The organism is Rhodanobacter sp. UC4438_H5 (genome assembly GCF_052978405.1).
Window position 1 is genome coordinate 1,514,812 of record NZ_CM129672.1, and the last position, 55,905, is coordinate 1,570,716.

A 55,905-nucleotide genomic window follows, 5' to 3' on the forward strand; every position below is an offset into this window, starting at 1 on the left:
TTCCGACCACGCCCCGGTCCCGTCCGGCTTTGGCGCGCTGGCACTGCACCCCGACGTTCAGCGCGTGCTGGCCGACGTCGGCTACGAGTCGCCCTCGCCGATCCAGGCCGCCACCATTCCGCCGTTGCTGGAAGGCCGCGACGTGCTGGGCCAGGCGCAGACCGGCACCGGCAAGACCGCCGCGTTCGCCTTGCCGATCCTCTCGCGCATCGAGCGCCGCGCCGGCAAGCCGCAGGCGCTGGTGCTGGCGCCCACGCGCGAGCTGGCGATCCAGGTAGCCGAGGCGTTCCAGACCTATGCCGCGCACGTCCCCGGCTTCCAGGTGCTGCCGATCTACGGCGGCCAGAGCTACGGCCCGCAGCTGCATTCGCTCAAGCGCGGCGTGCACGTCGTGGTCGGCACGCCCGGCCGCGTGATCGACCATCTGGACAAGGGCACGCTGGACCTGTCGGAGCTGAAATTCCTGGTGCTCGACGAGGCCGACGAGATGCTGCGCATGGGCTTCATCGACGACGTCGAGAAGGTGCTGCAGGCCACCCCGCCCGTGCGCCAGGTCGCGCTGTTCTCGGCGACCATGCCGGTGCCGATCCGCAAGATCGCGCAGCGGCATCTGAAGGACCCGGTCGAAGTCACCATCAAGTCCTCGACCACGACCGCGGCGAACATCCACCAGCGCTACTGGTTCGTCAGCGGCATGCACAAGCTCGATGCCTTGACCCGCATCCTCGAGGCCGAGCCGTTCGACGCGATGATCATCTTCGCGCGCACCAAGCAGGCCACCGAGGAGCTGGCCGAGAAGCTGCAGGCGCGCGGCCTGGCCGCCGCCGCGATCAACGGCGACATCGCCCAGGCACAGCGCGAGCGGGTGATCCAGCAGCTGAAGGACGGCAAGCTCGACATCCTGGTCGCCACCGACGTGGCCGCGCGCGGGCTGGACGTGGAGCGGATCAGCCACGTGCTGAACTACGACATCCCGTACGACACCGAAAGCTACGTGCACCGCATCGGCCGCACCGGCCGCGCCGGGCGCAGCGGCGAGGCGATCCTGTTCGTCAGCCCGCGCGAGCGCGGCATGCTGCACGCGATCGAGCGCGCCACCCGCCAGCCGATCGAGCAGATGCAGTTGCCGTCGGTCGAGGTGGTCAATGATGTACGCATCGGCAAGTTCAAGCAGCGCATCAGCGACATGCTGGCGCAGGGTGATTTGGGCCAGTTCCAGCAGCTGATCGAGCAGTACGAGCAGGAACACAACGTGCCGGCGGTCGAGATCGCCGCCGCGCTGGCGCGCATCGCCCAGGGCGACCAACCGCTGCTGCTGGCGCCGCCGCCCAAGCGCGAGAAGTACGAGCCGGCCAAGCGCGAACACCAGCCGCGCGAGCGCGACGGTGCCAGCCGCACGGCCCGCGAGCACAAGCCGCGCAGTCACGAGGGCGCGCCACCGCGCGAGTTCGCGGCGCGCCCGCTGCGCGCGCATGCCACCGAACAAGGCAAGCGCACCTATCGCATCGAAGTCGGCCACGAGCACGGCGTCAAGCCGGGCAACATCATCGGCGCGATCGCCAACGAGGCCGGCCTGGACAGCCAGTACATCGGCCGCCTCAGCATCCGCGACCACTACAGCCTGATCGACCTGCCCGACGGCATGCCGAAGGAAATCTTCGAGCACCTGAAGAAGGTGTGGGTGGTGCAGCAGCAGTTGCGCATCCACGAGTGGGACGGCAACGACACCGGCTCAGCGGCACCGCCCGCACACCACGCCCCCAGCCACAAGCCGGGCGGCCACAAACCCGGCGGATTCAGGCCAGGCGGCGCCAAGCCACGCACAGGCAGCAAGCCACCACCGCGCAAATAAGGCGCGCGCCCGGCAGTCGAGGCCGCTCAGGCACTCTGCGGCAACGGCGGCTCGCCGGCATCGAAGGGGTCGAGCCAATCCTCCGGCTGCAGCACCGGCAAACCGTGCGCCAGGCGCGCCTTGTCGCACTGCGGGCTGGCCGCACCAAACTCCCACGAGGGCTGCACCTCGCGGCACACCGATGGCCGCAGCGGATAGATACCGCATTGCGCGGCCTCGCCCACCACGCCCTGCAAGGCGGTGCAACGCGGCTGTGCGGCCTGCGTGCCGCGCATCACGACGCGGTGCGGATCGAGTTTCTCGGTCAGCTCCGGCGGCACCTTGCCGCCCAGGAACGCCTCCGTCTCCGACCAATGGAAGGCCACGCGGAAATACGCGCAGCAGGCACCGCAACGCAAACAGGGATGCAGCATCGAATCGAACCCGGGCGCAGCTCATGGCGCACCCCGCGGCGCGCAGCGGACGATTCTAGAGCGTCCGCAACCCGCCGCACGGCAGACCACGCGATGCGTTCAACACGCGCTCAGGGTTCACCCGCAAACGTGTTGCACTGACTCACGTCGCCGCTGCCGAAGCCGGTCTTGAACCATTTCACCCGCTGCGCCGAGGTGCCGTGGGTGAAGGTGTCCGGCCGCACCCGGCCCTGCGACTGCTGCTGCAAGGCGTCGTCGCCGATGTGGCTGGCGGCGTTCAGGGCCTCCTCGATGTCGCCCGGCTGCAGCCAGTTCAACTCGCGCTGGCTGTGGTTTGCCCACACGCCGGCGTAGCAGTCCGCCTGCAGCTCCTGGCGCACCGACAGGCCGTCGGCGCCATCCATCGGCGCGCCGCGGCGGCGTGCCTCGTCGACCTTGTCGAACACGCCGGTGAGCTTCTGCACGTGATGGCCCACCTCGTGGGCGATCACGTAGGCGCGGGCGAAGTCGCCGGACGAATGCAGCTCGTCCTGCAATTGCTGGAAGAAGGCCAGGTCGAGGTAGACCTTCTGGTCGGCCGGGCAATAGAACGGCCCCACCGCGCTGGTCGCGCCGCCGCAGCCGGTGCTGACGCCGCCGCTGAACAGGTGCAGCTTCGGCTCGACATAGGTCATGCCACTGGCCTGGAAGATCTCCCCCCAGGTCTGCTCGGTCGAATGCAGGATCGCGCTGACGAAGGCCTGTTGCTCCGGATCGACCTGGGCCGGCGTGTCGGACGACGGCGCGTAGGACGCGCTGCCGCCCTGATCGAGCAGGGCCATGGGATTCTTGAAGAAGACCCAGCCCAGGATCGCGAGCACGATCAGGCCGCCGATGCCCATCCGGCCGCCACCGCCGCCGAAGCGCCGACTGCCGCCATTGCCGCCGATCTCGACGTTGCTGCTGCTGCCACCTTTTCGCCAATCCATGATGTCCTCGCCGGGCGCCGTGCGGTGGCGCCATCGTGCGACGATAGCGCCACGCCCGCGATCGCGCCAAGCGGCACGCCACCGATACCCCATCTGCCGAGGACCACCATGACCCAGTTGCCCGCCCTGGTTACCCTGCTCACTATCCTGCTGCTGTTCGGCACCAGCTGGCTGGTGGGCCGCGCCCGCGGCAAATACGCGATCAAGGCACCGGCCACCAGTGGGCACCCGATGTTCGAGCGAGCCTACCGCGTGCAGATGAACACGCTGGAACAGACCGTGATGTTCCTGCCCACGCTGTGGCTGGCGGCGACCTACGGCTTCACCGGCTGGGCCGGCATTGCCGGACTGGTCTGGGTGGCGGGACGGGTGTGGTACGCGGTGGCGTACATGGCCGAGCCGGCGAAACGCGGCCCCGGCTTCGGACTGGCCTCAGTCGGCTGGATCGCCTTGCTGGTGATGGCCGCCATCGGCGTGGTGCGCGCGATGGCGGTAGGCTGACGCGCTTGCCGTCAATCCGGCAACCCCGGCGCCACGGCGCTCAAGGCCCATACGCGATGTGGCACCGCCAGCGGCTCGTGCGGATGACGGCTGGCCAGCATCGCGGCCAGTTCCCCATCGAAATGCTTCACCTTGGCCGCATCCAGTACGGCGCCGATACCGGCGCTGGCACGGATCCGGCCGCGCCAGGCCTCGTGGCTGTAGGGGATGTCCAGGTCGAACGACCAGGTGCGCAAATCGGTGAAACCGGCCTCGGCCACATCCTTCAACCAGGCCGGATACAGGCCGCTGCCGCTGTGCAGGGTCCAGCCGGGATTGCAGGCCAGGATCAGCCGCTCGGTGTCCTGCACGATGTTGCCGTTCAACGGCAGCCAGTCGAAGTGGGCAATCAGCAAGTGTCCGCCCGGGCGCAACCAGCGACGCACCAGGGCCGCGGTGCGTGCGCGCTCGAACCAGTGCCAGCACTGCCCGGCGGTGACCAGGTCGAACGAGGCCGGCGGGAAATCCGCGTTCTCGACCCGCGCCCGCACCTGCTTCACCTGCACGCCGGCAGCCCGGTCGAGCTCGGCCGCCTGCGCCAGCAGCGGCGCCGAATGATCCAGCGCGGTGACCGTGCAGCCGCGCAACGCCAGGCCCCGGGCGACCGTGCCGGTGCCGCTGCCCAGGTCGAGCGCCTGCTGGCCGGCGCGCGCCGTGCCATCCTGGAAGATGCGTTCAAAGAACGCTTCGGGAAAACCCGCCCGATGGCGTACGTAATCGTCGGCCGTCCTGCCAAAGTCGATAGCCATCGCGCGCCCCCTGATGCATCGGTTCCTGCCACGATGTTACGCCATGCGGCCGGTAGCGACCGTGTCGGATGGCCGATTGCGCGGGAGCGCGGCCACGGACTAGCGTGCTGCCAGGAACGCCGTGCCGCTGCGGCGCGGCTCGTCACTCGCCGCAGCTGAGGAAGCCTCGACCATCGACATCCGCCCCGCCACCACCGCTGCGCCGACGGCCCCCGGACCGTGGATGGCACTGGGCTGGATCGTGCTTTATTTCGCCCTGCAGGCAGCCGGCAGCAGCGTGCTGGTGGTCCTGCTGGCCATCGCCACCGGCCACCTGCACGACTGGCACGGCGTGGCCGATTTCACCGTGCGCATCCGCGAAACCCTGCAGCCGCCCGGCATGCAGGCGCTGCTGGTGATGCTGACGCTGGGCCTGGCGGCAGCCACGATCCTGTGGCTGGTGTGGCGTCGCTCGCCGCGGCTGTGGTCGCTGGCGCAGCCGCCGGGTTTCGGCTTCGTGCGCCCGTCGCGGCTGGGCTTTCTCGCGCTGGCGGTGGTCATCGGCCTGCTCGCACCAGTGCTCGGCGGCTGGCTGACGCACTGGCTGGCGCAAGGCCACCCGGTCACCCAGAACATCCAGCAACTGGGCGAGAACACGCCGCTGGGCTGGCGCATTCCGCTGATGCTGATGGTGGCGAGCCTGGGGCCGCTGGTGGAAGAGCTGCTGTTCCGCGGCGTGCTTCTGTCTTCGCTGCAGCCGCGTTGGGGTCGGTTCGGCGCCGCGGTGCTGAGTTCAGCGGTATTTGCGACTGCCCACCTGCCCGGGCTCAACTGGCAGGTGTTCGCGCTGCCCGCCCTGTGGCTGCTGGCGATGGCGCTGGCCTGGCTGCGCCTGCGTTCGGGCTCGATCTGGCCCGGCGTGATGGCACACGCGGCAAACAACGCACTGGCCACGGCGGCGTGGTTCCTGGCGGCTCACGCAGGCTGACCCGCGATCAATCCGCAAACTTGCGCAGCGCCTGTGCGGTCTCGAACAAGGGCAGGCCCATCACGCCGGAATAGCTGCCGGCGAGGTGTTCGACCAGGGCCGCGCCACGGCCCTGGATCGCGTAGCCACCCGCCTTGCCGAATGGCTCGCCGGTGTCGACGTAGGCGGCGATGGCCGCCGCATCCAGCGCCGCAAAGCGCACCTGCGACACGCTGACCGCCGCCAGCTCGCGCCGGTTCGCCACCAGCCACAGCGCCGAGATGACCTCATGCGTGCGTCCGGCCAGCCGGCCCAGCATCGCCGCCGCATCCCGCGCATCGCGCGGCTTGCCGAACACCTCGCCGTCGAGCACCACCTCGGTGTCGGCACCCAGCACCACCGCGTCGGCGGCATCAGCGCCGAGCGATGCCAGCCCCGCACGCGCCTTGTCGTGCGCCACCCGCTGCACGTAGGCCAGCGGCGACTCCGCCGCGTCGCGACACTCCACCACCTCGACATCAATGACGGCGAACTCGACGCCGAGCTGCTGCAGCAACTGCCGCCGACGCGGCGACTGGGAAGCGAGATGAAGCATGGACAGTTCCGGCGTGACGATCCCGGCAGCATAGCCGTCTCACAGCCCCAGGCTGTACTCGCAGAAGCCCGATTCGCGCCGCCAGCCCAGTGATTCGTACAAGGCCTGCGCCGGCGCATTGTCCAGCGCCGTGGACAGCGACAGGCTCGCCGCACCCCGTTCGCGCGCCTGCTCGGCCGCCACCCGCAACAACGCACCCGCCACCCCGCGTCGGCGCGCCGACCGGGCCACGAACAAGTCGTTGAGCAGCCATGTGCGCACCGCGCGCACCGACGAGAACAGCGGGTACAGCTGGGTGAAACCCAACCCCGTGCCGTCATCGTCGCGCGCCAGCAGGATCAGCGATTCGCCGCGCTCGATGCGCTCGGCGAGAAACGCCCGCGCCCGCGGGAGGTCGGGCGACTGGCGGTAAAACTGGCGATAGCCGTCGAACAACGGCACCAGGGTGTCGAGGTCTGCCATCGTGGCGAGCTGGATGCGGGTTGGCATGGCGGGGATTCGGGATTCGGGATTCGGGATTCGGAAAACCATAGCTCGCCCGGGCCCGCAACGCGATGTTGCATGCATCCACCAATCCGTGACGGGTACTTCGCCCAGCCGCAAACTCCGTTCGCCCTGAGCGCAGCCCAGCGGAGTCGAAGGGCTCACCACGCCATGCCCAGGGAGAACGACGAAAGGGTCGGGCGAAACGACCGGGCAGGAGGCCCCACCTTCACCCCCGGTGATACGGATGCCCCGCCGCGATCTTGCACGCGCGATACAGTTGCTCGGCCAGCACCAGCCGCACCAGCATGTGCGGCAGGGTCAGCGGGCCCAGCGACCAGCGCTGGTCGGCGCGCGCCAGGACTTCGGGTGCATGACCGTCGGGACCGCCGATCAGGAAGGCGAGATCGCGCCCACCCATGCGCCATCCCGCCAGCTGTTCGGCCAGGTCCTCGCTCGACCAGGCCTTGCCGCGGCCATCAAGTGCGATCGCGTGGGCGTCGTGCGGCAAGGCGGCGAGTAGCGCGGCGCCCTCGTCCTGGATCGCCCGCGCATCGTCGCGGCCCTTGCCGCGCAGGCCGGGCTTCAGTTCGACCAGCTCCAGCGGCAGTTCGTGCGAGAGCCGCTTGCGGTATTCGGCGAAGCCTTCCGCCACCCACCCGGGCATGCGTTCACCGACCGCGATCAGGCGCGCGCGCATGGTCCGCTCTCATGAAATGACACGCGCGCAGCGCCGCGTTCGCTTCCTCTCCCCTGCGGGGAGAGGATTGAGGTGCGGGGCCACTCCTGCGACGCACCCCACACGAAATTCAGCCGGCTTGCGCGGCGTCGGCTTCGTGCCCGTGGTCACCCACCGTCCACAGCCGCTCCAGGCCGTAGAACTCGCGGATGCGGGGCAGCATCACGTGGACGATCACGTCGCCCAGGTCGACCAGTACCCATTCGCCCTCGGTCTCGCCTTCCACGCCCAGCGGCATCACGCCGGCCTTCTTGGCGAATTTGCCGACTTCGTCGGCAATGGATTTGACGTGGCGGGCGGAGGTGCCGGAGGCGATCACCAGCAGGTCGGCGATGGAGGTCTTGCCGCGGACGTCGATCTCGCGGATGTCCTTGGCTTTCAGTTCTTCGAGCGCGTCGATGACGCACTTGCGCAGGGTGGCCGTGGTGACGGCCGGGGTGCTACGAGCTGTGCTCAAAAGGGTGGGCCTCGATGCAGGATCGCCGCGCAAAATGGCGCGGGCGCAGTATAACCGCCCAGCCGTGACGGCAAGTCAAGCCGGCCGCCCAGGCCGCGGCCATCAATGTGCGAGCGACCTTTTCGCCATCCGGTACTCGTGCATCAGCCGCGCCACCAGTTCGGCGGCCGGTTGCGGGCGCACCATGGCGGCGGCCTGGCCGCACCACTCGGACAGCAGGTCGCCACGCCCGGCCGCCGCCGCGGCGCGACGCAGCGGCGCGGTGAGCGCGTTCAGCACCGGATACGGCAGGCCCTGCGCCGCCTGCGGCATCGCCTCGACGAAACGGTTGCGCAGGCCACGGGCGGCGCGGCCGGAGAAGCTGCGGATGGTGGCGACCTGATGCTCCTCGACCCGTGGCAAGTCCTGCTTCCAGGCCTCCGCCGCCGGACATTCCGGACAGGCGAGGAAGGCGGTGCCGAGCTGGCTGGCCGCCGCGCCGAGCACTTCCGCCGCCAGCATGCCGCGGCCGTCCATGATGCCGCCGGCGGCGATCACCGGGATGTTCACCGCGCGCGCGGCCAGCGGCAGCAGGGCGAACAGGCCGATCATCGCGTCCTCGGGCTCATGCAGGAAGGTGCCGCGGTGACCGCCTGCCTCGGCGCCCTGCAGCGACACGGCGTCGGCACCGACATCGGCCCAGGCACGCGCCTCGGCGACCGTGGTGGCCGTACCGATCACGACGATGTCGCGTCGGCGCAATTCGCGCCGCTGGGCCGGATCGATCACCCCGAACGCGAAACTCGCCACCGCGGGACGCGCCTCGCACAGCGCGGCGAACTGTTCGGAGAAACGTGGCGCCCAGCGCGCCGGCACGCGGGTGCGCACGTCGAGTCCTTCGCGCGCCATCAGCGCGTCGAGCTGTTCGCGCGCCCTGGCCACCGCTGCCATGTCGGCCTCGAACTCGTCCGGCAGCACGAACAGGCCGATCGCATACGGCCGATCGCCCAGCGCCCGGATCTGCGCCGCCTGGTCCAGGATCGCCTGCGGCTCCAGGTAGCCGGCACCGAGCGAACCCAGCGCCCCGGCGTTCGATACCGCGGCCACCAGCGCGGGCGACGTCGACCCGGCCATAGGTGCCTGGATCAACGGATGCTCGATGCCGAGCCGGCTGGCGAACGAGGCGCTCATGCATGATGGCCTGCGGCGGAGATGATCCCAGTATCCACCGCCGCCGCAGGCAACTGAAGCCGGTCAGCCGCCGAAGCCGATCGCCTCCTTCCTCATCGCATTCCCCTTCATGGCGTTCTGCTTCATCGCGTCGTGCTTCATCGATCCGCGCTTCATGGCATCGTGCGACGTCGCGCTGCCGGAGCTGGCAGCCATCGCGTCCCGGGCAAACGCCTTGCTGGCGGCAAGGGCAAAGGCAAGGCGCGCGTTCATCGGTCATTCCCCGGGGAAAAGGCAAGAAGGGATGAAGCGGTCATGCCGCTCCTCGCTCCCTTTGCCGCGAACCGAGGCCGGATTGCCCGGCCCGATCAGCTCCCCTGCCCGGCCACGATATTCACCGTGATCGCGATGATGAACACGTTGAAGAAAAACGCGATCACGCTGTGCAGCAGCACCACGCGGCGCAGGTAGGGGCTGGTGATCTGCACGTCGGAGACCTGGAAGGTCATGCCAATGACGATCGAGAAATAGGCGAAATCCCAGTAGTCGGGTTTCGGCGTGTCGGGAAACTCCAGGCCGGCATGCTTGTCGCCGAAGTTGCCGTAGTAGCCGTGGGCGTAATGCACCGCGAACATCACGCTGAGGAACAGCCAGCTCAGCACCACGCTGAGCACGCCGACGGCCAGCTCCGGCACCCCGCCGCTCCTGGCCGCGTGCAGTTCGTCACCCAGCGCCGCCAGCACCACCGCCGACAGCAGCACGCCGCCCCACAGCACGCCCCAGCGCCCGGTATCCAGCGCCTGCGCCTGGCGCCGCATGTGGCTGGGCGTGGCGTGGTTGAACAGCCTGGCCAGGATGCCGAGGTAGACCACCGCGGCCAGGTCGAAACCGAGCAGCACCGCGCTGGCCAGGCGCAGACCGAATCCCCACGACAGCACCGCGACCGACGCCACGAAAAGGACCAGCGACAGGATCAGCCACGGGCGCCCCGCCACGAAACGCCACGGCCGCCAGCCACGCGACCGGACCGGAGCCGGCTCCGGCTGTGCCGAGGGTTTTTCCATGCATGCCTCCGCGTCAGGAGTTAGCCGAGCAGGTCGTGATATTCGGGATGCCGCTGCACCCACGCGGCAGCATATGAGCATGCCGGCACCACCTGCCAGCCTTCCGCACGCGCAGCCTCCATCGCCGCCTGCACCAGCGCCGAGGCGATGCCGCGACCGCCCACCTCGGGCGGCACGCCAGTGTGGGTGATCGTCATCACGGTGCCGGCCAGGCTGTAGTCGAGCACGCAGTGCGCGCCATCCACCTCGGTGTGGAAGCGGTGCGCCTTGCGATCGTGCTGGATGGACAGTGGCATGGGTGCTCCTGACGGTCGGGCAAACCGCGAGCATACGGCGCGCGAGGGGCAACCGCATGTGAACCGAAATGCCCGCTTCATTCGCGCCGGCTGCATGAAGCTTCGTGCAGCATGGGTGCTTGTCCGCACAGGAGAACCCCGATGAAGAAATCCGCATTCGCCCACTGGTCCGGCGGCATCAAGGACGGCCAGGGCACGATCTCGACCGAGACCGGCGTGCTGCGCGAGGCGCCCTACGGCTTCAAGTCGCGGTTCGAAGATGGCCCCGGCACGAACCCGGAGGAACTCATCGGCGCAGCACATGCCGGCTGCTACTCGATGGCGCTGTCGCTGGGCCTGGGCAACGCCGGGCTCACCGCCACCAGCATCGACACCAAGGCGGTGGTGACGCTGGAGAAGGACGGCGACGGTTTCACGATCACGGCGGTGCACCTCAGCTGCGAGGCGAAGGTGCCCGGCGCCGACGCGGACACGTTCGCCCGGATCGCCGAGGCGACCAAGCTGGGCTGCCCGGTGTCCAAGGTGCTGAAGGCCGAGATCACGCTGGACGCGCGCCTGCTCGGCTGACTCAGGCGGCGGCTTCCGCCGGAAGCGCGGCAACAGTGCGGCGGCGCTGCCGCACTGCCCGCGCCAGCCGCTGCAGCACCTGCACGGAATCCTCCCAGCCGAGGCAGCCGTCGGTGATGCTCTGGCCGTAGCGCAGCGGCTGGCCGGGCTGCAGCTCCTGCCGACCGCCGAGCAGGTGGCTTTCCACCATCACGCCGAAGATGCGCGTTTCGCCGGCGGCGATGCGCACGGCGAGGTCTTCGATCACCCGCGGCTGGTTCTCCGGGTTCTTGCCGCTGTTGGCGTGGCTGGCATCTATCATCACCTGCGGGCGCAGGCCGGCCTTGTCGATCGCGGTGCAGGCGGCATCGACGCTGGCTGCGTCGAAGTTGGGCGCCTTGCCGCCGCGCAGGATCACGTGGCAGTCGCCGTTGCCGCTGGTGCTGGCCACGGCGGCCCGGCCGTCCTTGGTCACCGCCATGAAATGGTGCGGCTGCGACGCGGCCTGCACCGCGTCCACCGCGATCTTCACGTTGCCGTCGGTGCCGTTCTTGAAGCCGACCGGGCAGGACAGCCCCGAAGCCAGCTCGCGGTGCACCTGGCTCTCGGTGGTGCGCGCGCCGATCGCGCCCCACGCCACCAGGTCAGCGATGTATTGCGGCGTGATCATGTCGAGGAACTCGGTGCCGGCCGGCACACCCAGCGTGTTGATGTCGCGCAGCAGGCCGCGGGCAAGGCGCAGCCCCTTGTCGATGCGAAAGCTGCCGTCGAGGTCGGGGTCGTTGATCAGCCCCTTCCAGCCGACGGTGGTGCGCGGCTTCTCGAAATACACCCGCATCACGATCTCCAGCGCGTCGCCCAGTTCGCGGCGCAGCGGCGCCAACCGTGCGGCGTACTCCAGCGCCGCGCGGGGGTCGTGGATCGAGCACGGGCCGATCACCACGGCGAGGCGGTCGTCGCTGCCGCAAAGCATGCCGTGCATGGCGCGGCGCGCGGCATCCACGGTGGCCATCGCGGCGTCGCCGGCGGCGCAGTCGCGCATGATCTCGGCCGGCGTGCCGAGGGGGGTGATGGCGCGGATGCGCAGGTCGTCGGTGGCGTGCATGGCGGCTCTCCTGGGGATATTCAGGTGGCGGCCAAAAAAAAACCGCCATGGATTGGCGGTTCGGTGTGGTTTTTCGATCAGTTCAAAACGATCGCGTCCGCGCCGCCGCCGTTGGCTTCGGGTAGCCGTAAAACCAGAAATACAGGCGGGCGGTGATGGAGGACATGGCGCCATTGATAACACAATGGACGTCCAAATCAAACCTTCGCGTCCAGGCGATAGACTGCAGGCATGCCCTCGCCCATCGACGTGCTGCGCCAACCGATCCGCCACTGGGTGCTGCGCGCCTTCCCGCGCGCCGGCTCCGACGGCCCCGACTACGACCATCCGCACGGCGATCCGGGCCTGTTCGGGCCGCACAGCGCCACCTGGCGCGTGCACTCGGATTTCCCCGGCATGCTGGCCGGCGGCCTCGCCGCGCTGACCCTGCAGACGCTGCACCCGCTGGCGCTGGCCGGGGTCTGGGACCACTCCAATTTCCGCGGCGACCTGGTCGGCCGGCTGCGTCGCACCACGGCCTTCGTCGGCGGTACCACCTATGCGCCGCGTGCGCAGGCCGAGGCGATGATCGCGCACGTGCGGATGATCCACGGCCACGTCACCGGGCACGGCGAGGACGGACGGCCATACAGCGCCGACGATCCCGACCTGCTCACCTGGGTCCACGTCAGCGAGGCGTACTGCTTTTTGCAGGGCTACCGCCGCTACAGTCACATCGCGATGCCGCCCGGTGCTGCCGACCGCTACTACGACGAGGTGCGGCGGATCGCCGAGGCGCTTGGCGCGCGCGACGTGCCGGCGTCCGAACGCGAGACCATGGATTATTTCCGCCGCATCCAGCCCGAACTGGCCTTTACCGAACGCTCCCGCATCGTGCTCGGCCTGCTCGCGCGGGTGCGGCTGCCGGTGCCGGCGGCCGCGCTGTCGCGCGACCTGTTCCTGCGTGCCGGTCATGCCCTGCTGCCGGATTGGGCGCTCGCGGCGCTCGGCCACACGCCTCGGCAACAGCGCCAGGCGCGACTGGCCGCGCGTGCGCTGTGGTCGATCGCGCCGGTGTTCCGCGCCGCCCTGCAGGACGGCATCGCCAGCCGCGCGTGTCGGCGGGTGGACGTGGCGCCGGAGCAGTTGTCGCACTGGACGCAGCTCCACGCCGTCAATCAGCATTGACAGCGCCACCCTATCGGCTAACGTCACCCGGTGACGTCAGCCAGGGGCGCCTGTGGCAACACTCATCCCAACCCGCAACAGCTGCCTGCCGCGCATGACCGGCGGCGAGAAGCGTGTCTCCGAACGGCTGGAACAGAAGCTGGAGGACGACTACCTGCTCTGGTACGACGTGCCGGTCGGGCTCAAGCAGCGCCATCCGGACTTCGTGGTGTTCCACCCGCGCCGCGGCCTGCTGGTGCTGGAAGTGAAGGACTGGAAGGCCGACACCATCCGCCACGCCGACAGCACCCAGTTCACCCTGGTCACCGAGCGCGGCCTGGTAAAGGAGAACAACCCTCTGCTGCAGGCGCGCGCATATGCGCTGGAGATCGGCGTGGTGCTGGAGCGCGACCCCGCGCTGCGCCACCCGCAAGGCTCGCGCCACGCCGGCAAGCTGATCATGCCGTGGGGCTGGGGCGTGGTGCTGGCCAACATCACCCGCAAGCAGTTCGACGAGGGCGGCCTGGGCGAGGTACTGCCCGAGCACCTGGTGATCTGTCGCGACGAGTTGTACGAGACGGTCGACGCCGAGGCGTTCCAGCAGCAGCTGTGGGCGATGTTCCCGCAGGTGTATCCGGTGGCGCTGACCCTGCCGCAGATCGACCGCGTGCGCTGGCACCTGTTCCCCGAATTGCGCGTGGAAGCCGGCAGCGGCCAGTTCGGCCTGTTCGGGCCCACCGATGCCGCGGTGCGGCCGCTGGAAATCCCCGACCTGGTCAAGGTGATGGACGCCCAGCAGGAGCAACTGGCACGCTCGATCGGCGGCGAGCACCGGATCATCCACGGCGTGGCCGGTTCCGGCAAGACGATGATCCTCGGCTTCCGCGCGATGCAGCTGGCACGCGAGATGAGCAAGCCGATCCTGGTGCTCTGCTACAACAAGACGCTGGCCGCGCGGCTGGAACAGTTGATCGGCGAACGCGGCCTGGGCGAGAAGGTGCAGGTCTACAACTTCCACAAGTGGTGCCGCAAGATGCTGGTGGCCTACCACGAACCGCTGCCGCCGGGCAGCGGCAAGGCCTTCATCGAGGCGCTGCCGCCGGCGGTGATCGCCGGCGTGGACCGCGGCCGCATTCCGCGCGCCCAGTACGGCGCGGTGCTGGTCGACGAAGGCCACGACTTCGAGCCGGACTGGTACAAGCTGATCGTGCAGATGATCGACCCGGCCACCAACTCGCTGCTGGTGCTGTACGACGACGCGCAGAACATCTACGGCCATGCCGACCGCCGCAAGATCAGCTGGAAGAGCCTTGGCGTGCAGGCGCAGGGCCGCACCACCATCCTCAAGCTCAACTATCGCAACACGCTGGAAATCCTCTCGGTCGCCCGCGCGTTCGCCCAGGACCTGCTTGCCTCGCGCAGCGACGACGATGACGGCGTACCGCTGATCGCGCCGGAAAGCGCCGGCCGCCGCGGCGCCGTGCCCGAGCTGGTGCGCACCGAGACCGCACGCGCGCAGATGGATGTGCTGATCGCCCGGCTGCGCGACGAACACGCGCATGGCCGTCCGTACTCCGACATGGCGGTGATCTACCGCAACCAGTGGGAAGGCGAAAGGCTGCACGAGGCACTCAGGCAGCTCGGCATCCCCAGCCGCCTCGCCGACAACGCCGGCAAGCAGGCCCTGTTCGTGGTCGAGGACAGCGTGAAGCTGGTGACCATGCACTCCAGCAAAGGCCTGGAGTTTCCCTTCGTCATCATCCCCGGCATCGGCGGCCTGCCCAAGGAAGGCCAGGCCGAAGCCGACGAGGCGCGCCTGCTCTACGTCGCGATGACCCGCGCCACCGAACACCTGCTGCTGATCCACCACGACGACTCGGTGTTCTCCAAGCGCATCCGCGACTCGATCAACGAAGTGCAGGGTCAGCTGAAAGACACGCCGTAAGCCAGCGCCCCTCTTTCGCGTGAACCCGCCCGCGAGCGATGCTTTCGGGGTCCGGATTCGGTATCTGCAAGAGCGAGAGCATCGCCCACGAGCGAGCTCACAAGGGGCGTCGCAGCCATCGGTGGCCGGCTCGAGAAGTTGAAAAACTCACAAGCTCTCAGCGTGGCTTGACCGGCAGATATTGCCGCCGCTCGCCATGGCGCGCGCCGCGGGTGTCCACGTTCGCGCACAGCGTGCCGCTGTCGCACAAGGTCACGTCGGCGCCGTTGTAGGCTTTCAGCAACTCGGCGGAAAGCTGGTTGTCGCGAATCACGCGGGTGTAATGCGTCGACAACCACACGCTGCCGGCCAGCAACAAGGCGAACGCCAGCACGACGGCGCCGAGGGTTTTCCATATCAACTGGCGATGCAGCCGTTGCAGGTGACCGATCTGTCCGGCCAGCGCCTGTGCAGTCTTTTCCACATCGCCGCTCGCCGAATCCAGACGCTGGCGATAATCGCCGATCGACGAGCCGAGGCCCTCGCGCATCAGCGAACTCATCTCGGCCGGCAAAGTCTGCAACGCACCATCGGCAGAGGTCTTGACTACCGCCGGCAGTTGCAGCGCCAGTCCCTGCAGCGCATCGGCCAGAGCTTGCAGGCGCGAGTCGATGGCGGCGCCGCGGCGCTCGTAATGCACCATCAGCGTCGCGGTCTTGTCGATCAAGGCGGTCAATTCGTCCTCTTGCATGGTGTCGCTCCGTGATGCCAATCGATCGTGTTCAGCGCTGCAGCACGGGTTCCGGAACGGGTTGCAGCCGCGGTGGCGCGGGCATCGCCTGCTGCTGCGCCGCGTGCTGCTCCAGCCAGCCCGCCTGCGTCGCGGCGCGCTCGAGCAGCCGGCGGCCAGCGTCACCATCGGCCAGCGTGCGGTTTTCGCGGCTGAACGTCGCCCAGTCGTTTGCCTGTCCGGCCGCCAGCAGGCGGTCGAGCCGTGCCGACAAATCGTCGGCTGGCGTCTTCCATGCCGACTCGGGCGTTACCGTCCGGGCACCCGCCTGCACCGGCTGCCGTTCAAACTGCCGGCTCAGCACTTCGTCGCGGGGCTCGGCGTTGTACGGATCGCTCACCTTGCCAGCCTCGTGCTTTGGCACCAGCAGCTCGTTGTAGCCCTCGGGACGGAGTCGGTCGACCTTGCGGCCGAGTCGATAGATCAGCATGCCGTCCTCCGAGCGATGCACCACGTTCAGGCGCGGGCCGCCGGGTACCGCCTGCAGCGTGAGGAACGGCTGATCGCTGAGGGCATTGAGGTAATCGCTCATCAGGTTGTCGCTGCGGATGGCCAGGCCATCCCGGTGATAGCTGCCCCCGACGTCCGAATGCACCCCAGCCACGATCACGCCCAGGAAGCGACCATCCGGCGTCATGCCCGGATCGATGATGCGATCGGACTTGAACAACCCGCGCCGCTCGTCCGCGGAAATGATCTGAAACCCGGAAATCACCGACGGCGGCAGGCGCCGGTCGTGCTCGCGCACCGGCTCGCCGGTACCCACTGCATCGAACAACCCCACCACCTGTGCCACCTGGCCCGGCTCGACCAGCGGGGACCTGGTGTATTCGACGCGGGTGATCTGGTGGTGGCTGTCGTAGGCGTAGACCGCGCCAGCGGGATCCTGGATGCCGCGATCCTCCACCAGACGGGCAAACCCTGCCGCCTCCTCCGAGCCGCGACTGAAACCGAGATCGGCAACGCGGATTTCAGCCTGAGGATCTTCTCGCCGCCACTCCTTGGCCTGCTTGATGAACAGCTTGTACATCTTTTCGATGCGTTCATCGTAGGTATTGCCGTTGATGCCATCCAGGGTGCGCGCGAGATAGTGATCCTGTGTGCCGGGGCCGGGGACGTAACCCACCTCGATCTGCTTGTTGCCCTGTTTGACCAGGGCGTCAATCTGACCTTTGATTTTGGCCACGTTGGTCGCATGCTGCGGGTCCTTGAATACATCGTTGCCCGTGCCATCGAATGCTGCCAGGAACAAGTGCTCGTGTGGATTGTTGGCATGTATCAGCAGCGGCGCTTGAAATCGTGACAAGGCCTCCGCCGCATCGACGTAACTCTGCAGCCTCGGAGCGTCGGCCTTGTAGTACGGCACGCCATCATCGCGGATCCCGTCCTTGTCCAACCTGTCTTCGTGACCCATTCCCTTGCTCCCAAATCGATCAAATCAATAGGTGTGTGTCCATGCAAGAAACAGGTCATCTCGGAAATCGCTGTCCTTGTTTCCAGGAATCTGTTCTGTCTTGGTCGGAATGAACATTTTTGTATAGACGTCAATGGCGCGGTCGTTTACTACCAGGATAATGCCGGGTTCGCCAGCCACGGGACCATGGAAAAAGTCGGCCATGTCCGCCTTGGGCACTTTGTGCCAGACCAGCTGATCCTTGAAGATCGCCGCCATGTCCACCTTGGCCTCGTGCTGAACGCCATCCAGCGATTTCCACCGCACTTGCGCAGGTGCCGGGAAGTTCTCGATGCCAAGGTAGGATGCGTTCCAGTTCGTCTTGTAGTTGCCTGCCGGCGGTGGTGGGCTGACCTCGTCAGGCCCATCTTCCACCTGATAGTGACGGTCGTAGATCACCTGGCAACCAATCGTGTTGTAGCAATAGGCGACGAAATTGTGTTGTGCAAACCGCAACGGCACCGCATACGTTTCCGGCGGTGGCTGGATCTTCGGGGACTGATCGGTCATGGCGGCGTGGCATCCTGTCGTCAGTGCAACGGCTATCGCTATCAAGGGAAGTACGGCGTGGCGTATGGGCTTCCGTCGGTGCATCGGGCTCTCCTGCCTCGGTCTGCGAACACCACGGAATGTACGGTGCCGAAAGAGCCGTGCGCAACGCGTTGGCGAAGGAAATGCCGAATCCATCAGGTGTTGGCGCCGTTCGCCCACCGCGCCATGAGGCCTGCGCCCACAGCCGGAGCGATTGATACACTGCAAGCTCCATTCGCGCGACGGGCGTACCAGGAAGAAGCACGAGGCCGGCATGAAGCAAACCGATCGACGCCCCATTGCGGCACGCAGCAGCGCCTGGGCGAAATTCGTCACCCGCGCCCTCGTGCGCACCTCGATCACGCCCAACCAGATCTCCTGCGTCAGCGTGCTGTTCGCCGTGCTCGGGGCGACCGCGCTGCTGGCAATGACCGCTCCGGCCGGCATGCTGCTGTGCGCCGCCTGCATCGTGCTGCGGCTGCTCTGCAACATGTTCGATGGCATGGTCGCGGTCGATGGCAACAAGGGCACGCCGGCCGGGGCGCTGTTCAACGAAATACCCGACCGGCTGGCCGATTCGCTGTTCCTGGTGGCGCTGGGTTACGCGGCCGCCCTGCCCTGGCTGGGCTGGCTGTGCGCGTTGCTGGCGGCGCTCACCGCGTATGTCAGGGTGCTCGGTGGTTCGCTGGGGCTGACCCAGGATTTCCGCGGGCCGATGGCCAAGCCGCACCGCATGTGGCTGCAGGTGGCGACGCTGTTGCTCGCCGCGGCACTGCTGCCGTGGCGGCATGAACTGCTGCTTGCCGGCGCCGGCCTGATTGCCGCGGGCTCGGCGCTCACCTGCATCTGGCGCGCCCGCGCGATCGCCGTGCGCCTGCGCCAGGGCAATGCCGCATGATGACGTCGCATGTCCTGGTCGGGCTGGTGCGCCTGCTGGTCGGCGCGCATGCGCGCTGGATCGGCTGCAAACCATCGCCCGCCCAACGGATCTACTTCGCCAACCATTCGAGCCACCTCGATACGCTGGCGCTGTGGTCGGCGCTTCCGCCGAACTTGCGCGCCACCACGCGGCCGGTGGCGGCGCGCGATTACTGGGGCCACGGCGGCTTTCGCGGCTTCATCGCCGACCATGGCTTTCGCGCCGTCTACATCGAGCGCGACCGCACCCGTTGCGACGGCGACCCGTTGCTGCCGTTGCGGGAGGCACTGGACACGGGCGAGTCGCTGATCATTTTCCCGGAGGGCACGCGCAGCCAGCAGCCGCTGCCGCAACCGTTCAAGGCCGGGCTGTTCCATCTGGCGCGCGATTACCCGCAGGCAGAGCTGGTGCCGGTCTACCTGGATTCGCTGCACCGGAGCATGCCCAAGGGCAGCCTGCTGCCGGTGCCGCTGACCTGCGTGGTGCGCTTCGGCGAAACCATGCGATTGCGGGCGAACGAAGACAAGGACGATTTCCTCAGGCGCGCCCACGCGGCGGTGGTGGCACTGGCATGACGGCACAGCAGAAGTTCTGGTGGGTGATGGGCGGCATCCTGGCGCTGTTGCTGCTGGCCAGCGCGATCGGCGGCTGGCTGGGACGGCGGGCGGCGCCGGGCAAGCGCGAGGTGATCGACAACCTCAACGCCCGCATCCGCGCCTGGTGGTGGATGGCCGCGCTGCTGTGCGCCTGCTTCGTGCTGGGCCGCGTCGCCACCCTGGTGTTCTTTGCGCTGGCCTCGTTCTTCGCGCTGCGCGAGTTCGCCACGCTCACGCCGACCCGCCGCGGCGATCACCTGCCGCTGGTGCTGTGTTTCTACGTGGCGATACCGCTGCAGTACTGGCTGATCGGCATCGACTGGTACGGGCTGTTCGCGATCTGCATTCCGGTGTACGGCTTCCTGCTGTTGCCGGCGATCACCGCGCTCAGCGGCGACACCGAGAATTTCCTGGAGCGCACCACCAAGATCCAGTGGGGACTGATGCTCACGGTGTACTGCGTGAGCTACGCGCCAGCGGTGCTGCTGCTGCACATTCCCGGCTATCAGGGGCAGAGCCTGCTGCTGATGCTGTACCTGCTGCTGGTGGTGCAGATCAGCGATGTGCTGCAGTACGTGTTCGGCAAGCTGTTCGGCCGGCACAAGCTGGCGCCCAGGGTGAGCCCATCCAAGACCGTCGAGGGCCTGGTCGGCGGTGGCCTCTCGGCCATCGCCATCGGCGCCTGCATGTGGTGGATCACGCCGTTCACGTTCTGGGGTTCAGCCGGCATGTCGCTGGTGATCGTGCTGGCCGGCTTCCTCGGCGGACTGGCGCTGTCGGCGGTCAAGCGCAGCATCGGCGCGAAGGACTGGGGCAGCATGATCGAGGGCCACGGCGGCATCCTCGACCGGCTCGACTCGGTCACCTTCGCCGCGCCGATCTTCTTCCACATCGTGCACTATGCATTCATGTGATCCGGGGCCGGATCAGCGGCGATAGGGCGCGAGCAGCCCGGCCGAATCGAACAGCCCCGCCGGCAGCAGGTAGCGCGGATCGCGGCCGGCGGCCAGCAACTGGCGGATGCGGGTGGCGGAAATCTCCAGCGGGGTGACCGCCAGCTCGATCACGCGACCGGCTGGCGCCAGCCGCAACGCCGCGGCGTCGTCCGCCCGGCGGCCGGCGAGTTCCCGGTGCAACGCTTCCGGCAGCGGGGCCTGTTCACCCGGACGGCTGAGCACGCCAATGTGCGCCAGCTCGAACAGCCGCTGCCACTCGTGCCAGCCGGGCAAGCCGGCGAACGCGTCGGCGCCGAGCAGCAAAACCAGCGGACGATCACCCTGCTCGGCGCGCAAGCCGGCCAACGTGTCGACCGTGTAGGACGCGCCCTCGCGGGCCAGCTCGCGCCCATCCGGGATCAGCCGCGATTGGCCGCGCAGCGCCACCTGCAGCATCGCCAGCCGCTGCGCCGCGCTGGCGATCGGCGGCGGGCGATGCGGCGGCAGCCCCGCCGGCATCATCAGCACCTCGGCATCGAGCAGTTCGGCGGCTTCCCACGCCACGCACAGATGGCCGAGGTGGATCGGATCGAAGGTGCCGCCAAAAATCGCCAGCGGTTTCACGCGAGCGCCTTCGCGGCGCGCGGCTCGGCAATGGCCGCGATCAGCCGTTCGGCTTCCAGCCACGCATCGCCCTGCTCGCGGCCCTTGGCCATGCGGTCGATGCGCGCGGCACGCGCCAGGCATTGCAGCCAGTGTTCGCGCGGCGCACGGCGCAATGCCTGGCGGAACATCTGCTCGCGCGATTGCCACAGGCGCTCGGCCTTGGCCTGCGCGGCGAAGTTCTGCGCATTGGCCAGACGCAGCGCCAGCTGCAGCTGGTTGACCAGCCAGCCCATCAGCGCGATCAGCTCGTCGCCTTCGGAACGCAACCCGGCCAGCACGCGCAGCGCGCGCGCACCGTCGCCGGACAAGGCGGCGTCGGTGAGCTTGAATACGTCGTAACGGGCGCTGTCGGCGACGAGACTCTCCATCTCGGTCGCGTCGATGCGGCCTTCACCATGCAATACCGCCAGCTTGTCGACCTCCTGCGCCGCCGCCAGCAGATTGCCCTCGACCCGCTCGGCCAGCAACGCCACCGCGTCGGCACTGGCGCTGAGTCCGCGCGAAGCCAGCCGCGCACCGACCCAGGCGTTCCACTCGTGCGGCCGCGGCGCATTGAACACCACCATGCTGTGGCTGGCGTCGAGCTTCTTGCTCCAGGCGCCGTCGTGCTTGCTGCTCCACTCCATCGCGGTGATCAGCAAGGTGACGTCCGGCGGCGGGTCGGCGCAGAACGCGGTGATCGCCTTGGCGCCTTCGATGCCGGGGCGACCGGTCGGCAGGCGCAGGTCGATCAGCCGGCGGCTGGCGAACAGCGACATGCTGGCGCCGGCGCGGGCGACGTCATCCCAGTCGAAATGCTGGCCGACCTCGAGCACCTCGCGCTCGCCGTAACCCAGTCGCCGTGCCTGCGCGCGCAACGCGTCGGCGGCTTCCAGCACCAGCAGTTCCTCGCCGGCCAGCAGGTAGACGGCGTCGAGTCGATCCGCCGCCAGCGCCTTCGACCACTGGTTCGGGTTGAGCGGCATCAGCGCACGCTGGACGCCGCGGCGGGAGAATGGGCGGCGGCCTGCAGGCGGAACATGATCGCCTGCACCATGTCGTCATCGAGGCTCTTCTGGATCTGCTCGACCTGCGAGGCGCTGCCCACCGTGTTGCCGGCGTCGTAGCTGAACTCGCGCGACATGTTGATGGTCTGCTGCGGCACCAGGATCTGCCCGGTGGCGTCGGTGACGCCGAACCTGACCGTGTAGTGGATCGCGAACTCGCTGATGCGCGCGTAGCCACCGGAGGTGAGCGTGTCGGTGTTGAAGGCGGCGGTGGGTACGGCAAGCTCGGCGATGCCGGGGCCGGGCGCGTCTTCGACGGCAACGCCGGCGCGTTCCAGCGCGAGGGTCAGCTGGCGCTGGAAATTGCTGCCGCCGTGGGCGTCCAGATGCACCCGCTGCATGGCCGCGGGCAGGTTGGCGTTCTGACGCAGATGGAAGCCGCAGGCAGTCAGCGCCAGCGCGGCGAGCAGCAGCGACAGCAGGCGAATCCGACGCGCGTTGATGAAGCCCATGGTTGTCATCCTGCGACGATGTTGACGATCTTGCCGGGCACCACGATGACCTTGCGCACCGTCATGCCCTCGAGGAACTGCCTGACCTGCGGCTGCGCCCGGGCCAATGCCTCGGCCTCGTCCTTGCCGGCGTTGACCGGCAGCTCGATGGTACCGCGCAGCTTGCCGTTGACCTGCACCGCCAGCGTCGCGGTGTCGCGCACCAGCGCGACGGGATCGACTCGCGGCCACGGCTGGTCCTCCAGCACCGCGACCGGGTGGCCGAGCACCTGCCACAGCGCGTGGCAGACATGCGGCACCACCGGATTGAGCAGCAGCACCATCGTCTCCAGCGCCTCGTGACGCACGGCGCGGCCCTGCTCGCTGGCGTCGTTGAACTTGCCCAGCGCGTTGAGCAGCTCCATCAGTGCGGCGATCGCGGTGTTGAACGCGTGGCGCCGGCCGATGTCGTCGCTGACTTTCTGGATGGTCTCGTGCAACTGGCGGCGCATGGCCTTCTGCGCGGCATCCAGTGCCGCCGGGTCCACCACCGCATGGTCGGGCCCGCCGGCGTGGGCGGTCACCTCGCGCCAGAAGCGCTTGAGGAAACGCGCCATGCCCTCGACACCGGCCTCGTTCCATTCCAGCGACTGCTCCGGCGGCGCGGCGAACATCGAGAACAGGCGCACCGTGTCGGCGCCGTACTTGGCCACCATCGACTGCGGGTCGACACCGTTGTTCTTCGACTTGGACATCTTCTCGATGCCGCCGATCCGCACCGGTTGCCCGTCGGTCCTGAGCCGTGCGCCAGTGACGCGGCCGTGATCGTCGCGCTGCACTTCCACGTCGGCCGGGTTGAACCATTCCCTGGAGCCGTCGGCGTTCTCGCGGTAGAACGTCTCGGCGATCACCATGCCCTGGCACAGCAGGTTGGTGGCCGGTTCGTCGGTGGCCACCAGGCCTTCGTCGCGCAGCAGCTTGTGATAGAAGCGGAAATACAGCAGGTGCAGGATGGCGTGCTCGATGCCGCCGATGTACTGGTCCACGGGCAGCCAGTAGTTGGCGCGGTCGTCGACCTGGGTGGCCGCGCCGGGCGAGGTGTAGCGCGCGTAGTACCAGCTCGACTCCATGAAGGTGTCGAAGGTGTCGGTCTCGCGCTCGGCGGCGCCGCCGCAATTCGGGCAGGTGGTCTGGCGCCAGGCCGGGTCGGCCTTGATCGGCGACTGCACGCCGGAGAAGGCGACGTCCTCGGGCAGCAGCACCGGCAGTTGGTCTTCCGGCACCGGCACGTCGCCGCACGCCGCGCAGCGGATCACCGGGATCGGGCAGCCCCAGTAGCGCTGGCGGCTCACGCCCCAGTCGCGCAGGCGCCAGTTGACCCGGCGCGCGCCGCAGCCGGCGCGCTCGAAGCGCGTGGCCAGCGCGTCGAACGCATGGGCGAAATCCATGCCGTCGTACTCGCCGGAATTGACCAGGGTGCCGCGCGCGGTCCAGGCCGCCTCCTCCATGATGCGGCGCTCGAACTCCTGCACCACGCGCAGCGGCGCGGAGACATCCTGCGCATGGATGTCGCGGCCTTCCAGCGCGGCCAGCATCGCGTCGCTGCCCACGCCCAGCGCCAGCTCGTGGCGGATCTGTTTCAGCGCATCGAGCACCGACTCGTCGACGATCACCATCCTGATCGGCAGGCTGTACTTCTGCGCGAATTCCCAGTCGCGCTGGTCGTGTCCCGGCACTGCCATCACCGCGCCGGTGCCGTAGCCCATCAGCACGAAATTGGCCACCCAGATCGGCACGCGCTCGCCGCTGATCGGGTGGATCGCGCACAGGCCGGTGTCCATGCCGCGCTTGTCCTGGGTCTCCAGCTCGGCCTCGGACACGCCGCCGTGCTTCAGCTCGGCGATGAAGGCGGCCAGCTTCGGATTGTCCTGCGCCGCGCGCTGCGCCAGCGGGTGCTCGGCGGCGATCGAGAGGAAGGTCACCCCCATCAAGGTGTCGGGGCGGGTGGTGAACACGCTCAGCGGTTCGCCCTCGCCGTCCAGCGCGAAGCGGATCTCCAGCCCCTCGCTGCGGCCCAGCCAGTTGCGCTGCATGGTCTTGACCGCATCGGGCCAGCCCGGCAGCGCGTCCAGGCCGTCAAGCAGTTCCTGCGCGTAGTCGGTGATCTTCAGGAACCACTGCGGGATCTCGCGCTTCTCCACCAGCGCGCCGGTGCGCCAGCCGCGACCGTCGATCACCTGTTCGTTGGCCAGCACGGTCTGGTCCACCGGGTCCCAGTTCACCACCGCGTTCTTGCGGTAGGCCAGGCCCTTCTTCATCAGCCGGGTGAACATGCGCTGCTCGTGCACGTAGTAGTCCGGCCGGCAGGTGGCGAACTCGCGCGACCAGTCGAACGCGTAGCCCATCGCCTGCATCTGCGCGCGCATGTGCTCGATGTTGGCGTAGGTCCACTTGGCCGGCGCGGTCTTGTGCTTGATCGCGGCGTTCTCCGCCGGCAGGCCGAATGCGTCCCAGCCCATCGGCTGCAGCACGTTCTTGCCCTGCATGCGCTGGAAGCGGCTGATCACGTCACCGATGGTGTAGTTGCGCACATGCCCCATGTGCAGCGCGCCGGACGGGTACGGCAGCATCGACAGGCAGTAGAACTTGGCCCGGCCGGACTGTTCCTTCACCTCGTAGGCGCGCTGCGCATTCCAGTACTGCTGCGCGGCAGCCTCCACCGCTTGCGGGCGGTAGGCGGTTTCGTCGGTGTCGGCAGCGGTCGGGGCTTGATTGTCCTGCATGATTTCGGAAGGCCATGATGCGGTGGGTGCGCACCGGATCGAACCGGCGGCGGTGAACGGGTCAGACTAGCCCAGCGCGGGGTTTCCGCCAAGGCCGGCACCGTTCCGGCATTCACGCAGGAGCGGCCGACTCAGCCTTCCGGGCAGGCGGCCGGCTGGCCGGATGCCAGCGCGCGCGCCACTCCCGCCATCTGTTCCGCCAGCTGGTCCAGCGCCTGCTGGTGGCCCTGCACCAGGGCGTCGTAGCCCGGCCCCACGGCTTCGCGGATGCGGCTGCTGCATGCCTGCGTGGCCAGCTTGCCGTCGTGGCGCCAGCGCAGTTGCCAGGCTGCCTCGATCAACGCGTGATCGCCCGGCTGCGAATCGAAGCGGCGCACGTCCAGACTCACCTGCAACAGCGGCTTGCCGCTGGGCGCCATGCCGCCCACGTCACGGCCCGGCAAGGCGCGAGTCAGGTCGGCGGCCAGCGCGCCGCGCACCTCGTCGGCCAACGGCGCGATCCAGCGCTCGCCCTCCAGCAGGGCCACGCTCTGGCCGCCCTGGCGCACGACCAGTTGCGGCCGGTCGACCTGCGCCGGCACGTTGACGGTGAGCACCTCGAACGCAATCGCGGTCGCCGACTCGGCCACCGGTGCCGCCGATCCGGGCAGCAAGGTGTAGTAGTGCAGCGGTGCCGAGGCACAGGCCGCGAGCAAGGCTGCGGCGGTGATCGCCAGCAACGCGATGGCGTGACGCATCATGGCTTGTGCTCCTGTGCCGGGGCCGGTTCCGGTGCGGGCGGCGTGGCAGGTCGGTCGTCGGGGCGGCGCCCGCGCAGCAGGGCTTCGGGATGACCGCTGAGGTAATCCGACAGCACGCGCAGCGAACGCGACATGCGCTGCACCTGCTCCAGCGTGGCGCCGAGATTGCGTTGCAGCGGCGAATCGTCCGACAGCGCCGCATCGGCGGTGCCCATGGTTTTCTGCACGCCGTGCAAGGTCTCGGTGAAGGCCGGCAAGGTCTTGCCGTTGACCTGCTTCAAGGTGGTGTCGAGCCCGGCCAGCACCTGGTCGACATGCTTGCCGATGCTGTCGAACGGCACCTTGTCGAGCTTGTCGACGATCTCCGCCAGTTGCTCCTGCAGTTTGTCGAAACTGCCCGGCGCGGTGGGGATGGTGAGCGGCTTGGCGGCCGGGTCGAAGTCGACCTTGGTGGCGTGCGGCACGAAATCCAGCGCCACGTACAGCTGCCCGGTGAGCAGGTTGCCGGTGCGCGCCTGTGCGCGTAGCCCGTGCGCGATCAACCCGCCCATCATGCGCGCCAGGTCCGGAGCATGGCCGTTGGCCCTGGCCATCGCTTCCAGCTTGTCGTAGGCGGCGCCGAGGCGCTCAGGGTAGACCACCGCGCCCACCAGCACCGGGAATTTCTGCGTCTTCTCGTCGTAGTCCAGGCGCACCGAGACGACCTTGCCGATGTTGATGCCGAGGAACTCCACCGGCGCATCCACCGCGAGCCCGCGCACCGACTGTTCGAAGCGCATGCGCAGGTAGTGCGGCTCGCCGTCGGGCGGCGCCATCGCGGTGGTGCGGTCGCCGAACAGTTTGAAGCTGGTGTCCTCCGGTGCCGGCGTGCTGTCGTGGGGACCGGGCGGGTCCTGGAAGGCCACGCCGCCGGCCAGCACCGCGGCCATCGACTGGGTGTTGAGCTTCAGCCCGTTCGCGCCGAGCGAGAGATCCACCCCGCTGGCATTCCAGAAGCGGCTGGAGCGGCTGACGAAACGGTCGTTCGGGCCGTCGATGAAGACGTGCAGCGACACGCCCTTGCCGTCCTTGTCCAGCGTGTACGAGGCCACCCGCCCGACCTGGATGCGCCGGTAATAGACCGGCGAGCCGACATCCAGCGAGCCGAGGTCCTCGCTGTGCAGGACGAAGCTGCGGCCCAGCTCGCCGTGGCGCACCGCCGGCGGCGCTTCCAGGCCATCGAAGTGCTCCTGCTGCTCGTCCGACTCGCCCACGTCGGCGCCGATGAAGGCGCCGGAAAACAGCGTGTCGATGCCGGACACGCCGCCCAGCCCGATGCGCGGGCGCACTACCCAGTAGCGCGTGCCCTTGGTGGCGAAACCCTCGGCGCTCTTCTCCAGCGCCACCGACACCAGCACGTGGCTGCGGTCGGGGCTGAGCCGGATCTTCTTGACCCGCCCGATCACCACGTTCTTGTATTTGACCGGCGTCTTGCCGGCGTCCAGCCCCTCGGCGCTCTGCAGGCTGATCACGACCTGCGGCCCGGTCTGCAGCCAGTTGTGGATCACCAGCGAAAGCCCCACCAGCGCCGCCAGCGCGGGCACCAGCCAGATCAGCGACTCCTTGAAGCGGCGCTGCTCCACCACCGGCCGCGGCAGGGCGTCGGGCGCGGGCGGACCGGGTTCGACGCGGGTGTCTTCAGTCATCGGTGTTCCTGCCATCCCAGATCAAGCGCGGATCGAAACTCATCGAGGCGAGCATGGTCAGCACCACGGTCAGCCCGAAGAAAATGACGCCGGGCAGCGGCTCGACCCGACTCAGCACGTTGAAGCGCACCAGCGCCGTCAGCAGCGCCACCACGAACACGTCCAGCATCGACCAGTAGCCGATGAACTCCACCAGCCGATACAGCCTGGCCCGCTGCGGTCGCGCCCAGTCGCTGCCACGCTGGCTGCTCACCAGCAGCATGCCCAGCGAGAGAAACTTCAGCATCGGCACCACGATGCTGGCCAGGAAAACGATGATCGCCAGGTCCACCGAGCCATTCGTCCACAATTCGACCACGCCGCTGATGATGGTGTTGTCGTCGACGTCGTTGAGGCTGGCCGTGCGCATGATCGGCAGCACGTTGGCCGGAATGTACAGGATGAAACCGGCGATCAGCAGCGCCCAGGTGCGCGCGTAGCTGTTGGTCTTGCGCCGGCGCAACGTGGAACCGCAGCGCGGGCAGGCCATCGCGTCGCCCACGCCGTCGCCGTCGAGCTTCGCGTTGCCGGCCACGTTGCGGCACACCAGCCCGCACATGCGGCAGCCGATCAGGCCCAGGTCGACGGCACGAGGCAGCGCGCTCACGGCTTCGGCTCCGGCGTCTGCTCCCACAGCTGGCGCATGTCCACGCCGGCGAAAATGGTGATCAGCAACGTCAACGCGCCATAGGCGTAGATGCCCGGGTCGGCCACCACCTCGAAGTAGGTGTGCGCCTTGACGATCGCCACCAGCGCACCCAGCACGAACACTTCGCTCATCGTCCACGGGCCGATCCGGTGCAGGGCCACCATCAGCGGGGCAAAGCCGGGCGCACGCCGGCCCATGCGGGCGAACCACAGCAGCCAGCCCATCACCATCATCTTCGTCATCGGGAAAAAGAACAGCGTGCCCGCCGCCAATACGGCGACCACCTGGGCGCCCTGCTCCCACATCGTGACGATCATGCCCCACAGCGTGGTGGCGCTGAACTGGCCGTTCAGGCCGAGCGTGAAGATCGGCCAGATGTTGGCCTGCACGAACACGATCATGGCGGTGAGGATCAGCGCCAGCAGCGCATTGACCGACAGCGCGCGATGGCGATCCAGCTCCGCGCCGCAACGCACGCAGCGGGCGACCTCGCCCCGCGCGAGCGGACGCCGCCGATAGACGGTGTCGCAGTGTTCGCAGATCAGCAGCGCATCGGACGAACGCGCATGCAGGCAATCGGTGTTTCGTACGGCGGTGGCCATCGGGGGATTCTCGCAAATCTTTCGTGAATGCGCGCGCGAGCGCAGGCCGCGCGTCCGCTGCTTGATATGCTGGGCATCGCCCTGATCTGGGCATCCACAACCCGCCGCCGGAGCTTTCCGTGACCGATACCACCCGCGCCAGCCACGTCTTCGACATCGACCAGCAGACCTTCGAGACCGAGGTGCTGCAAGCGTCGATGGACACGCCGATCCTGGTCGACTTCTGGGCCGCATGGTGCGAACCGTGCAAATCGCTGGGGCCGATCCTGGAAAAGCTGGCCGCCGAGTTCAACGGCGCGTTCCGGCTCGGCAAGGTCGATGTCGACGCGCAGCAGGAGCTGGCGGGGATGTTCGGCATCAAGAGCATCCCCACGGTGATGCTGGTCAGCCAGGGCCAGGTCGTCGACGGCTTCGCCGGCGCACTGCCCGAGCGCCAGCTGCGCGAGTTCCTCGGCCGCCACGTGCAGGCCCTCGAAGGCGACGAGGGCGACATCGCCGACGACGACGCTCCCGCCGAAACGCCCGAGGCGGCGATCAACCGCATCCAGCAGGCGATCGCCGCCGAGCCGGCCAAGGCCGAGCTCAAGCTCGACCTGGCGCTGGCGCTGATGCGTGCAGGCCAGGCCGATGCCGCCAGCGCCGAACTCGACGCCCTGCCCGCCAACCTCGCCACCGACGCGCGCGCCCAGCGCCTGCGCAGCGAACTGGAACTGGCCCGCGCCGCCGCGGCCGCCCCTGCAGCAGACACATTGCAACAGCGCATCGAGGCCAACCCGGAAGATTGGGAAGCACGCGACCTGCTCGGCCTGCGCCTGCTGCAGGAAGGCGACGCCGAAGCCGGCCTCGACCAGTTTCTCGCCATCCTGCAAAAGGCCCGCGACTGGAACGACGGCCAGGCGAAGAAGCGCCTGCTCGCTGCCTTCGCCACGCTGGACGACGCCGAGCTGGTCGGGCGTTACCGGCGACGAATGGCCTCGATGCTGTTCTGAGGCCGATCATCCCCTCGCAGGAGCCCGCTTGCGGGCGATGCCTTTAAGCTTTTTTGCGAATTCCGAATCCCGGCGCAAGCGCATCGCCCGCGAGCGTGCTCCTGCGTGTTCATCGGGGTGCGCACCCGTTCCATACCGTTACGTATGTTCGGGTAGGATGTTTCTTTTCTCATTCCATCGCCCTCATGCGCGCCTCCACTTTTCGCCGGCTGTTCAACCTGTGGCCGCCGGCCCTCGTCAACGCGATTCGCGTGCAATCACTCAGCGAGGACTACACCGAAGCGACGGTGGTGTTGCGGCTGCGGCCGTGGAACCGCAACTACGTCAAGAGCCAGTTCGGCGGCAACCTGTTCGCCATGGTCGACCCGTTCTGGATGCTGCTGGCGATGCACCAGCTCGGCAGCGACTACTTCGTGTGGGACAAGGCCGGCACGATCGACTTCGTGGCGCCGGGCTACGAGGACGTCTACGCACACTTCAAACTCGACCCCGCCGTGGTCGATGAACTGCGCGTCGCCGCGGCCGGCGGCGAAAAAGTGCTGCGCTGGTTCGAGACCGAAGTGACCACCGCCTCCGGCAAGGTCATCGCCATCGTGCGCAAGCAGCTCTACGTTCGCCTCAAGCCCAAAGCACGCTGATCGCGCACGGCGGATGGGCATCCTCATGCCCGCGGAAGCGGCTGGCATGTGAATGTGGCCGGGGTCGACACCGGTGCGGACGCAAGTTCCTGCGTTTCCAAAATGCGATCTCCGACTGCTATAAATAAGCGATCGCGTGGCCGCCATCCGGACGGTCGCGTCCAGGGGGGGGGGAATCAGAGATGGATATTCGGTGCAAGGTTGCGGCCCTGTTGCTGGTCTGTGCGGGCGTGGTCCATGCTGCGCCAGTGTCGTTTGCCGATCTGGCGAGACATCCCGAGTACACGGAGGTGAAGATTTCTCCGGACGGGCAGTACCTGGCGGCAATGGGCCTGGTCAAGGGGCAGCGCTCGCTGGCACTGATCCACCTGTCCGACATGAAGGGGCACGTGGTGCGCCCGCGCGAGGGAGACGACGTCATCGACTTCTGGTGGGCTTCGCCCACCCACGTGGTGTACAGCGTCGGCGAGCACGTGGGTGGGTACGACGTGCCGCTGTCCACCGGCGAACTGTTCGGCGTCGAGGCCGATGGCGGCAATCCGCTGCTGCTGTACGGCTACCGCAAGGGCGGCAGTTCGGTGAGGTGGCTGACGCAGCGCAACGACGGCAAGTACGGCACGGCGACGTTCATCGCGCCGATTCCCGGCGATCCCAACCACGCGCTGGTCTCGATCAGCTCCTGGTCCGGCTCGGGCAACGAGGGCGAGCTGTCCCGGGCGGTGCGGATGGACCTGCGCAGCGGCGACATCGCGCCCATCATCAACGCCCCCGGTCGCGACATGACGTTCGTGGCCGACCACCAGGGCCGCATCCGCTTTGCCGCCGGACTCGACGCCAACGGCAACCCGAAGGTGTACACCCACCCGGTGGATGCGGACGGCTGGAAGGAGCTGCCGGAGTTCGAGGCCAGCCGCTCCTTTCCGTGGGCGTTCGACGCGGACGACAGCCATGCCTACTTCAGCTGCTCGCCGAAGGCGGGCGGCTTCGGGGTGTGTCGCTGGGACCCGGCCACCGGCAAGCTGACCGAGCTGTGGAGCAACCCGACGGTCGAGGCGAACGCGCTGATCTTCGGTCCGGCCGACGACCAGATCATCGGCGTCGGTTTCGAGGATGGGCGGCCAGGCGTGGCGCTGTTCGATGGCAACGCGCCGGCAGCGAAGACGGCGGTGGGGTTGATGCAGCACTTCCCTGGCGAATACGCGCGCATCGTTTCCGGCACCCGCGACGGCGCCCTCTGCATCCTGTACGTGTCCGCGGACAGCGACCCGGGCCACTTCTACCTGTTCGACCGCAAGGCCGGCAAGCTCACCTCCTTGCTGGCCACGGAACGCTGGATCGACCCCGTCCGGATGGCGACCAAGCAGCCGTTCGCGTTCTCCGCCCGCGACGGGTTGAAGTTGCAGGGTTACGCCAGCTTCCCGCCGGGGCTCGAAACCGCCCGGCACCTGCCGATGGTGGTGCTGGTCCACGGTGGCCCCTACGGCGTGCGCGACGATTGGGACTTCGACCCCTACGTGCAGATGCTGGCCACCCGCGGCTACCTGGTGTTGCAGGTGAACTATCGCGGCTCCGGCGGTTACGGCTACGCCTTCGAGAAGGCGGGCTGGCTCGAATGGGGCGGCAAGATGCAGGACGACGTCACCGACGCCACCCGCTGGGCGATCGCGCAGGGCCTCGCCGATCCGAACCGCATCTGCATCTTCGGCGGCAGCTACGGCGGCTACGCGGCGCTGGAGGGCGCAGTGAAGGAGCCCGACCTGTACAAGTGCACCATCGGCTACGTGGGCGTGTATGACCTCGCCCTGATGTACCGGCGCGGCGACATACCGCAGTCCACCTCCGGCGAGAACTACCTGCAGCGCGTGCTGGGCACGGACATGGACACGCTGGCGCGGCGCTCGCCGATCAACCAGCTGGACCGACTCAAGGCCAGGGTCATGCTGGTGGTTGGCGGCAAGGACAAGCGCGTGCCGTCGATCCAGGGCCGCAGCCTGCACACGGCCCTGCTCGACCGCCACGTGGCGCACGCCTGGATCGACCAGCCCGACGAGGGCCACGGCTTCTACGACGAGAAGAACGTGGCCGAGCTGTACCAGCAGATCGTGCAGTTCGTCGGCTCCAGCATCGGCCCGGGCGCCCCGACGGCGGTTGCCGCACCCACCAAGTGACCCAAGCCGGCCCGGCCGCCCGCCGCCATGGCGGCGGCCGACCGCGGCCGGCTCGGCCAGCTGATAACCACCCCGACACGGCCCGGGCAAGCGCGCCCGCGTTCTGGCACAGTGCAACGATCCGTTGCCACGTTGCGAAGGGGAGCCATGGCCATGCCCGCTTGTTGTCGAATCCCGTTGCTTGCCCTGCTGGCGTTGGCCAGTTGTGCAGCCACCGCCGCCACCGAGCCGAACGGCTCGATCACCTACGCGCGTGACCCGGCGCAACCGGTCGACCAGGCGTACACGGCGCAGATCCTGAAGGACACCACCGATCCCTCGTTCAACTCGCCGCTGACCGACTACCTGCCCGCCTCGGCTACCGTGCCGACGCCGCTGAAGGTGCTCGGCCACATCGCCGGCGCGCCGAATTACCTGCCCTACTCCACCGACGTCTACCGCTACTTCCGGGCGCTGGCGGCGGCCAGCCCGCGGGTGAAGGTGTTCACCATCGGCCAAAGCGAGGAGGGCCGCCCGATGATCGCGGTCGCCGTGGCCGATGAAGATCTGCTGGCCGGCCTGGATGCCAACAACGCACGCCTGGCCAAGCTGGCCGACCCGCGCACGATCGGCATGGACGATGCTGCCGCCGACACGCTGATCGCCCAGTCCACCCCGGTCTACTACATCACCGGCGCCATCCACTCCACCGAAACCGGCTCGCCCACCGCGCTGATGGAACTGGCCTACCGGCTGGCGGTGGACGACGCGCCCTACATCAAGCACATCCGCTCGCACGTGATCACCCTGATCACGCCGATCGTCGAGGTGGACGGCCGCGACCGCCAGGTGGACCGCTACAACTGGCACCGCGCCCATCCCGGCCGGAACTATCCGCGCCTGCTGTACTGGGGCCATTACGTGGCGCACGACAACAACCGCGACGCGATGGCGATGACGTTGAACCTCACCCGCAACGTCGCCGACACCTTCATCGGCTGGCACGCGCAGGTGTTGCACGACCTGCACGAGTCGGTGCCTTTCCTCTACGACAACACCGTCGGCGACGGCCCGTACAACGCCTGGATCGATCCCATCCTCACCGGCGAGTGGCAGCAGTTGGGCTGGGACAACGTGCAACAGATGACCAAGCTCGGCATGCCCGGCGTGTTCACCCACGGCAGCTTCGACACCTGGAGCCCGGGCTACCTGATGTTCATCGCCGCCATGCACAACGGCATCAGCCGGCTCTACGAGACCTTCGGCAACGACGGTGCCGACACCGTCAAGCGCATCCTGGAACCGGAGGAGTACCAGCGCACCTGGTACAAGCCGAACCCGCCGCTGCCGGTGGTGACCTGGTCGCAGCGCAACAACAACAATTACCAGCAGACCGGCCTGCTCACCGCGCTGAAGTATTTTTCCGACAACGGTCAGCTGTTCCTGAAGAACTACTACCTGAAGAGCAAGCGCTCGATCGAGAAACCGCAGAACGCCGGCCCGGCCGCCTACGTGTTTCCCGCCGACGACGCGCGCCCCGGCTCGCAGGCGCAGTTGCTGCGCATCCTGCAGCGCCAGCACGTGGAACTGAGCCGCAGCACGGCGCCGATCAAGGTCAGCCTGCCGGCGGCGAAGGACGATGAGGGCAAGGAGCAGCCGGCGCGCACGCGCCGTTTCCCCGCCGGCAGCATCGTCGTGCGCATGGATCAGCCCTACTCGCGCATCGCCGACACCCTGCTCGACCGCCAGTACTGGTCGCCGAAGGACCCGCAGCAGCACCCCTATGACGACACCGCCTGGTCGATGGGCGACCTGTTCGACGTGGAAGTGGTGCGCGTCACCGACAGCTCCATCCTGAAAGCGCCGATGCGCAAGCTCGACGCGGCGGTGGACGTGCCGGCGGGGCTTGCCGCGATCGACCTGCCGCACGCGAAACTTCCGCGCATCGCGGTGATGCACACCTGGCTCAGCACGCAGACCGAAGGCTGGTGGCGCATGGCGCTGGACCAGTTGCAGGTGAAGTACGACTACATCAGCACCCAGGACGTGGCGAAGCTCGGCGACCTGCGCGCGAAGTACGACGTGATCCTGTTCGGTCCGATCGGCGGTGCCAGCAGCCGCCGCATCATCGACGGCCTGCCGATGTGGGGCGAGCCGATGCCATGGAAGACCACCGAACTGACGCCGAACATCGGCCGCATCGACAGCACCGACGACATCCGCCCCGGCCTGGGCGAATCCGGCGTCGCCAATCTGAAGCGCTTCGTGCACGAGGGCGGCCTGCTGATCACCGCCGAGGACACCGCGCGCTTCGCGATCGACGTGGGCCTGGCGCCGGGCGTCTCGGTCACCCCGACCGACAAGCTCAAGGTGGTCGGCAGCGTGCTGCAGGCGCAGTTCGTCGACCGCAAGAGCCCGATCGCCGCCAGCTACACGCGCGACGACCTGGCGATCTACAGCGCCGAAGGGCAATCGTTCAAGATCTCCAACCTGGTCACCGGCGACCACGGCCTGCCGACGGCGAAGGATTTCCAGCGCGCAACCGGCCGCGGTGGCCCGCACGACACCGACACACCCGAGGGACGCGCCGCCGTCGAACCCGAGGCGCTGCCCGACGTCAAGCCATGGCAGGCCACGCCGCTCAACGCGGAGCAGCTGCGCAACAACCCCTGGGTGATCCCGGCCGACCAGCAGCCGCAGGTGATCCTGCGCTTCGCCGCCGCCGACAAGCTGCTGATCGCCGGCCTGCTCGACCACGGCAGCGAAATGGCCGAGCGCGCCGCCGTGGTCGATGCGCGCTACGGCAAGGGCCACGTGCTGCTGTTCGCCAGCAATCCGATGTGGCGCGGCGAAACCATCGGCAGCTACCCGCTGGTGCTCAATGCCATCGTCCATTTCGACAAGCTGGATCGACCGACGGGGCGTTGAACGAGCGCCTGTGCGGGGGGCGCGTCACGGTTGGTTTTTTGCCGGGACTCGGCAAGAGTCGGCGGGCGGTGCCCGCCCTACAACGGCGAAGCGGAAGGTAGGGCGGGCAATGCCCGCCGGTTTCTTGTATTGACGAGACGCAACTATTGGCGCTTGGCCGGCGGCGCCATCATCCTGTCGCGCCTGGCCTTGAACGGGCTGTCGGCGTACCACGCCGGCCACACGCCGGCGTGGCTCAGGTATTGGCCCAATTCGTACAGCGCCTGGGTGTCTTCGAGGATGCCCGAGTAATCCCAGGCCGGATCGAATACATCATTCGGCGTGTGGTAACGATGCGCGGTGTAATCCTCGGCGGCCTTGCGACCGGCCGCCTCGCCGCCGTCCAGCAGGTCGAGGCCGGAGCTGGCCAGCATGGCCGGCACCCCGGCGCGGGCGAAGTTGAAATGGTCGGAGCGGAAGTAGAAACCGTTCTCCGGCGTGGTCTCGGGCGAGATCACCCTGCCCTGGGCCTTCAGCACGTCGGCCAGCATGTCCTCCAACTGCGACTGGCCCTTGCCGATCACGGTCATGTCGTGGGCGCGGCCGATGATCGGCAACGCGTCCACGGCGATGTCGGCCACGGTGCGGTTGAGCGCAAACACCGGTTGCGCCGCGTAGTACTGCGAGCCGAGCAGGCCCGATTCCTCCAGCGTGGGCATGAAGAACAAGATGCTGCGCTCGGGCGGCGTGCGCTGCTGCGCGAACGCGCCGGCGATTTCCAGCAGCATGCTCAGGCCGGTGCCGTTGTCGATCGCGCCGCCGTACACCTTGTGGCCGGGCCGCGAAGGGTCGGTGCCCAGGTGATCCCAGTGCGCGGTATAGACCACCACCTCGTCGGGCTTGTAGTCGCCGGGGATCATGGCCAGCACGTTCTTCGATTCGAAGTGGTCGATCTTGTTCCTGAGGCTGATCGAGGCGGTCGCGCCGAGCGGCACCGGCTTGAAGCCCGGTTTCGCGGCTGCCGCCGCGAGCGCGTCGAAATCCTTGCCGGCGGCGGCGAACAGGCGCGTGGCGGCGGCATGGGTGAGCCACCCGGCTACCGGCAGGCGCGGCGCGGGATCGACACTCGACGGCAGGCTCAACTGCGGGCCGCGGTTGCCGTTCTGCAACACGCTGAATGGGTAACCCGCCGCCGCGTCGCTGGTGTGCACGATGAAACACGCCGCCGCGCCCTGCAGCGCAGCCTCGGCATACTTGTAGGTCCAGCGGCCGTAATAGGTCATGGCGCGGCCGTTGAACAATGTCGGATCGCCACTGGCAAAGCCCGGATCGTTGACCAGCACGATCACCGTCTTGCCCTTCACGTCCACACCGGCGTAATCGTTCCAGTGCCAGTTCGGCGCATCCGCGCCGTAGCCGAGGAACACCACCGGCGAATCCTTCAGGTCGACCTGCGCTTTTCCTTGCAGGGTCTGCACCACCATGTCCTGCTGGTTGGCGAAACTGGCGTGCTGCGCGCCGGCGGCGATCTGCAGCTTCACCTTGTCATTGAGCAGCAGGGTGCTCTCCGCCGGCACGGTCTGGAACCATGAACCGTGGTTGCCGGGCTGCAAGCCCATGCGCTTGAACTCGCCGACCAGGAAATCCAGCGTGCGTTGCGCACCCACCGTGCCGGGCTTGCGCCCGCCGAAGTCGTCGGAACTGAGCGTCTTCTCGTAGCGGGCAAAATCGGTCGCGTTGATCGACGGCGCCAGCGTGGCAGGCTCGGTGGCAGGGTCATCGGCCATGGCCGATGACGGCAGCACCGCCAGTGCCAGGGCAAACAACAGGAACGAACTCATCGCGCGCATCGGAAAATCCCCGGCCGGAACGAATGCCTGTTGTAACCCGCACTCGTCCCGCTGTCCACGCCGGCCGGCGCGGATGTCCTGCCGCGAGGCTGAGCTAGACCAGGCTCAATTGCACATGGCGGCTGCTGGACAGGTTGACCCGGTTGCGGCCTTCGCGCTTGGCCGCGTACAACGCGTCATCGGCATCGGTCATCAACTGGCGCAATTCATAGCCCGAGTTGGCGACCGTTGCCACGCCGAAGCTGGCCGAGACTGCCACGTTCGGCACGTCCTCGCCAAGGGAGACCGAGGCAATCGCCAGGCGGATCTGCTCGACGCGTGCAACCGCCTGGTCCAGCCCGCATTCGGGCAGCAGCACGCCGAACTCCTCGCCACCGAGGCGGCCGAACAGGTCAGTGGAGCGCAGATGCGCCTGGCAGGCAGCCACCGCGCGCCGGAGCACGCGGTCACCCACCGCATGGCCATGGGTGTCGTTGACCTGCTTGAAGTGATCCAGGTCCAGCAGCACCAGGCAGGCCACCCGGTCGGACTTGCGGCAGTACTGCAGCAGCCGCTCCGCCTCGCCGACGAAATGCTGCCGGTTGAAAATGCCGGTAAGCCCGTCGCGCCGCGCCAGTTTCATGAACTTGAGCTGCGAGCGCTTGATGCGATAGGTGATGAAGCCGATGGAACACAGCAGCAACACCAGCAGGATGATCCACAGCCGCCCCGCCTCCATCGCCTTCTTACCGAGCGCCTGCTGCAATTGGAGGATCTTGTTCTGTTTGGCCAGGGCGTCGATCTGCAGCTTCTTCGCCAGCACCTGCTGCTTGACGGTCTGGTAGGCGAGAGACTTGGCGCTCACGGTGTTCAGATAACCCTTGTCGGCTGCCATATATTTTTCGTGGTAATCGAGGGCTGCCGCGAAATTGCCGCGCTGCCTTTCGATCTGGTACAGCACTTGATAGGCCTGAGTCCGCGGCTCGGTATATTCGTTCTTGATGGCTGTCGCCGCCGCGGCAAGCGCAGCCTGCTCGGCACGATCGACGTCGCCCGTCTGCCAGTAGGCTTGCGCGAGGACCACGTTGACCTCGGAGATCAGCCTTGGATAGTGGGTGTCGCGGGCCGAGCCCAGATTGACCTGCAACAGCTTGATTGCCTGATGGGGCCGTCCATGCTTGATTTCATCGCTGGCGAGAAAGGACCGGATGAAGCCCGAAAAAATCGGTTCCTTGGCACCAACGCAGCCGCTGATGGCCTGGGCCACTTTTGGGTCGCCGGTCGGGAACTTCCCGCTCGTGTGCAACGCGAGGATCGTCGCATAGTCCGCCCGACAGGCGTTGTCCTCACTGGGACTTTCATCCCGCATCTGCGCGGCATAACTGAGCGCGAGATCGTATTGGCCTGCCTCGGTATACAACAGGGAAGCTACGCCCAGGGCTTGTTGCCGGGCTCTACGCTCCGTGACCGTAGGAAGAAGATCGAGCAGTTGACTGAGCCTGGTGAAGGCCTCTTCATAACGGGCCGACAACGTCAACACGTTGATCTGGGTGGAAATCGCGCGCAACTGCAACGTCGGATCCGAACTGTGCTCGATCACGTCATTGAGCAGCCGTACCGAAGCCTTGCTGTCTCCACGGTAAGCGAGCTGGAACGCGTTGAGATAGCGCACGCGCATCTGCTGGTCGGGAGACAGCGTGATCGCGTCGCTGTTCAGTTTCTGCAACACCACCGAGAATTCGGCGAAGTTCGAAGTCTCCAGGCCCTGCGCCTGCCTGAGCAGTTCTTCGGCGTTCGCATCCGGGGACGGCTGGGCCACGGCCACAGCCATCCACAGGGATGTCAGCAGGACAAACCCCGACAGGGATACCCGACGGATGTTCCCCCCACGCATCGGCTATCTGGCAAACGTCACGCGGGAAAGAGGGTCCCGCGAGGGAATCCCGGACTCCTCGCGCGAAGGCGCTTCGTCCTCACCCTCCCCTTCCTCTTCCTCGTCCTGCTTGCCGGGCATCAGGGCGCAATAGATCTTGCTGTCGCCGAGCAGCGACTCGATCAGCGCCGAATCCTTCGCGAGGATCGCGGCAGCCAGCTGCGGGTCAATCTGGGCAACTTCCAAGGCCCCCTCCATATCCTTGGTCGAGGCATGACGCAGTTTCCCGTCTCGTCCCATCCTTTCAAGAAAATCGATCACGTTGGACATCGATAACCTCCGCTGCTGGTCTTTGACTTGCTCGCCAAGTTGATCGGTGGACCGACCACTGACGCTCCCCCACATCCCGCTCCCCGCCCCTCACAACCATGTCCAGCAGGAAACTGGCGCGCTTTACCAGATTTTCTGCTGCCGAATGGCCGGCAACGATGCGTGCGTACACTTCGACGAGCAGCTGCTCTTCAAACAGATGGTCCACCAACGCCATCAGTGCGCCCCTCCCCACCCCTGCCCTGCGACCCAAGGGCAACAACATCACGCCAACTTCGACCCGCATGTTTGCCGGATCATAATGTGAGGAGCCGCAAATACCCATAGCTTCCCGGCTGGATTTTTCCTCGATGACGAAAAAGCGGTCGGTCACGACCGTCTTTCCCCGGCGACAGAGGGTCGCACGGAACCTCTCCACTGCCTCCGCCGGAGTCCACGGCGCACCGACGAAACGCATGGTCTCGGGATCGGTATAGAGCGTATGAAACAGAGCTTCGTCGCTCTGCATCATCGGCCGAAGCCGCACGCTCCTGGCCTTGCGTGAAAACGATTTCAACAGCATCTCCCTGAAGCGGCTGCGCACGGGGCGCCAAAGCCGGGTTTGTGATTGCGCTCGTTACACCACATTCGACTGAACACGCCGGCTGTCGAACAGGCTGACCCGGTTGCGCCCCTCGCGCTTGGCCCGGTAGAGCGCGTCGTCCGCATCCGTCATCAACTGGCGCAGCTCATACCCCGAGCTGGCGGCGGACGCGACGCCGAAGCTGGCCGAGACAACCACGCCGGAGCCCGCCTCGCCGGCAGGAACCTGGGCAACGGCCAGGCGCATCTGCTCCACGCGCTCCAACACCTGCTCCCGCCCGCACTCGGGCAGCAGCATGCCGAACTCCTCGCCGCCCAGCCGCCCGAACAGGTCGGTGGTCCGCAAGTGCTTCTGGCAGGCCCCCACCGCACGCCGAAGCACGCGGTCGCCCACCGCGTGACCATGGTTGTCGTTGACCTGCTTGAAATGATCCAGGTCGAGCAGCACCAGGCAAGCGTCGCGTCCGGACTTCTGGCAATAGCGCAGCAGCCGTTCCGCCTCGTTGACGAAGTGCTGCCGGTTGAAGATGCCGGTGAGTCCGTCGCGCCGCGCCAGTTTCATGAACTTGAGCTGCGAGCGCTTGATGCGATACGCCCACAAACCGATGGACGCGAGTACCAGCAGCAGCAACAGGATGTACAGGCGGCTGGTTTCGACCTCCTTGCGATCCAGCTCGCCCTGCATCCCGAGCAGCTTGTTTTTCTTGTCCAGCTCTTCGACCTGCAGTTTCTTCGCCAGCACCTTTTGCTCGACGATCTGGTAGGCAAGCGCCTTTGCACTGAGGCGATCCATGTAGCCGTCGTTGGTGACGACGAACTTCTCGAGATTCTCCAGCGCCGCACGGTCGTCGCCGGTCTTCTTGTCGACCCGATAAAGCACGTGGTACGCCCGGGCGGTCGACTCGGAATACGGCCTGCTGGCGTTCGTCACCAGGGCCTGATTGGCAAACTTGGCAGCCGAGACAAGGTCGCCACGCTCCAGGTGCGCCTTGGCCAGAGTGGACTCGAACTCCGCGACCTGGGGCGGAAAGCCTGCTCGCAGCACCTTGGGATAGCTGGTCTGCAACAAGCGGATGGCGGAGTCGAGGCGGCCTTGCCGCATGTCGAAACTCGCCAGCAAATACTGGAAGCTGAGTGCGAAAAGCGTATTGCCTGCCTTGCTGCATGCTTCCGTGCCATCGCGAAGCTGATCGGCAGCCAGCTTCGTGGTGCCACTTTCAAACAAGGCCTCGGACTTGTAGAACCACCCCCTGCAGGCGCTGCGCGTATCAGTGCTCTCATTGATGATCTGATCTGCGTAACGCGAGGAGGCTTCATACTGACCTGCCTCGTTGTACAACTGCGCCGCGACACCAAGTCCCTGCACACGGACATCGTTTTCCTCCATCTTCGGCAGCTGCTCCAGCAGCGAATTCAGCCTGGCGAAGGCTTCCTCGTAGCGGGATTGCGCCACCAGAAGGTCAATCACCGTGGCTTTGGCGCGAAACGCCAGCACGGGATATGCGGTCTGACCCGCGATCGCCGTCAACGGCGGCAAGGCGGCGTCGAAATTGCCGGCAAAAGCGGCCTGCCGGGCCAGAAGATAGCGGCGATGCACTTGCTGCTGCGGAGAAAGCTCCCGCACAGGCTTGGCGAGCCGGCGCATCAATTCGTCGAACTCGACACGATTGGAGGACGGAATGCTTTCCGCCTGTTTCAGCAGTTGCCCGGGGTCGTCCGATACGGACGCGGGTACGGTGGCGAGACCCGCCACTGACCAGAGCAGAAGCGCAGAACATGCGAAAGCCAGCCTGTAGCCGCCAGCCTTGTCCATGGGCTAGTCGGTGGTCGCCAGCGCAGACAAGACAAAGGGCGAATGATCCTCAGTCCCCATCCCTTTTCTCCTTCCTTTCCTCGTCACGCTTCTTTTCCTCGCTTTCCTTGCAGTTGCCGTCACATTCCTCCTGCTCCTCATCGGGCTTGGCCGGGTTGATCAAGCAGCAGAACGGATCCTGCCCAAGCAACGCCTGCAAGCCCGGGCCATTTCTGGCGAGGATCGCCACCCGCATCGCCGGCTCCACCACCGCCCCGGACAGCGCAAACTCCACTTCATCCTGCGACGCGTAACGCAGCTGCGCGTCTTGCCCCAGGGTCTCAAGAAAATCGATAACGTCGAACACCTGATGATTCCCCCTACCTCGCTGATTGACAACTGGCCGCCAGCTCCAGTCTTACTGCGACTCCCTGCTCGCAACGGCGCTCTTGTCAGGCACGGCTGCGCCGAGGCCATCTTACGCTTGGTTTTTGACGCCTTGCAGACTCGATGCGGCAGCATCGCCGGCGGCTTCGGACGCCGCCTTGTCAAGCACATCCAGCCTCGCCCTCATCTCGTGGTCCACCGACAGCGCCCGCGCCGGCGGCACCACCACCGTATCGGCCATGCCCACCTCCGCTTGAGGCAGCTCCCCCAGCGGCAACCGCTCGATCCGCGCCTGCTGGATCGGCAGGGTCGGTGCGCGGTAGATGATGACCTCATGCTCCGGCGGGTAGTCGCGCGAGAGCACCTCGATCAGCAGTTGGCGGTAGGCCGGGCCGGTGGAGAAGCGTGCCAGCGACTGGTCGCCGACCAGGCCCACCTGCCACAGCACCAGGTAGGCCGTGGGGTCGATCCGGCGTCGGTAGAACAGCAGCTGGCTGGCCTCGTAGTGCTGGCAGCCGACGCGGCCGGGGTCGATGCCGAGATCCGCATAGAGACAATCCTCGGCGGAAATGCCCGGCTCCATGTGCGCGGCGTAGCCTTCGCCGCGGGCCACCTCGATCGCCTTGTGCGGCGCCCAGGCGAATACGCCGGGATGGCCGTAGAACACGCCGCACACCCTCTTGCCCGCACGCACCTCGGTGAGGATGGCCTTGACCATCTCGCGGTAGGTCTGCATGCGCGACTTGCCCTCGCGGTAGTACACCTGCAGGCTGCGCACGTCGCGGTGCATGCGCTGCAGCCACAGCTCGACGATGCCGTCGGAGAGGCCGGCGAACACTACGTCGGCCTGCTCGATGTGGCTGCGCGCCAGCGGGCCGAGGTGCGAGCCCAGGGTCATGCCCAGACCCACGCAGACCAGGCTTCCAGCCGCTGGGATTGCTTCCATCGGTTTGCTCGCGAAAATCGGTCAGCCCGTTGTACCCGAATCCCGTTTCGACGGGAATGCCTCCATCAGCGGCCGGATCAGGTCCAGCGGCAGCGGGAACACGATGGTCGAGGATTTGCCGTTGTTGGACATGTCGGCCAGCGTTTGCAGATAACGCAACTGCAGCGCCTGCGGCTGTTGCGACAGCATCGCCGCAGCATCGCGCAGCTTCTCGGCGGCCTGCATCTCGCCTTCGGCGTGGATCACCTTGGCGCGGCGTTCGCGTTCGGCCTCGGCCTGGCGCGCGATCGCCCGCACCATGGTCTCGTTGAGATCGACGTCCTTGATCTCCACGTTCATCACCTTGATGCCCCACGGGTCGGTGGCCTCGTCCAGGGTGACCTGCAAGGTGTGGTTGATCGACTCGCGCTGGGACAGGATCTCGTCCAGCTCGTGCTGGCCCAGCACCGAGCGCAGCCGCGTCTGTGCCAGCTGGCTGGTGGCCTGCAGGAAGTTCTCCACCTCCAGCACCGACTTGTCCGAGTCGACCACGCGGAAGTACACCACGGCATTGACCCGCACCGAGACGTTGTCGCGCGAGATCACGTCCTGCGGCGGCACATCCAGCACGGTGACCCGCAGGTCCACCCGGATCATCTGCTGCACCACCGGGATCAGCAGCACCAGGCCGGGGCCCTTGGTGCCGGTATAGCGGCCCAGGGTCAGCACCACGCCGCGCTGGTACTCCGGCAGGATCTTGATCGCGGCGAACAGCAGCAAGATGCCGAGGATGATCAACACACCGACGAATCCGAACATGGTCTTCTCCAGTCAAAAACCTCAAACGGTCGCGACGGCAGGGGCCGGCTCGACCCACAACAACAAACCTTGCCGCGACACCACCCGCACGGCGGCGCCCGCCGGCAGGTCGACCGCGCAGCGCACGCGCCAGCGCTCGCCGTGCAGCATCGCCCAGCTCTCGCCGCCGGCAGCCACGCTTTCCAGCAGGCGGCCGGTTTCCTCGACCATCGCGGCCTCGCCGCCGAACGGTGGTGCGCGGCGCGCGCGAAAAACCAGCCACACCACCGTGCCCAGCAGCGCCGCGAAGCCCACCGCGATGCCGCCGATCACGCCCAGGTTGACCGCGTAGCCGGGCACGCCGGTCTTCATCAGCATCACCGAGCCGATCACGAAGGCCACCAGTCCGCCCGCGCCGAACGCCCCCACCGTGGGATTGACCGCCTCGGCCACCAGCAGGCCGATGCCCAGCGCCATGAGCGCCAACCCGGCGTAATTCACCGGCAGCAGCTGCAAGGCGTACAGGCCCACCAGCAGGCTGATCGCGCCCACGATGCCGGGCAGCATCGCACCGGGGTGCATCGCCTCAAGCGCCAGGCCGAAGATGCCGCCGAGCAGCAGCAGGTAGGCGATGGTCGGGTTGGTGATGATGCCCAGGAAACGGGTGCGCGCGCCCGGCGCGTAGTCGCGCACGCTCGCGCCCGCCAGTTGCATGGTCAGCTGGCGCTCGCCGACGCGTACCGCGCGTCCGTCGGCCTTCGCCAGCAGGTCGGCCACGTCGCCGGCGACGAAGTCGATCACGTGTTGTTGCGCTGCCTCGCTGGCGGTCAGCGTCGCCGCGCCACGCACCGCCTGCTCGGCCCAGGCCGCGTTGCGATCGCGCAGCTGGGCCAGCGAGCGGATGTAGGCGATCGCGTCGTTCAGCACCTTGTTCGATTCGGCGTTGTCGCCGGCCTCATCCTGCGCGGGCGGCGCGCCGGAACCGGCCCTGGCCGGCTCGCTCGCCTTCGGCACCGGCAACGGCATCGGCGTGGCGCCACCCAGCGATACCGGTGTCGCCGCACCCAGGTGGGTGGCCGGCGCCATTGCGGCAACCTGCCCCGCATAAAGGATGTAGGTGCCGGCCGAAGCAGCACGCGCACCACCCGGCGCCACGTAGACCAGTACCGGCACCGGCAGCGCCAGCATGCGGCCGATGATCTGGCGCATCGACTCGGACAGCCCGCCCGGCGTGTCCAGTTGCAGCACGATCGCCACCGCGCCGTCGGCTACCGCGCGTTGCGCCGCGTCGTCGAAGTACTCCGCTGCAGCCGGCCCGATCGGTCCGTCCAGGGTGATCCGCGCCACCATCGCCGAAGGCGCAGCCACCGGCGGTTCGGCGCGCGACGGGGCCGACGGCACCAGCCACGCCAGCATCAGAACGATCAGCCAGCAGCCACGCATCATGATTCCGTCCTCCGCGCACGGTCTCGCGACGTCGGCCCACTGTAGCCGGTCGGGTGTACAGAAAGCGCTCATTCACGGCAACGGCGCGCTTTCGGTGGACAATCGCCATCCACGCCGGAGAATCCCCATGCCGAAGATCGATGTCAGCCAGGTGCCCGAGCGCAAGGGCTCGGGCTATCCGCCGCCGTTTGCCGCCTTCGCCGGCGCGCGCACCAAGCAGGCGCTGGGCGATGCCGGCGGCCTCGCCGATTTCGGCGTCAATCTCACGCAGCTTCCGCCGGGCGCGTGGTCGAGCCAGCGGCACTGGCATACCAACGAGGACGAGTTCGTCTGCGTGCTGTCGGGCGAGCTGGTGCTGATCACCGACGACGGCGAGCAGCCGCTGCGCACGGGCGAGTTCGCGGCGTTCCCGAAGAACTGTCCCGACGGTCATCACCTGGTCAACCGGAGCGCACAGACAGCCGTCTATCTGGAGATCGGCAGTCGCCACGCGGACGACCGCTGCCACTACCCCGACATCGACCTGCACTGGGACGGCGCGGCCGGCGTCTACACGCACAAGGACGGCTCGCCGTATCCGTAGGAGCCCGCTTGCGGGCGATGCTTTAGTAGCCGGGATTCGGGATTCGCGAGAGCATCGCCCGCAGGCGGGCTCCTACCCGTTGATGAGTCGGCAGCCTGGCTATTTCAGCGTGGCGGCTCCAGTGGCCGAACCCGCCGCGGCAGGCTGCAGGTGCTGGCCGACCAGCAGGCCGCGGATCGTGCGCAGCCGGGCCTTGATCTTCGCTTCGTTGGCCGCTCCGGTGCGCAGCAGCAAGCGCTGGCCGGCGGAGCGCGCTTCCAGCGCCGGATCGGCGAACACGTACTGGCCCCTGGACGGCAGCAGTGCCGGCGGCGTGGCGGGCTCGGGCGCGGCGAGCAAGTTGTCGATCACCACGATCAGGCGGTCATTGAAGTAGCCGTGCGGGTAGCCCAGGTGTTCGTAGGCCTGCTGGAACAGCGGATAGGCGTGCACGTACCAGGCTACCAGCGCCTGCGGATCGACCTGCTCGACGATCGCCATGTACGGCGCATAGCGGGCGGCGTTGGCTTCGCCGATCACGGTTTGGCCGTCCATTTCGCCGGTGACGAAGGCACCCTTGGGCGGCCTCGCGGGCATCATGATGCCGCCGAGGCTGCGCCCGGGCATGGCGTCGATGCTGGCCACGATGCGGTTGATGATCTGCGGGCGCACCAGCAGCAGCGACAGCTCGCTGTCGCCGGCCAGCCGCTGCAGGGCGGCCAGCACGTCGTCGTCGCTCTGGTCCAGCGCCGGCAGCGGCGCGGTGGAGGCGCTGGCCGGGACGGTTTGCGCCTGTGCCTGCGCGATCGGATGCTGGATCGGCGCCGCCGCGCTGCGGCTCGTCGCCGGTTGCGCCATTTCCGCCGTCGGCGGGCTCGCCGCCTCGGGCTGCATGGCGCGTCGCACCAGCCAGCCCCCCGCCCCGACCAGGACGATCACCACGATCGCCGCGGCGACCCAGCTTCCGGTTGATGTCTGCCTGCGCATGAACTTCCCCGTGGTTGCCTTCAAATAGTGCTGGGACTGGAGCCCGCGCGATTCGTTCAACCGGCGTGGTTCAGGCCTTCAATCGGTAGCCGCTGCGGAAGATCCACCACACCAGTCCCAGGCAGATGCCGAGGAACACCAGGGTCATGCCCAGGCTGATCCCCACGCCGACGTCCGACACGCCGTAGAAACTCCAGCGGAACCCGCTGATCAGGTACACCACCGGGTTGAACAGGGTCACCTTCTGCCACAGCGGCGACAGCATGTGGATCGAGTAGAAACTGCCGCCAAGGAAGGTCAGCGGCGTGACGATCAGCAGCGGCACCAGTTGCAGCTTCTCGAAGTTGTCCGCCCAGATGCCGATGATGAAGCCGAACAGGCTGAAGGTCACCGCGGTGAGCACCAGGAACGCGACCATCCACAGCGGGTGCGCGATCTCGAAGGTGACGAACAGCCGCGCAGTGGCCAGGATGATCGCGCCCAGGATGATCGACTTGCTCGCCGCCGCGCCGACGTAGCCGGCGACGATCTCGAACGGCGACACCGGCGCCGACAGGATCTCGTAGATGGTGCCGACGAACTTGGGGAAATAGATCCCGAACGAGGCGTTGGAGATGCTCTGCGTGAGCAGCGACAGCATCACCAGGCCCGGCACGATGAAGGCGCCGTAGCTGACCCCGTCGATGCCGTTCATGTGCGAGCCGATCGCCGCGCCGAACACCACGAAGTACAGCGATGTGGAGATCACCGGCGAGACGATGCTCTGCAGCAGCGTGCGCCGCGTGCGCGCCATCTCGAAGCGGTAGATCGCGCGGATGCCGTGGATGTTCATGCGCGCTCCCTGACCAGGTCCACGAAGATGTCCTCCAGCGAGCTCTGGCTGGTCCTGAGATCCTTGAAGTCGATGCCCAGTTCGCCCAGCCGGCGCAGCAGCACGTCGATGCCGCTGCGCTCGTCCTGCGCGTCGAAGGTGTAGACCAGTTGCTGGCCGTCAGCGGACAACTCCAGCGCGTGGCCGGAAAGTTCGGCGGGGATCGCCGCCAGCGGCGACTGCAACTGCAGGGTAAGTTGCCGCCGGCCGAGCCTGTTCATCAGCTCGGCCTTGTCCTGCACCAGGATCAGCTCGCCCTTGTTGATCACGCCGATGCGGTCGGCCATCTCCTCGGCCTCGTCGATGTAATGCGTGGTGAGGATGATGGTGACGCCACTGGCGCGCAGGCCGCGCACCATGGTCCACATGTCGCGGCGCAGCTCCACGTCGACGCCGGCGGTGGGTTCGTCCAGGAACAGGATGCGCGGCTCGTGCGACAGCGCCTTGGCGATCATCACCCGGCGCTTCATGCCGCCGGACAGGGTGATCATCTTGTTGTCCTTCTTGCTCCACAGCGAGAGGTCCTTCAGCACCTTCTCGATGTACGCCGGGTCTGGCGCCCTGCCGAACAGGCCGCGGCTGAAGCTGACCGTGTTCCACACCGTCTCGAACGAGTCGGTGGTCAGCTCCTGCGGCACCAGGCCGATCTGCGAGCGCGCGGCGCGGTATTCGCGCACCACGTCGTGGCCATCGGCCAGCACGGAGCCTTCGCTGGGATTGACGATGCCGCAGATGATGCTGATCAGGGTGGTCTTGCCGGCGCCATTGGGGCCGAGCAACGCGAAAATCTCGCCCTGGCGGATCTGCAGGTCGATCGGCTTGAGCGCCTGGAAACCGGAGACGTAGGTCTTGCTGAGCTGTCTGACGTCGATGATCGGCTGCACGCGATCTCCTGGGCCTGGGGACGGGCGACGGGAACGGGCGATGGTATGCCCTTCGACGCGGCACGGCCAGCCGCTGCTGCACCCCTGGACTTCGGCGCCGCGCCTGCGCTCAGGGCGAACGGCGATGTCGTTTCCCGCTCCCCATTCCCGATGCCGCCCGACGGCGCGCCCTTCCCCGCAGGCGGGCCGCCCATCTTCCTCGCCACCGCGCTGATCCCGCTCTCGCTGGTGGTCGCCAGCATCGGCCTGCTGCCGTTGCTCGAAGGCCAGGAACTGCCGCCGGAACCGGCGGTCCTTCGTGAGGAGAACATGGCCCGCCGGGCCGCAGCCATCGCCGCCGTCGTCTCGGACGAGGTCTCGCACCGGCGGGTGCGCGAGATCGACCTGCAGGAAGCACACTACCGCCAGACCGCACGCCCCGGTTCCGCGATCCTTCCGGCCGATCGCTCCACGCATTCCCCAGGGAACCAGACCATGCGCATGTTCCGCCAGTTGCTCATCGTGGCAACCCTCGCCATCGCAGGACCCGCTGCCGCCGCCAGCCTGCCGAACCGGCCGGTGCCGTCGCTGGACCTGCATCGGTATGCCGGCCAGTGGTACGAAATCGCGCGCCTGCCGATGTACTTCGAACGCGAGTGCCTCGATGCCGTCGTCGCCACGTACACGCCGAATCCCGACGGCACCATCCACGTGCACAACACCTGCCGCACCCGCAAGGGCCGGTCGTCGGTCGACGGCGTGGCGCGGATGAAGAAACACCAGCCGGCCGCGCTGGAAGTGCGCTTCGCGCCTGCCTGGCTGACCTGGCTGCCGATGGCATGGGCCGACTATTGGGTGATCGAGGTGGACGCCGACTACCAGTGGGCGGTGATCGGCGGCCCCGGCCGCAACCACCTGTGGATACTCTCGCGCCAGCCCACGATGGATCCCGCACTTTTGCAGACCCTCGTGGAGCACTCGCGCCAGCGTGGCTATCCGGTCGACCGATTGATGATGACCGCACCCGCCGGTGCGCCGGACCGGCCCGCGGAAAGCGCGCCGGCGCCGAACGGAGCCCCGCCCCTCCACGACCGTGGCCTCAGGCCGGCGGCACCGGAAACGCGCGGATGATTTCGAACGTCGCGATCGCGCAGGCGGTGGCCACGTTCATCGACGAATGCGCGCCCAGCATGGGGATGTGCACGGTCTGGTCGGAGCCGTCCAGCAAGGCCTGGCTTACGCCGCGGTTCTCCGAACCGAGCACCAGGCAGATGCGCTCGCCCGCGGCCACCGGCAGCTCGCGGATGTCGATGCTGGCGCTGGTGAGCTCCAGGCTGACGATGCGGTAGCCGGCGGCCTTCAGTTCGTGCACTACCGGCAGCGGATCGTCGTCGTGGCGGAACGGCACGTGCTGCTCGGTCGCACGCGAGGTCTTGCGCAACTTGCGGTTGGGCGGCACCGCCGAAGCGCCGGTGAGGTGGATCATCTCCACCCCCAGCGCGTCGGCAATGCGGAACACGCTGCCCACGTTCATCGGCACCTCGAAGTCGTGCACCAGGTAGCGCAGCGCGAACGCGGAACGCGCCGGGCGATGCTGCCAATGGTCGAGCTGCCGGTTCGCCATGCCGCGACCGGCTCAGGCCAGCAAGAGCAGCAGGGGCGCGGCAATCCCGCCCAGCAGCACGGCGCCGAACAGCCGCGGCCGGCGAGTGAAGCGCCAGGCCATGTACAGCCCGCTGCACACCGACATGAACAGGCCCAGCGCGATCGCGGCGAAGAAGATCTTCATCGGCAGCAGGTTGCGGCGCGCACCGGGTGCCGCGGGCGCGCCCTGCACCGCTGCCCGCGCGACCGGCGCGGCCTCGGCCACCGCTGCCGCCGGACGCGGACGCCGCACCGGCACCTCCAGGGTCTGCTTCTTGTGCAGCTGCGCCATGCTGGCCAGCCACGCCGGTGGCGCGTAGCTGCTGCCGCGGCTGGCCTCATGCAGGCCGAAGGTCTGCAGGCCGCCGCTCACCGCCAGGAACAGCAGCATCGGCGCGGTGAACACGCCGAGGTAGAGATGGCAGCTGCGAACGAAGCGGATCAGGCGATGCGACGACGGCATGGGCGGCGATATCCACGAAACGGGCGCACAGGGTACGCCGCTGCATGGCGCACCGGCCAGCCGTTGGCACGGCAATCCGCACTGCTGCTAACCTCGCCGCTGGACCGCCGCGATCGCGTTGCCGTGGCTCGGCGTCCACCATCGGTCGGAGCAGTGCGTGGCTTTCGAAATCGAAGAGCGTCGGATCGACGTGGCCGATCTGCAGCTGGGCATGTTCGTGTGCCGGCTGGATCGGCCATGGGAGGAGACGCCATTCGCACTGCAAGGTGTCGCGCTGACCCGGCTGGAGGACATCGAGACCCTGCAGCAGTTGTGCCGCGAGGTCTGGGTCGATGCGCGCCGCCTGGTGCCGCCGGACGCGCCGCAGGCGCTGATGCGCGCCGACGCCCCGCGCCACCGCTTCAGCAGCCGCACCCATTACGCCGATCTCGCCGCGGTCGAGGACGAGGCGCCACGTGCCCGCGCCGCGCTGGAGAACGCCTCGCAGATCGTCGATGGCCTGTTCGAGGACGTGACCAGCGGCCGCGAGCTGTCGGTCGAGCGCGTCGAGCAGGCGGTGCGCCCGCTGGTGGCCACCGTGCTGCGCAGCGCGGATGCGTTCTTCCTGGTGGAGGGCCTGCGCCGCAGCGACAGCTATTCCTACAGCCACGCGGTGAGCTGCAGCGCGCTGGCCGCCGCGTTCGGCCGACACATGGGTTTCGACGAGGAGACCATCTTCAGCCTCGCCGCCGGCGGCCTGCTGATGGACGTGGGCAAGACCCGCCTGCCGGAGCAACTGCTGCAATATCCGGGTTCGCTGGCTCCCAGCGAGGTCGACATCATCCGCTCGCACATCGGCCACGGGCTGGCCCTGCTGGACGAGGCAGGCATCGCCAACCTCGACGTGCTCGACATCGTGCGCACCCACCACGAGCGCCACGACGGCAGCGGCTACCCGGACGGCCTGGCCGGCCACGCCATCCCGATCAGCGGGCGCATGCTCGGCATCATCGACAGCTACGACGCGATGTCCAGCGCGCGTCCCTACCGCGCGCCCATTTCACGCCACCAGGCGCTGCAGCAGATCTACGCCGCACGCAACCGCCTGCATCAGGCCGAGATGATCGAGCAGTTCCAGGTCTGCCTCGGCGTCTACCCCACCGGCTCGCTGGTGGAACTGAGCACCGGCGAGGTGGCGATCGTGATGGCGCAGAACCAGGTGCGCCGGCTGCGCCCGCGGGTGGCGATCCTGAGCGAGCCGAACAAGCAGCCGCTGGACGATTTCCGGGCGGTGGACCTGATGCAGCTGGACGACGACGAGGGCGTCGACATCGTGCGCAGCCTGGCGGTCGGCGACTACGGTATCGATGCCAGCCGCTTCTTCCTGTAATGATGGCCACCCCGACGCCCGTCCACCCGCCTTCCCCCTGGCCCGCCGCCGCATGCTGAATCGCGAACACATCTTCGAGCAGATCGACGCGCACATCCGCGCCAGCGCAGGCGAGCGTTTCGCCGTGCTGATGCTGCGCGTGCCCGGCCTGCGCGAGATCAGCCTGCGCTTCGGCTACGCCCAGGGCGAACAAGCCGAGGACATGGCGCATGCGCTGATCCAGCGTTCGCTGCGTCCGATCGACCGCGTGTTCCGCGCCGGCGACGACAGCTTCGTCGTGCTGCTGCCGGATATGCTCAGCGCCAACCACGCCCTGCTCGCCGGCACGCGCCTGACCCAGGCCTTCGAGCAGCCGCTGGACGGAACCGCCTCGCCCTGGCTGGTGCGGCCGGTGATGGGCATCGCGCTGTATCCCGACCACGGCCCCGGCGCCGACCGCCTGTGTCGCCGCGCCAGCATGGCGCTGGACGAGGCGCAGCGGCGCGGCGAGCTGTACGTGGTCTACGCGCCGCACGACACCCAGGTCGAGATCTTCTACGACGAACTGCGCGAGGCGCTGGACGCCAACCGGCTGCAGGTGTTCTTCCAGCCGATCTGGAACCTGCAGAGCGACCGCCTGGCCGGCGCCGAATCGCTGGCGCGCTGGAGCAGCCCCAACCACGGCGAGGTCTCGCCCGCCAACTTCGTGCCGTTCTCCGAGCAGAGCGACCTGATCTCGGTACTCACCCGCTGGAGCATGAACACGACCCTGCGGCACGTGGCCAGCCTGCCCTCGTTCCAGGGCCTGCGCTTTGCGATCAACTTCTCGCCGCGCGTGCTGTCGCGCCCGGGCATGGTGGAGCAATTGACCGGCGCGCTGGAAATCTGGGGCGTGCCACCGACGGCGGTGATCGTGGAGATCACCGAGACCACCCTGGTCAACGACCTCGAGCTGAGCGTGCAGGTGTTGCGCCGGTTGCGCGACCGCGGCATCGGCATCGCGATCGACGATTTCGGCACCGGTTACGCCTCGATCGCCTACCTGCGCCAGTTCCCGGCCACCGAATTGAAGATCGACCAGTCGCTGATCGGCGCCATCCGCAGCGAACCGCATACCGCCAAGCTGGTGCGCGCCATCATCAACATGGCCCACCACATGGACCTGGCCACTACCGCCGAAGGCATCGAGGATGCCGCCACCCAGGCGCTGCTGATCGACATGGGCTGCGACTTCGGCCAAGGTTTCCATCTCGGCCGCCCGCAACCGGCCGCCGACTTCATCGCGCGCTTCGCCACCACGGTGCCGCCCGCGTGAGCGCGCACCGGACCACGCCACAGGGTGGTTCCCGTCGCGCCCGGAACCATGGGCGCCGCTGAGGTCGGCGGCGGCATCCGCTTCGCGCTCGACGGCGCCAGCAAGCGGTACGGCAAAGTCGTGGCGCTGCAGCCGATCGAGCTGGCATTCGAGGCCGGCAGCACCACCGCGCTGATCGGCAGCAGCGGTTCGGGCAAGTCCACCGTGCTGCGCCTGCTGCTGGGGCTCGAGCGCAGCGACAGCGGCTGCGTGCGCGTGGACGGCCGCGCCCTGCAGCCGGCCGACATCCTCGCCTTGCGCCGTCGCGTGGGCTACGTGATCCAGGACGGCGGGCTGTTTCCGCACCTCACCGCCATGGGCAACCTCGGCCTGCTGCCGCAGCACCTGGGCTGGGCGCCGCAACGCATCCGCGAGCGAGCGCAGGCGCTGGCGCAGCTCACCCGGCTGCCGTCGGACGCGCTGGCGCGCTACCCGGCCGAACTCTCCGGCGGCCAGCGCCAGCGCGTGGCGCTGATGCGCGCGCTGATGGTCGACCCCGACGCCTTGCTGCTGGACGAACCACTGGGTGCACTGGACCCGATCGTGCGCCACGAATTGCAGGAGCAGTTGCAGCGCATCTTCGGCGAACTGGGCAAGACGGTGATCGTCGTCACCCACGACCTGGCCGAGGCGGCCTGGTTCGCCCCCCGGCTGGTGCTGCTGCGGCGCGGCGCGGTGGTGCAGGACGGCAGCTACGCGGATCTGCGCGACCGCCCGGCCGACGACTTCGCGCGCCAGTTCGTGCAGGCGCAACGCACGCTGCCGGCCACGCCATGACCGGCATGCCTGCCCGCATCGCCATCGTGCTGCTCGCCGGCCTGCTGCCGGCGCTGGCGATCGCGCAACCGGTGCGGATCGGCTCCAAGCAATTCACCGAGTCGGTGATCCTGGGCGAGATCGCGCGACTGGCCGCACGCGATGCCGGCGTCCAGGCCGTGCACGAGCGCGAGCTGGGTGGCACCCGCATCCTGTGGAAGGCCCTGCAGCAGGGCGACATCGACGCCTACCCCGAGTACACCGGCACACTGACCCACGAGCTGCTGCAAGACGTGCCGGCCGACGCCGACATCGCCACCTTGCGCGCCCGGCTGAAACCGCTGGGCATCGGCATCACCGACCCACTCGGTTTCGACAACACCTACGCGATCGGCATGCGTCAGGACGAGGCGGCGCGACTGGACATCCGCCGCATCTCCGACCTGCGCGCGCACCCGTCGCTGCGCTTGGGCTTCTCCAACGAGTTCATGGACCGCGGCGATGGCTGGCCGGGTTTGCGCCGCGCCTATGCCCTGCCGCAAACGAAGGTCAGCGGGCTGGATCACGTGCTGTCCTACCGCGCGGTGGCCAGCGGCGCGGTGGATGCGATCGACCTGTACAGCACCGACGCGGAGATCCCCTACTACCACCTGCGCACCCTGCCCGACGACCGCCACTACTTCCCGCGCTACCAGGCGGTGTTCCTCTATCGGCTGGCGCTGGAGCGGGACGAGCCCGCCTTCGTCGCCGCCCTGCGCCGCCTCGCCGGCCGCATCGACGAGCAGGCGATGCGCACGATGAATGCCGCGGTGAAGCTCGACGGCCGCCGCGACAGCGCGGTGGCCGCCGACTTCCTCGGCACCCGCGTCGAGGCGGGGCGGCGCGGCCTGTGGCAGCGGCTGCGCCAGCGCAGCGTGGAGCACATCGAGCTGGTGGCGAGCTCGCTGGGCCTGGCGCTGGCGCTGGCGATCCCGCTCGGCATCGTCGCCGCGCGTCGGCGCCGGCTGGGGCAACTGGTGATCGCGGCCACCGGCGTGCTGCAGACGGTGCCGTCGCTGGCGATGTTCGTGTTCATGATCCCGTTGCTGGGCATCGGCACCTGGCCGGCGGTGGCCGCGCTGTTCCTGTACAGCCTGCTGCCGATCGTGCGCAACACGCATGCCGGCCTGGTCGGCATTGCGCCGGAACTGATGGAATCGGCCGCGGCACTGGGCCTGCCACGGCGGGTGCGGCTGCGCCGCATCGAATTGCCGCTGGCGATGCGCTCGATCCTGGCCGGCATCAAGACCGCCGCAGTCATCAATGTGGGCACGGCCACCCTGGCCGCGCTGATCGGCGCCGGTGGCTACGGCCAGCCGATCCTCACCGGCATCCGGCTGGACAGCATCCCGCTGATCCTGGAAGGCGCGATCCCCGCGGCGGTGCTGGCGCTGCTGGTGCAGGGCCTGTTCGAACTGGTCGAGCGCTGGCTGACGCCGCGCGGGCTGCGCCTGCAGGCGCGGCAATAAACGGCCGCAAGGCGGCGTCGGCTATCCTGTGGCGGGTTCAATGCGAGATTGTCGACATGTTTCGATCCT

General features: G+C 67.8%; 55 protein-coding genes and 1 pseudogene (1 of these 56 only partly in view). 19 read left to right on the plus strand and 37 right to left on the minus strand.

The features are described 5' to 3' along the window. A protein-coding gene (locus tag ACVCL9_RS07150; protein ID WP_447098624.1) for a DEAD/DEAH box helicase crosses the window boundary here: on the plus strand, positions 1-1,852 show its 3' portion. The gene continues 14 nt to the left of window position 1, outside the view; the window shows 1,852 of its 1,866 coding nt (coding positions 15-1,866); its start codon lies off the left edge, out of view; the stop codon is at positions 1,850-1,852. Positions 1,853-1,878: 26 nt separating this feature from the next. On the opposite strand, the gene ACVCL9_RS07155 is transcribed toward ACVCL9_RS07150, so the two are convergent. Both ACVCL9_RS07155 and ypfJ read right to left on the minus strand, forming a co-directional pair. Beyond that, positions 1,879-2,265 (minus strand): YkgJ family cysteine cluster protein, encoded by a 387-nt coding sequence (locus ACVCL9_RS07155; protein WP_395119243.1) that lies wholly within the window; start codon positions 2,263-2,265, stop codon positions 1,879-1,881. A 110-nt stretch (positions 2,266-2,375) separates the two neighbouring features. Continuing rightward, positions 2,376-3,233 carry a KPN_02809 family neutral zinc metallopeptidase gene (gene ypfJ / locus ACVCL9_RS07160; protein ID WP_447098623.1) on the minus strand — a complete coding sequence of 286 codons (858 nt, stop codon included), beginning with the start codon at positions 3,231-3,233 and terminating at the stop codon, positions 2,376-2,378. 108 nt (positions 3,234-3,341) lie between these two features. On the opposite strand from ypfJ, the gene ACVCL9_RS07165 reads away from it, so the two are divergent. Further along, positions 3,342-3,734 (plus strand): MAPEG family protein, encoded by a 393-nt coding sequence (locus ACVCL9_RS07165; protein WP_395119247.1) that lies wholly within the window; start codon positions 3,342-3,344, stop codon positions 3,732-3,734. Between the two features lie 11 nt (positions 3,735-3,745). Here ACVCL9_RS07165 and ACVCL9_RS07170 read toward each other — a convergent pair whose 3' ends face one another. Continuing rightward, positions 3,746-4,522 carry a class I SAM-dependent methyltransferase gene (locus ACVCL9_RS07170; protein WP_447098622.1) on the minus strand — a complete coding sequence of 259 codons (777 nt, stop codon included), beginning with the start codon at positions 4,520-4,522 and terminating at the stop codon, positions 3,746-3,748. 121 nt (positions 4,523-4,643) lie between these two features. On the opposite strand from ACVCL9_RS07170, the gene ACVCL9_RS07175 reads away from it, so the two are divergent. Then, positions 4,644-5,489: a CPBP family intramembrane glutamic endopeptidase gene (locus ACVCL9_RS07175; RefSeq protein WP_447098621.1), complete on the plus strand. Its 846-nt coding sequence runs from the start codon at positions 4,644-4,646 to the stop codon at positions 5,487-5,489. 7 nt (positions 5,490-5,496) lie between these two features. Here the strand turns inward: ACVCL9_RS07175 and ACVCL9_RS07180 are convergent, their stop codons facing one another. The 8 genes from ACVCL9_RS07180 to ACVCL9_RS07215 form a co-directional block, all read right to left on the minus strand. Further along, positions 5,497-6,063, minus strand: a complete 567-nt coding sequence (locus ACVCL9_RS07180) for a Maf family protein (protein ID WP_395119251.1) — start codon at positions 6,061-6,063, stop codon at positions 5,497-5,499. Positions 6,064-6,102: 39 nt separating this feature from the next. After that, a complete protein-coding gene (locus ACVCL9_RS07185; RefSeq protein ID WP_447098620.1) occupies positions 6,103-6,552 on the minus strand; it encodes an N-acetyltransferase family protein in 450 nt (149 codons plus the stop codon). Positions 6,553-6,775: 223 nt separating this feature from the next. Next, positions 6,776-7,246, minus strand: coding sequence for a 23S rRNA (pseudouridine(1915)-N(3))-methyltransferase RlmH (gene rlmH, locus ACVCL9_RS07190; RefSeq protein WP_447098619.1), 471 nt, complete (start codon positions 7,244-7,246; stop codon positions 6,776-6,778). Positions 7,247-7,355: 109 nt separating this feature from the next. Continuing rightward, the gene (gene rsfS / locus ACVCL9_RS07195; RefSeq protein WP_395119254.1) at positions 7,356-7,742 is read right to left on the minus strand and encodes a ribosome silencing factor; all 387 of its coding nucleotides are present in this window, start codon (positions 7,740-7,742) and stop codon (positions 7,356-7,358) included. Positions 7,743-7,844: 102 nt separating this feature from the next. Continuing rightward, entirely contained in the window at positions 7,845-8,912 is a 1,068-nt protein-coding gene (locus ACVCL9_RS07200) for an NAD(P)H-dependent flavin oxidoreductase (protein WP_447098618.1), read from the minus strand. 63 nt (positions 8,913-8,975) lie between these two features. Beyond that, the gene (locus ACVCL9_RS07205) at positions 8,976-9,164 is read right to left on the minus strand and encodes a pentapeptide MXKDX repeat protein (protein WP_447098617.1); all 189 of its coding nucleotides are present in this window, start codon (positions 9,162-9,164) and stop codon (positions 8,976-8,978) included. 95 nt (positions 9,165-9,259) lie between these two features. Further along, positions 9,260-9,955: a DUF1345 domain-containing protein gene (locus tag ACVCL9_RS07210; protein ID WP_447098616.1), complete on the minus strand. Its 696-nt coding sequence runs from the start codon at positions 9,953-9,955 to the stop codon at positions 9,260-9,262. Between the two features lie 20 nt (positions 9,956-9,975). Beyond that, positions 9,976-10,251 carry a GNAT family N-acetyltransferase gene (locus ACVCL9_RS07215; protein ID WP_395119258.1) on the minus strand — a complete coding sequence of 92 codons (276 nt, stop codon included), beginning with the start codon at positions 10,249-10,251 and terminating at the stop codon, positions 9,976-9,978. Positions 10,252-10,392: 141 nt separating this feature from the next. Here ACVCL9_RS07215 and ACVCL9_RS07220 point away from each other — a divergent pair, with 141 nt between their 5' ends. Further along, complete coding sequence (locus ACVCL9_RS07220) at positions 10,393-10,818, plus strand: OsmC family protein (protein WP_447098615.1); 426 nt, start codon at positions 10,393-10,395, stop codon at positions 10,816-10,818. 1 nt (position 10,819) lies between these two features. Here the strand turns inward: ACVCL9_RS07220 and ACVCL9_RS07225 are convergent, their stop codons facing one another. Beyond that, on the minus strand, positions 10,820-11,902 hold the full coding sequence (locus ACVCL9_RS07225) for a 3-deoxy-7-phosphoheptulonate synthase (RefSeq protein WP_447098614.1): 1,083 nt from the start codon (positions 11,900-11,902) through the stop codon (positions 10,820-10,822). A 231-nt stretch (positions 11,903-12,133) separates the two neighbouring features. On the opposite strand from ACVCL9_RS07225, the gene ACVCL9_RS07230 reads away from it, so the two are divergent. Further along, the gene (locus ACVCL9_RS07230) at positions 12,134-13,069 is read left to right on the plus strand and encodes an oxygenase MpaB family protein (RefSeq protein WP_447098613.1); all 936 of its coding nucleotides are present in this window, start codon (positions 12,134-12,136) and stop codon (positions 13,067-13,069) included. A gap of 52 nt (positions 13,070-13,121) precedes the next feature. Beyond that, entirely contained in the window at positions 13,122-14,993 is a 1,872-nt protein-coding gene (locus ACVCL9_RS07235) for a 3'-5' exonuclease (protein ID WP_447098612.1), read from the plus strand. A gap of 157 nt (positions 14,994-15,150) precedes the next feature. Here the strand turns inward: ACVCL9_RS07235 and ACVCL9_RS07240 are convergent, their stop codons facing one another. From ACVCL9_RS07240 to ACVCL9_RS07250, 3 genes are read right to left on the minus strand one after another with little or no spacing between them, the layout of a single operon-like run. Continuing rightward, positions 15,151-15,723 carry a relaxation protein gene (locus tag ACVCL9_RS07240; protein WP_447098611.1) on the minus strand — a complete coding sequence of 191 codons (573 nt, stop codon included), beginning with the start codon at positions 15,721-15,723 and terminating at the stop codon, positions 15,151-15,153. A 31-nt stretch (positions 15,724-15,754) separates the two neighbouring features. Then, a complete protein-coding gene (locus tag ACVCL9_RS07245; RefSeq protein ID WP_447098610.1) occupies positions 15,755-17,176 on the minus strand; it encodes a T6SS phospholipase effector Tle1-like catalytic domain-containing protein in 1,422 nt (473 codons plus the stop codon). A gap of 24 nt (positions 17,177-17,200) precedes the next feature. Continuing rightward, positions 17,201-17,725 carry a hypothetical protein gene (locus tag ACVCL9_RS07250; protein ID WP_447098609.1) on the minus strand — a complete coding sequence of 175 codons (525 nt, stop codon included), beginning with the start codon at positions 17,723-17,725 and terminating at the stop codon, positions 17,201-17,203. A 295-nt stretch (positions 17,726-18,020) separates the two neighbouring features. On the opposite strand from ACVCL9_RS07250, the gene ACVCL9_RS07255 reads away from it, so the two are divergent. The 3 genes from ACVCL9_RS07255 to ACVCL9_RS07265 are packed head-to-tail and all read left to right on the plus strand — an operon-like array spanning position 18,021 to position 20,175. Continuing rightward, positions 18,021-18,644: a CDP-alcohol phosphatidyltransferase family protein gene (locus ACVCL9_RS07255; protein ID WP_447098608.1), complete on the plus strand. Its 624-nt coding sequence runs from the start codon at positions 18,021-18,023 to the stop codon at positions 18,642-18,644. Then, positions 18,641-19,240, plus strand: a complete 600-nt coding sequence (locus ACVCL9_RS07260; protein WP_447098607.1) for a lysophospholipid acyltransferase family protein — start codon at positions 18,641-18,643, stop codon at positions 19,238-19,240. The genes ACVCL9_RS07255 and ACVCL9_RS07260 overlap by 4 nt, the downstream gene beginning before the upstream one ends. Further along, positions 19,237-20,175, plus strand: coding sequence for a phosphatidate cytidylyltransferase (locus ACVCL9_RS07265; protein WP_447098606.1), 939 nt, complete (start codon positions 19,237-19,239; stop codon positions 20,173-20,175). The genes ACVCL9_RS07260 and ACVCL9_RS07265 overlap by 4 nt, the downstream gene beginning before the upstream one ends. A gap of 12 nt (positions 20,176-20,187) precedes the next feature. Here ACVCL9_RS07265 and nadD read toward each other — a convergent pair whose 3' ends face one another. The 8 genes from nadD to ACVCL9_RS07305 form a co-directional block, all read right to left on the minus strand. Next, positions 20,188-20,820 carry a nicotinate-nucleotide adenylyltransferase gene (nadD, locus tag ACVCL9_RS07270; RefSeq protein WP_447098605.1) on the minus strand — a complete coding sequence of 211 codons (633 nt, stop codon included), beginning with the start codon at positions 20,818-20,820 and terminating at the stop codon, positions 20,188-20,190. Continuing rightward, positions 20,817-21,827, minus strand: coding sequence for a DNA polymerase III subunit delta (gene holA / locus ACVCL9_RS07275; protein ID WP_447098604.1), 1,011 nt, complete (start codon positions 21,825-21,827; stop codon positions 20,817-20,819). Before holA ends, nadD begins: the two co-directional genes overlap by 4 nt. Next, positions 21,827-22,360, minus strand: coding sequence for an LPS-assembly lipoprotein LptE (locus tag ACVCL9_RS07280; protein WP_447098603.1), 534 nt, complete (start codon positions 22,358-22,360; stop codon positions 21,827-21,829). Before ACVCL9_RS07280 ends, holA begins: the two co-directional genes overlap by 1 nt. A gap of 5 nt (positions 22,361-22,365) precedes the next feature. Continuing rightward, positions 22,366-25,122, minus strand: a complete 2,757-nt coding sequence (gene leuS / locus ACVCL9_RS07285; protein ID WP_447098602.1) for a leucine--tRNA ligase — start codon at positions 25,120-25,122, stop codon at positions 22,366-22,368. Between the two features lie 131 nt (positions 25,123-25,253). Continuing rightward, entirely contained in the window at positions 25,254-25,862 is a 609-nt protein-coding gene (locus ACVCL9_RS07290) for a PqiC family protein (protein ID WP_447098601.1), read from the minus strand. Next, the gene (locus tag ACVCL9_RS07295) at positions 25,859-27,547 is read right to left on the minus strand and encodes a PqiB family protein (RefSeq protein ID WP_447098600.1); all 1,689 of its coding nucleotides are present in this window, start codon (positions 27,545-27,547) and stop codon (positions 25,859-25,861) included. Before ACVCL9_RS07295 ends, ACVCL9_RS07290 begins: the two co-directional genes overlap by 4 nt. Next, positions 27,540-28,193 carry a paraquat-inducible protein A gene (locus ACVCL9_RS07300; RefSeq protein WP_395119275.1) on the minus strand — a complete coding sequence of 218 codons (654 nt, stop codon included), beginning with the start codon at positions 28,191-28,193 and terminating at the stop codon, positions 27,540-27,542. Before ACVCL9_RS07300 ends, ACVCL9_RS07295 begins: the two co-directional genes overlap by 8 nt. Further along, positions 28,190-28,837, minus strand: coding sequence for a paraquat-inducible protein A (locus ACVCL9_RS07305; RefSeq protein WP_395119276.1), 648 nt, complete (start codon positions 28,835-28,837; stop codon positions 28,190-28,192). Before ACVCL9_RS07305 ends, ACVCL9_RS07300 begins: the two co-directional genes overlap by 4 nt. Before the next feature lie 119 nt (positions 28,838-28,956). Between ACVCL9_RS07305 and trxA the strand changes: the two genes are divergently transcribed. From trxA to ACVCL9_RS07325, 4 genes are all read left to right on the plus strand, one after another. Further along, positions 28,957-29,826, plus strand: coding sequence for a thioredoxin (gene trxA / locus ACVCL9_RS07310; RefSeq protein ID WP_447098599.1), 870 nt, complete (start codon positions 28,957-28,959; stop codon positions 29,824-29,826). A 185-nt stretch (positions 29,827-30,011) separates the two neighbouring features. Beyond that, positions 30,012-30,464 carry a DUF4442 domain-containing protein gene (locus tag ACVCL9_RS07315; RefSeq protein WP_395119278.1) on the plus strand — a complete coding sequence of 151 codons (453 nt, stop codon included), beginning with the start codon at positions 30,012-30,014 and terminating at the stop codon, positions 30,462-30,464. A gap of 290 nt (positions 30,465-30,754) precedes the next feature. Then, positions 30,755-32,632 (plus strand): prolyl oligopeptidase family serine peptidase, encoded by a 1,878-nt coding sequence (locus tag ACVCL9_RS07320; protein ID WP_447098598.1) that lies wholly within the window; start codon positions 30,755-30,757, stop codon positions 32,630-32,632. 147 nt (positions 32,633-32,779) lie between these two features. Further along, positions 32,780-35,539: a M14 family zinc carboxypeptidase gene (locus ACVCL9_RS07325; RefSeq protein ID WP_447098597.1), complete on the plus strand. Its 2,760-nt coding sequence runs from the start codon at positions 32,780-32,782 to the stop codon at positions 35,537-35,539. Between the two features lie 143 nt (positions 35,540-35,682). Here the strand turns inward: ACVCL9_RS07325 and ACVCL9_RS07330 are convergent, their stop codons facing one another. From ACVCL9_RS07330 to ACVCL9_RS07370, 9 genes are all read right to left on the minus strand, one after another. Beyond that, complete coding sequence (locus ACVCL9_RS07330) at positions 35,683-37,368, minus strand: M28 family peptidase (protein WP_447098596.1); 1,686 nt, start codon at positions 37,366-37,368, stop codon at positions 35,683-35,685. Positions 37,369-37,462: 94 nt separating this feature from the next. Next, on the minus strand, positions 37,463-39,166 hold the full coding sequence (locus ACVCL9_RS07335; RefSeq protein WP_447098595.1) for a GGDEF domain-containing protein: 1,704 nt from the start codon (positions 39,164-39,166) through the stop codon (positions 37,463-37,465). Between the two features lie 78 nt (positions 39,167-39,244). Further along, positions 39,245-39,550: a hypothetical protein gene (locus ACVCL9_RS07340; RefSeq protein WP_447098594.1), complete on the minus strand. Its 306-nt coding sequence runs from the start codon at positions 39,548-39,550 to the stop codon at positions 39,245-39,247. Next, positions 39,525-40,106: a GNAT family N-acetyltransferase gene (locus tag ACVCL9_RS07345; RefSeq protein ID WP_447098593.1), complete on the minus strand. Its 582-nt coding sequence runs from the start codon at positions 40,104-40,106 to the stop codon at positions 39,525-39,527. Before ACVCL9_RS07345 ends, ACVCL9_RS07340 begins: the two co-directional genes overlap by 26 nt. Before the next feature lie 60 nt (positions 40,107-40,166). Beyond that, positions 40,167-41,945, minus strand: coding sequence for a diguanylate cyclase (locus ACVCL9_RS07350; RefSeq protein ID WP_447098592.1), 1,779 nt, complete (start codon positions 41,943-41,945; stop codon positions 40,167-40,169). Positions 41,946-41,994: 49 nt separating this feature from the next. Further along, positions 41,995-42,291, minus strand: a complete 297-nt coding sequence (locus ACVCL9_RS07355) for a hypothetical protein (protein ID WP_447098591.1) — start codon at positions 42,289-42,291, stop codon at positions 41,995-41,997. A 111-nt stretch (positions 42,292-42,402) separates the two neighbouring features. Beyond that, positions 42,403-43,257, minus strand: a complete 855-nt coding sequence (locus ACVCL9_RS07360) for an SAM-dependent methyltransferase (RefSeq protein WP_447098590.1) — start codon at positions 43,255-43,257, stop codon at positions 42,403-42,405. Between the two features lie 21 nt (positions 43,258-43,278). After that, the gene (locus ACVCL9_RS07365; protein ID WP_447098589.1) at positions 43,279-44,055 is read right to left on the minus strand and encodes a slipin family protein; all 777 of its coding nucleotides are present in this window, start codon (positions 44,053-44,055) and stop codon (positions 43,279-43,281) included. A gap of 21 nt (positions 44,056-44,076) precedes the next feature. Beyond that, positions 44,077-45,480, minus strand: a complete 1,404-nt coding sequence (locus ACVCL9_RS07370) for an NfeD family protein (protein ID WP_447098588.1) — start codon at positions 45,478-45,480, stop codon at positions 44,077-44,079. A 127-nt stretch (positions 45,481-45,607) separates the two neighbouring features. Between ACVCL9_RS07370 and ACVCL9_RS07375 the strand changes: the two genes are divergently transcribed. Further along, complete coding sequence (locus ACVCL9_RS07375; RefSeq protein ID WP_447098587.1) at positions 45,608-46,063, plus strand: cupin domain-containing protein; 456 nt, start codon at positions 45,608-45,610, stop codon at positions 46,061-46,063. Positions 46,064-46,162: 99 nt separating this feature from the next. Here ACVCL9_RS07375 and ACVCL9_RS07380 read toward each other — a convergent pair whose 3' ends face one another. The 3 genes from ACVCL9_RS07380 to ACVCL9_RS07390 form a co-directional block, all read right to left on the minus strand. Beyond that, positions 46,163-47,029 carry a DUF3014 domain-containing protein gene (locus ACVCL9_RS07380; RefSeq protein WP_447098586.1) on the minus strand — a complete coding sequence of 289 codons (867 nt, stop codon included), beginning with the start codon at positions 47,027-47,029 and terminating at the stop codon, positions 46,163-46,165. Between the two features lie 70 nt (positions 47,030-47,099). Continuing rightward, positions 47,100-47,861, minus strand: coding sequence for an ABC transporter permease (locus tag ACVCL9_RS07385; RefSeq protein ID WP_395119292.1), 762 nt, complete (start codon positions 47,859-47,861; stop codon positions 47,100-47,102). Next, positions 47,858-48,784: an ABC transporter ATP-binding protein gene (locus ACVCL9_RS07390; protein ID WP_447098585.1), complete on the minus strand. Its 927-nt coding sequence runs from the start codon at positions 48,782-48,784 to the stop codon at positions 47,858-47,860. The genes ACVCL9_RS07385 and ACVCL9_RS07390 overlap by 4 nt, the downstream gene beginning before the upstream one ends. Before the next feature lie 474 nt (positions 48,785-49,258). Between ACVCL9_RS07390 and ACVCL9_RS07395 the strand changes: the two are divergent. After that, positions 49,259-49,789 (plus strand): annotated as a pseudogene (locus ACVCL9_RS07395) (lipocalin family protein); the annotation flags it as partial. 73 nt (positions 49,790-49,862) lie between these two features. Here ACVCL9_RS07395 and ACVCL9_RS07400 read toward each other — a convergent pair. Both ACVCL9_RS07400 and ACVCL9_RS07405 read right to left on the minus strand, forming a co-directional pair. Beyond that, positions 49,863-50,387 (minus strand): TrmH family RNA methyltransferase, encoded by a 525-nt coding sequence (locus ACVCL9_RS07400; RefSeq protein WP_447098584.1) that lies wholly within the window; start codon positions 50,385-50,387, stop codon positions 49,863-49,865. 12 nt (positions 50,388-50,399) lie between these two features. Then, positions 50,400-50,870, minus strand: a complete 471-nt coding sequence (locus ACVCL9_RS07405; RefSeq protein ID WP_395119295.1) for a PepSY domain-containing protein — start codon at positions 50,868-50,870, stop codon at positions 50,400-50,402. A gap of 157 nt (positions 50,871-51,027) precedes the next feature. On the opposite strand from ACVCL9_RS07405, the gene ACVCL9_RS07410 reads away from it, so the two are divergent. From ACVCL9_RS07410 to ACVCL9_RS07425, 4 genes are read left to right on the plus strand one after another with little or no spacing between them, the layout of a single operon-like run. Next, a complete protein-coding gene (locus ACVCL9_RS07410; RefSeq protein WP_395119296.1) occupies positions 51,028-52,239 on the plus strand; it encodes an HD-GYP domain-containing protein in 1,212 nt (403 codons plus the stop codon). Positions 52,240-52,291: 52 nt separating this feature from the next. Beyond that, on the plus strand, positions 52,292-53,533 hold the full coding sequence (locus tag ACVCL9_RS07415; RefSeq protein ID WP_395119297.1) for a putative bifunctional diguanylate cyclase/phosphodiesterase: 1,242 nt from the start codon (positions 52,292-52,294) through the stop codon (positions 53,531-53,533). A gap of 48 nt (positions 53,534-53,581) precedes the next feature. Then, entirely contained in the window at positions 53,582-54,349 is a 768-nt protein-coding gene (locus ACVCL9_RS07420; RefSeq protein ID WP_447098583.1) for an ATP-binding cassette domain-containing protein, read from the plus strand. A 5-nt stretch (positions 54,350-54,354) separates the two neighbouring features. Then, the gene (locus tag ACVCL9_RS07425; RefSeq protein WP_447098582.1) at positions 54,355-55,836 is read left to right on the plus strand and encodes an ABC transporter permease/substrate-binding protein; all 1,482 of its coding nucleotides are present in this window, start codon (positions 54,355-54,357) and stop codon (positions 55,834-55,836) included. Positions 55,837-55,905: the final 69 nt, after the last annotated feature.

Excerpts from the sequence above, each read along its gene's own strand:
- ACVCL9_RS07155 (WP_395119243.1), bottom strand. The coding sequence starts at position 2,265 with ATGCTGCATCCCTGTTTGCGTTGCGGTGCCTGCTGCGCGTATTTCCGC.
- ypfJ (WP_447098623.1), bottom strand. The coding sequence starts at position 3,233 with ATGGATTGGCGAAAAGGTGGCAGCAGCAGCAACGTCGAGATCGGCGGC.
- ACVCL9_RS07165 (WP_395119247.1), top strand. The coding sequence starts at position 3,342 with ATGACCCAGTTGCCCGCCCTGGTTACCCTGCTCACTATCCTGCTGCTG.
- ACVCL9_RS07170 (WP_447098622.1), bottom strand. The coding sequence starts at position 4,522 with ATGGCTATCGACTTTGGCAGGACGGCCGACGATTACGTACGCCATCGG.
- ACVCL9_RS07180 (WP_395119251.1), bottom strand. The coding sequence starts at position 6,063 with ATGCTTCATCTCGCTTCCCAGTCGCCGCGTCGGCGGCAGTTGCTGCAG.
- ACVCL9_RS07185 (WP_447098620.1), bottom strand. The coding sequence starts at position 6,552 with ATGCCAACCCGCATCCAGCTCGCCACGATGGCAGACCTCGACACCCTG.
- rlmH (WP_447098619.1), bottom strand. The coding sequence starts at position 7,246 with ATGCGCGCGCGCCTGATCGCGGTCGGTGAACGCATGCCCGGGTGGGTG.
- ACVCL9_RS07200 (WP_447098618.1), bottom strand. The coding sequence starts at position 8,912 with ATGAGCGCCTCGTTCGCCAGCCGGCTCGGCATCGAGCATCCGTTGATC.
- ACVCL9_RS07205 (WP_447098617.1), bottom strand. The coding sequence starts at position 9,164 with ATGAACGCGCGCCTTGCCTTTGCCCTTGCCGCCAGCAAGGCGTTTGCC.
- ACVCL9_RS07210 (WP_447098616.1), bottom strand. The coding sequence starts at position 9,955 with ATGGAAAAACCCTCGGCACAGCCGGAGCCGGCTCCGGTCCGGTCGCGT.
- ACVCL9_RS07215 (WP_395119258.1), bottom strand. The coding sequence starts at position 10,251 with ATGCCACTGTCCATCCAGCACGATCGCAAGGCGCACCGCTTCCACACC.
- ACVCL9_RS07220 (WP_447098615.1), top strand. The coding sequence starts at position 10,393 with ATGAAGAAATCCGCATTCGCCCACTGGTCCGGCGGCATCAAGGACGGC.
- ACVCL9_RS07225 (WP_447098614.1), bottom strand. The coding sequence starts at position 11,902 with ATGCACGCCACCGACGACCTGCGCATCCGCGCCATCACCCCCCTCGGC.
- ACVCL9_RS07230 (WP_447098613.1), top strand. The coding sequence starts at position 12,134 with ATGCCCTCGCCCATCGACGTGCTGCGCCAACCGATCCGCCACTGGGTG.
- ACVCL9_RS07240 (WP_447098611.1), bottom strand. The coding sequence starts at position 15,723 with ATGCAAGAGGACGAATTGACCGCCTTGATCGACAAGACCGCGACGCTG.
- ACVCL9_RS07245 (WP_447098610.1), bottom strand. The coding sequence starts at position 17,176 with ATGGGTCACGAAGACAGGTTGGACAAGGACGGGATCCGCGATGATGGC.
- ACVCL9_RS07250 (WP_447098609.1), bottom strand. The coding sequence starts at position 17,725 with ATGACCGATCAGTCCCCGAAGATCCAGCCACCGCCGGAAACGTATGCG.
- ACVCL9_RS07255 (WP_447098608.1), top strand. The coding sequence starts at position 18,021 with ATGAAGCAAACCGATCGACGCCCCATTGCGGCACGCAGCAGCGCCTGG.
- ACVCL9_RS07260 (WP_447098607.1), top strand. The coding sequence starts at position 18,641 with ATGATGACGTCGCATGTCCTGGTCGGGCTGGTGCGCCTGCTGGTCGGC.
- ACVCL9_RS07265 (WP_447098606.1), top strand. The coding sequence starts at position 19,237 with ATGACGGCACAGCAGAAGTTCTGGTGGGTGATGGGCGGCATCCTGGCG.
- holA (WP_447098604.1), bottom strand. The coding sequence starts at position 21,827 with ATGCCGCTCAACCCGAACCAGTGGTCGAAGGCGCTGGCGGCGGATCGA.
- ACVCL9_RS07280 (WP_447098603.1), bottom strand. The coding sequence starts at position 22,360 with ATGGGCTTCATCAACGCGCGTCGGATTCGCCTGCTGTCGCTGCTGCTC.
- leuS (WP_447098602.1), bottom strand. The coding sequence starts at position 25,122 with ATGCAGGACAATCAAGCCCCGACCGCTGCCGACACCGACGAAACCGCC.
- ACVCL9_RS07290 (WP_447098601.1), bottom strand. The coding sequence starts at position 25,862 with ATGATGCGTCACGCCATCGCGTTGCTGGCGATCACCGCCGCAGCCTTG.
- ACVCL9_RS07295 (WP_447098600.1), bottom strand. The coding sequence starts at position 27,547 with ATGACTGAAGACACCCGCGTCGAACCCGGTCCGCCCGCGCCCGACGCC.
- ACVCL9_RS07305 (WP_395119276.1), bottom strand. The coding sequence starts at position 28,837 with ATGGCCACCGCCGTACGAAACACCGATTGCCTGCATGCGCGTTCGTCC.
- ACVCL9_RS07315 (WP_395119278.1), top strand. The coding sequence starts at position 30,012 with ATGCGCGCCTCCACTTTTCGCCGGCTGTTCAACCTGTGGCCGCCGGCC.
- ACVCL9_RS07325 (WP_447098597.1), top strand. The coding sequence starts at position 32,780 with ATGGCCATGCCCGCTTGTTGTCGAATCCCGTTGCTTGCCCTGCTGGCG.
- ACVCL9_RS07330 (WP_447098596.1), bottom strand. The coding sequence starts at position 37,368 with ATGCGCGCGATGAGTTCGTTCCTGTTGTTTGCCCTGGCACTGGCGGTG.
- ACVCL9_RS07340 (WP_447098594.1), bottom strand. The coding sequence starts at position 39,550 with ATGTCCAACGTGATCGATTTTCTTGAAAGGATGGGACGAGACGGGAAA.
- ACVCL9_RS07350 (WP_447098592.1), bottom strand. The coding sequence starts at position 41,945 with ATGGACAAGGCTGGCGGCTACAGGCTGGCTTTCGCATGTTCTGCGCTT.
- ACVCL9_RS07360 (WP_447098590.1), bottom strand. The coding sequence starts at position 43,257 with ATGGAAGCAATCCCAGCGGCTGGAAGCCTGGTCTGCGTGGGTCTGGGC.
- ACVCL9_RS07365 (WP_447098589.1), bottom strand. The coding sequence starts at position 44,055 with ATGTTCGGATTCGTCGGTGTGTTGATCATCCTCGGCATCTTGCTGCTG.
- ACVCL9_RS07370 (WP_447098588.1), bottom strand. The coding sequence starts at position 45,480 with ATGATGCGTGGCTGCTGGCTGATCGTTCTGATGCTGGCGTGGCTGGTG.
- ACVCL9_RS07375 (WP_447098587.1), top strand. The coding sequence starts at position 45,608 with ATGCCGAAGATCGATGTCAGCCAGGTGCCCGAGCGCAAGGGCTCGGGC.
- ACVCL9_RS07380 (WP_447098586.1), bottom strand. The coding sequence starts at position 47,029 with ATGCGCAGGCAGACATCAACCGGAAGCTGGGTCGCCGCGGCGATCGTG.
- ACVCL9_RS07385 (WP_395119292.1), bottom strand. The coding sequence starts at position 47,861 with ATGAACATCCACGGCATCCGCGCGATCTACCGCTTCGAGATGGCGCGC.
- ACVCL9_RS07400 (WP_447098584.1), bottom strand. The coding sequence starts at position 50,387 with ATGGCGAACCGGCAGCTCGACCATTGGCAGCATCGCCCGGCGCGTTCC.
- ACVCL9_RS07405 (WP_395119295.1), bottom strand. The coding sequence starts at position 50,870 with ATGCCGTCGTCGCATCGCCTGATCCGCTTCGTTCGCAGCTGCCATCTC.
- ACVCL9_RS07415 (WP_395119297.1), top strand. The coding sequence starts at position 52,292 with ATGCTGAATCGCGAACACATCTTCGAGCAGATCGACGCGCACATCCGC.
- ACVCL9_RS07420 (WP_447098583.1), top strand. The coding sequence starts at position 53,582 with ATGGGCGCCGCTGAGGTCGGCGGCGGCATCCGCTTCGCGCTCGACGGC.
- ACVCL9_RS07425 (WP_447098582.1), top strand. The coding sequence starts at position 54,355 with ATGCCTGCCCGCATCGCCATCGTGCTGCTCGCCGGCCTGCTGCCGGCG.